This is a genomic window from Colwellia sp. KU-HH00111, from assembly GCF_040362745.1.
GTDB lineage: Bacteria > Pseudomonadota > Gammaproteobacteria > Enterobacterales > Alteromonadaceae > Colwellia.
In genome coordinates this window covers 634,386-692,056 of the sequence record NZ_BAABWO010000001.1, presented here as the reverse complement: position 1 = coordinate 692,056, position 57,671 = coordinate 634,386, and the positions used below count along the sequence as shown (strand labels likewise).

At 38.7% G+C, this 57,671-nt stretch carries 50 protein-coding genes and 1 other RNA gene (2 of these 51 cut by a window edge); 9 read left to right on the top strand and 42 right to left on the bottom strand.

Annotation, left to right across the window (positions count from 1 at the left end; translation table 11 throughout):
* The 13 genes from ABXG98_RS03025 to ABXG98_RS02965 form a co-directional block, all read right to left on the bottom strand.
* Positions 1–1,230 carry the 5' portion of a bifunctional serine/threonine-protein kinase/formylglycine-generating enzyme family protein gene (locus ABXG98_RS03025; RefSeq protein WP_353537199.1) on the bottom strand. Its footprint begins 585 nt before the window's first position, so the window shows 1,230 of its 1,815 coding nt (coding positions 1–1,230); its start codon is at positions 1,228–1,230; its stop codon lies beyond the left edge, outside the window.
* Between the two features lie 9 nt (positions 1,231–1,239).
* The gene (locus tag ABXG98_RS03020; RefSeq protein WP_353537198.1) at positions 1,240–2,100 is read right to left on the bottom strand and encodes a hypothetical protein; all 861 of its coding nucleotides are present in this window, start codon (positions 2,098–2,100) and stop codon (positions 1,240–1,242) included.
* Between the two features lie 48 nt (positions 2,101–2,148).
* The gene (locus ABXG98_RS03015; RefSeq protein ID WP_353537197.1) at positions 2,149–3,369 is read right to left on the bottom strand and encodes a COG3014 family protein; all 1,221 of its coding nucleotides are present in this window, start codon (positions 3,367–3,369) and stop codon (positions 2,149–2,151) included.
* Positions 3,326–3,967 carry an LpoB-related protein gene (locus tag ABXG98_RS03010; RefSeq protein WP_353537196.1) on the bottom strand — a complete coding sequence of 214 codons (642 nt, stop codon included), beginning with the start codon at positions 3,965–3,967 and terminating at the stop codon, positions 3,326–3,328. Before ABXG98_RS03010 ends, ABXG98_RS03015 begins: the two co-directional genes overlap by 44 nt.
* Positions 3,968–4,231: 264 nt before the next feature.
* Positions 4,232–4,693 carry a hypothetical protein gene (locus ABXG98_RS03005; RefSeq protein WP_353537195.1) on the bottom strand — a complete coding sequence of 154 codons (462 nt, stop codon included), beginning with the start codon at positions 4,691–4,693 and terminating at the stop codon, positions 4,232–4,234.
* 131 nt (positions 4,694–4,824) lie between these two features.
* On the bottom strand, positions 4,825–5,613 hold the full coding sequence (locus tag ABXG98_RS03000; protein WP_353537194.1) for a tetratricopeptide repeat protein: 789 nt from the start codon (positions 5,611–5,613) through the stop codon (positions 4,825–4,827).
* A gap of 94 nt (positions 5,614–5,707) precedes the next feature.
* Entirely contained in the window at positions 5,708–9,205 is a 3,498-nt protein-coding gene (locus ABXG98_RS02995; protein ID WP_353537193.1) for a carboxypeptidase-like regulatory domain-containing protein, read from the bottom strand.
* Between the two features lie 492 nt (positions 9,206–9,697).
* Positions 9,698–10,732 carry a UDP-N-acetylglucosamine--undecaprenyl-phosphate N-acetylglucosaminephosphotransferase gene (wecA, locus tag ABXG98_RS02990; protein ID WP_353537192.1) on the bottom strand — a complete coding sequence of 345 codons (1,035 nt, stop codon included), beginning with the start codon at positions 10,730–10,732 and terminating at the stop codon, positions 9,698–9,700.
* A gap of 333 nt (positions 10,733–11,065) precedes the next feature.
* A complete protein-coding gene (locus ABXG98_RS02985; protein ID WP_353537191.1) occupies positions 11,066–12,601 on the bottom strand; it encodes an MBL fold metallo-hydrolase RNA specificity domain-containing protein in 1,536 nt (511 codons plus the stop codon).
* 33 nt (positions 12,602–12,634) lie between these two features.
* A complete protein-coding gene (locus ABXG98_RS02980; RefSeq protein ID WP_353537190.1) occupies positions 12,635–13,672 on the bottom strand; it encodes a Wzz/FepE/Etk N-terminal domain-containing protein in 1,038 nt (345 codons plus the stop codon).
* 694 nt (positions 13,673–14,366) lie between these two features.
* Positions 14,367–15,404, bottom strand: a complete 1,038-nt coding sequence (locus ABXG98_RS02975; protein ID WP_353537189.1) for an SDR family oxidoreductase — start codon at positions 15,402–15,404, stop codon at positions 14,367–14,369.
* 41 nt (positions 15,405–15,445) lie between these two features.
* Positions 15,446–16,726 (bottom strand): Vi polysaccharide biosynthesis UDP-N-acetylglucosamine C-6 dehydrogenase TviB, encoded by a 1,281-nt coding sequence (gene tviB / locus ABXG98_RS02970; protein WP_353537188.1) that lies wholly within the window; start codon positions 16,724–16,726, stop codon positions 15,446–15,448.
* Between the two features lie 68 nt (positions 16,727–16,794).
* Positions 16,795–19,530, bottom strand: coding sequence for an SLBB domain-containing protein (locus ABXG98_RS02965; protein ID WP_353537187.1), 2,736 nt, complete (start codon positions 19,528–19,530; stop codon positions 16,795–16,797).
* A gap of 343 nt (positions 19,531–19,873) precedes the next feature.
* Here ABXG98_RS02965 and ABXG98_RS02960 point away from each other — a divergent pair, with 343 nt between their 5' ends.
* From ABXG98_RS02960 to serA, 4 genes are all read left to right on the top strand, one after another.
* Positions 19,874–21,313 carry a peptide MFS transporter gene (locus ABXG98_RS02960; RefSeq protein ID WP_353537186.1) on the top strand — a complete coding sequence of 480 codons (1,440 nt, stop codon included), beginning with the start codon at positions 19,874–19,876 and terminating at the stop codon, positions 21,311–21,313.
* Between the two features lie 691 nt (positions 21,314–22,004).
* Complete coding sequence (locus tag ABXG98_RS02955; RefSeq protein WP_353537185.1) at positions 22,005–22,727, top strand: 5-formyltetrahydrofolate cyclo-ligase; 723 nt, start codon at positions 22,005–22,007, stop codon at positions 22,725–22,727.
* Positions 22,728–22,873: 146 nt separating this feature from the next.
* The gene (gene rpiA, locus ABXG98_RS02950; RefSeq protein ID WP_353537184.1) at positions 22,874–23,530 is read left to right on the top strand and encodes a ribose-5-phosphate isomerase RpiA; all 657 of its coding nucleotides are present in this window, start codon (positions 22,874–22,876) and stop codon (positions 23,528–23,530) included.
* A gap of 184 nt (positions 23,531–23,714) precedes the next feature.
* Positions 23,715–24,950 carry a phosphoglycerate dehydrogenase gene (gene serA / locus ABXG98_RS02945; protein WP_353537183.1) on the top strand — a complete coding sequence of 412 codons (1,236 nt, stop codon included), beginning with the start codon at positions 23,715–23,717 and terminating at the stop codon, positions 24,948–24,950.
* 111 nt (positions 24,951–25,061) lie between these two features.
* Here the strand turns inward: serA and maiA are convergent, their stop codons facing one another.
* The 10 genes from maiA to ABXG98_RS02895 all read right to left on the bottom strand — a co-directional run bounded on the left by maiA (position 25,062) and on the right by ABXG98_RS02895 (position 38,392).
* Entirely contained in the window at positions 25,062–25,703 is a 642-nt protein-coding gene (gene maiA, locus ABXG98_RS02940) for a maleylacetoacetate isomerase (RefSeq protein ID WP_353537182.1), read from the bottom strand.
* A gap of 18 nt (positions 25,704–25,721) precedes the next feature.
* The gene (locus ABXG98_RS02935; protein WP_353537181.1) at positions 25,722–26,708 is read right to left on the bottom strand and encodes a fumarylacetoacetate hydrolase family protein; all 987 of its coding nucleotides are present in this window, start codon (positions 26,706–26,708) and stop codon (positions 25,722–25,724) included.
* A 1,086-nt stretch (positions 26,709–27,794) separates the two neighbouring features.
* Complete coding sequence (tyrR, locus tag ABXG98_RS02930) at positions 27,795–29,357, bottom strand: transcriptional regulator TyrR (RefSeq protein WP_353537180.1); 1,563 nt, start codon at positions 29,355–29,357, stop codon at positions 27,795–27,797.
* A gap of 555 nt (positions 29,358–29,912) precedes the next feature.
* On the bottom strand, positions 29,913–30,251 hold the full coding sequence (locus ABXG98_RS02925; protein WP_353537179.1) for a 4a-hydroxytetrahydrobiopterin dehydratase: 339 nt from the start codon (positions 30,249–30,251) through the stop codon (positions 29,913–29,915).
* A gap of 115 nt (positions 30,252–30,366) precedes the next feature.
* Entirely contained in the window at positions 30,367–31,179 is an 813-nt protein-coding gene (gene phhA, locus ABXG98_RS02920) for a phenylalanine 4-monooxygenase (RefSeq protein WP_353537178.1), read from the bottom strand.
* Positions 31,180–31,370: 191 nt separating this feature from the next.
* The gene (locus tag ABXG98_RS02915) at positions 31,371–32,486 is read right to left on the bottom strand and encodes a YcjF family protein (protein WP_353537177.1); all 1,116 of its coding nucleotides are present in this window, start codon (positions 32,484–32,486) and stop codon (positions 31,371–31,373) included.
* Positions 32,483–33,967: a YcjX family GTP-binding protein gene (locus ABXG98_RS02910; RefSeq protein ID WP_353537176.1), complete on the bottom strand. Its 1,485-nt coding sequence runs from the start codon at positions 33,965–33,967 to the stop codon at positions 32,483–32,485. Before ABXG98_RS02910 ends, ABXG98_RS02915 begins: the two co-directional genes overlap by 4 nt.
* 197 nt (positions 33,968–34,164) lie before the next feature.
* Positions 34,165–34,647, bottom strand: coding sequence for a hypothetical protein (locus ABXG98_RS02905; RefSeq protein ID WP_353537175.1), 483 nt, complete (start codon positions 34,645–34,647; stop codon positions 34,165–34,167).
* Between the two features lie 103 nt (positions 34,648–34,750).
* Complete coding sequence (locus ABXG98_RS02900; protein ID WP_353537174.1) at positions 34,751–35,671, bottom strand: class I SAM-dependent methyltransferase; 921 nt, start codon at positions 35,669–35,671, stop codon at positions 34,751–34,753.
* A 96-nt stretch (positions 35,672–35,767) separates the two neighbouring features.
* A complete protein-coding gene (locus ABXG98_RS02895) occupies positions 35,768–38,392 on the bottom strand; it encodes a TonB-dependent receptor (protein WP_353537173.1) in 2,625 nt (874 codons plus the stop codon).
* A gap of 658 nt (positions 38,393–39,050) precedes the next feature.
* Here ABXG98_RS02895 and ABXG98_RS02890 point away from each other — a divergent pair.
* From ABXG98_RS02890 to ABXG98_RS02880, 3 genes are all read left to right on the top strand, one after another.
* The gene (locus ABXG98_RS02890; RefSeq protein ID WP_353537172.1) at positions 39,051–39,683 is read left to right on the top strand and encodes a primosomal replication protein; all 633 of its coding nucleotides are present in this window, start codon (positions 39,051–39,053) and stop codon (positions 39,681–39,683) included.
* A gap of 85 nt (positions 39,684–39,768) precedes the next feature.
* Positions 39,769–40,038 (top strand): late competence development ComFB family protein, encoded by a 270-nt coding sequence (locus ABXG98_RS02885; protein WP_353537171.1) that lies wholly within the window; start codon positions 39,769–39,771, stop codon positions 40,036–40,038.
* A gap of 160 nt (positions 40,039–40,198) precedes the next feature.
* On the top strand, positions 40,199–40,684 hold the full coding sequence (locus ABXG98_RS02880; RefSeq protein WP_353537170.1) for a universal stress protein: 486 nt from the start codon (positions 40,199–40,201) through the stop codon (positions 40,682–40,684).
* Positions 40,685–40,816: 132 nt separating this feature from the next.
* On the opposite strand, the gene ffs is transcribed toward ABXG98_RS02880, so the two are convergent.
* The 3 genes from ffs to ABXG98_RS02865 all read right to left on the bottom strand — a co-directional run bounded on the left by ffs (position 40,817) and on the right by ABXG98_RS02865 (position 42,980).
* An RNA gene (gene ffs, locus ABXG98_RS02875) (signal recognition particle sRNA small type) lies at positions 40,817–40,913 on the bottom strand.
* 171 nt (positions 40,914–41,084) lie between these two features.
* Positions 41,085–42,050, bottom strand: coding sequence for a DUF3014 domain-containing protein (locus tag ABXG98_RS02870; protein WP_353537169.1), 966 nt, complete (start codon positions 42,048–42,050; stop codon positions 41,085–41,087).
* Between the two features lie 39 nt (positions 42,051–42,089).
* Positions 42,090–42,980: a LysR family transcriptional regulator gene (locus ABXG98_RS02865; protein ID WP_353537168.1), complete on the bottom strand. Its 891-nt coding sequence runs from the start codon at positions 42,978–42,980 to the stop codon at positions 42,090–42,092.
* A gap of 129 nt (positions 42,981–43,109) precedes the next feature.
* Here ABXG98_RS02865 and ABXG98_RS02860 point away from each other — a divergent pair, with 129 nt between their 5' ends.
* On the top strand, positions 43,110–44,612 hold the full coding sequence (locus ABXG98_RS02860) for a CoA-acylating methylmalonate-semialdehyde dehydrogenase (protein ID WP_353537167.1): 1,503 nt from the start codon (positions 43,110–43,112) through the stop codon (positions 44,610–44,612).
* A gap of 94 nt (positions 44,613–44,706) precedes the next feature.
* Here ABXG98_RS02860 and ABXG98_RS02855 read toward each other — a convergent pair whose 3' ends face one another.
* The 3 genes from ABXG98_RS02855 to dbpA form a co-directional block, all read right to left on the bottom strand.
* Positions 44,707–45,570 (bottom strand): tRNA-uridine aminocarboxypropyltransferase, encoded by an 864-nt coding sequence (locus tag ABXG98_RS02855; RefSeq protein WP_353537166.1) that lies wholly within the window; start codon positions 45,568–45,570, stop codon positions 44,707–44,709.
* 71 nt (positions 45,571–45,641) lie between these two features.
* Positions 45,642–46,499, bottom strand: a complete 858-nt coding sequence (locus ABXG98_RS02850) for a DUF2884 family protein (RefSeq protein WP_353537165.1) — start codon at positions 46,497–46,499, stop codon at positions 45,642–45,644.
* Positions 46,500–46,746: 247 nt separating this feature from the next.
* Positions 46,747–48,180: an ATP-dependent RNA helicase DbpA gene (gene dbpA, locus ABXG98_RS02845; protein ID WP_353537164.1), complete on the bottom strand. Its 1,434-nt coding sequence runs from the start codon at positions 48,178–48,180 to the stop codon at positions 46,747–46,749.
* 260 nt (positions 48,181–48,440) lie between these two features.
* Between dbpA and ABXG98_RS02840 the strand changes: the two genes are divergently transcribed.
* Positions 48,441–48,593 carry a DUF2986 domain-containing protein gene (locus tag ABXG98_RS02840; RefSeq protein WP_353537163.1) on the top strand — a complete coding sequence of 51 codons (153 nt, stop codon included), beginning with the start codon at positions 48,441–48,443 and terminating at the stop codon, positions 48,591–48,593.
* Between the two features lie 100 nt (positions 48,594–48,693).
* Here the strand turns inward: ABXG98_RS02840 and hpf are convergent, their stop codons facing one another.
* The 13 genes from hpf to ABXG98_RS02775 form a co-directional block, all read right to left on the bottom strand.
* The gene (hpf, locus tag ABXG98_RS02835) at positions 48,694–49,050 is read right to left on the bottom strand and encodes a ribosome hibernation-promoting factor, HPF/YfiA family (protein WP_353537162.1); all 357 of its coding nucleotides are present in this window, start codon (positions 49,048–49,050) and stop codon (positions 48,694–48,696) included.
* Between the two features lie 227 nt (positions 49,051–49,277).
* The gene (locus tag ABXG98_RS02830; protein ID WP_353537161.1) at positions 49,278–49,763 is read right to left on the bottom strand and encodes a phosphatidylglycerophosphatase A family protein; all 486 of its coding nucleotides are present in this window, start codon (positions 49,761–49,763) and stop codon (positions 49,278–49,280) included.
* Between the two features lie 13 nt (positions 49,764–49,776).
* Positions 49,777–50,751 carry a thiamine-phosphate kinase gene (gene thiL, locus ABXG98_RS02825; protein WP_353537160.1) on the bottom strand — a complete coding sequence of 325 codons (975 nt, stop codon included), beginning with the start codon at positions 50,749–50,751 and terminating at the stop codon, positions 49,777–49,779.
* A 38-nt stretch (positions 50,752–50,789) separates the two neighbouring features.
* Positions 50,790–51,206: a transcription antitermination factor NusB gene (nusB, locus tag ABXG98_RS02820; protein ID WP_353537159.1), complete on the bottom strand. Its 417-nt coding sequence runs from the start codon at positions 51,204–51,206 to the stop codon at positions 50,790–50,792.
* A 10-nt stretch (positions 51,207–51,216) separates the two neighbouring features.
* Positions 51,217–51,681 (bottom strand): 6,7-dimethyl-8-ribityllumazine synthase, encoded by a 465-nt coding sequence (gene ribH / locus ABXG98_RS02815; protein WP_353537158.1) that lies wholly within the window; start codon positions 51,679–51,681, stop codon positions 51,217–51,219.
* Positions 51,682–51,784: 103 nt separating this feature from the next.
* Positions 51,785–52,555 (bottom strand): MlaA family lipoprotein, encoded by a 771-nt coding sequence (locus tag ABXG98_RS02810; protein WP_353537157.1) that lies wholly within the window; start codon positions 52,553–52,555, stop codon positions 51,785–51,787.
* A 142-nt stretch (positions 52,556–52,697) separates the two neighbouring features.
* Positions 52,698–53,162: a DUF2802 domain-containing protein gene (locus ABXG98_RS02805; protein ID WP_353537156.1), complete on the bottom strand. Its 465-nt coding sequence runs from the start codon at positions 53,160–53,162 to the stop codon at positions 52,698–52,700.
* Between the two features lie 71 nt (positions 53,163–53,233).
* Positions 53,234–53,737, bottom strand: a complete 504-nt coding sequence (locus ABXG98_RS02800) for a chemotaxis protein CheW (RefSeq protein ID WP_353537155.1) — start codon at positions 53,735–53,737, stop codon at positions 53,234–53,236.
* A gap of 215 nt (positions 53,738–53,952) precedes the next feature.
* On the bottom strand, positions 53,953–54,738 hold the full coding sequence (locus ABXG98_RS02795; protein ID WP_353537154.1) for a chemotaxis protein CheW: 786 nt from the start codon (positions 54,736–54,738) through the stop codon (positions 53,953–53,955).
* A gap of 51 nt (positions 54,739–54,789) precedes the next feature.
* The gene (locus tag ABXG98_RS02790) at positions 54,790–55,578 is read right to left on the bottom strand and encodes a ParA family protein (RefSeq protein WP_353537153.1); all 789 of its coding nucleotides are present in this window, start codon (positions 55,576–55,578) and stop codon (positions 54,790–54,792) included.
* Between the two features lie 61 nt (positions 55,579–55,639).
* On the bottom strand, positions 55,640–56,650 hold the full coding sequence (locus ABXG98_RS02785; RefSeq protein WP_353537152.1) for a flagellar motor protein MotB: 1,011 nt from the start codon (positions 56,648–56,650) through the stop codon (positions 55,640–55,642).
* Positions 56,647–57,393, bottom strand: a complete 747-nt coding sequence (locus tag ABXG98_RS02780) for a flagellar motor protein (RefSeq protein ID WP_353537151.1) — start codon at positions 57,391–57,393, stop codon at positions 56,647–56,649. Before ABXG98_RS02780 ends, ABXG98_RS02785 begins: the two co-directional genes overlap by 4 nt.
* Positions 57,386–57,671, bottom strand: the final stretch of a protein-coding gene (locus ABXG98_RS02775; RefSeq protein ID WP_353537150.1) for a protein-glutamate methylesterase/protein-glutamine glutaminase. Its footprint extends 830 nt past the window's final position; only the last 286 of its 1,116 coding nucleotides appear in the window; its start codon lies beyond the right edge, outside the window — the gene reads right to left on this strand; it ends in the stop codon at positions 57,386–57,388. Before ABXG98_RS02775 ends, ABXG98_RS02780 begins: the two co-directional genes overlap by 8 nt.

The following is a 57,671-nucleotide window of genomic DNA, read 5'->3' as shown; positions in this document are numbered from 1 at the left end:
AATAGGCCGTGCATCAGTTAGTCCCGCCTGACTTGCCCCCATAGAGTATTCTCCAGCGGGGACAAAAACCATATCAGCATTGAGTTTTCTTACTAATTTCTTTAACGCTTCTATATTGCTCACGGAATATGATGCATTAAATTGTGGTGCTAAATGCGACGACTTTATAGATGGTGCTGAAACTTGCTCTTGCTGTGTTGATGCCAAAACAGGTTTTGCCTTAAGTGTTGGAACCTCCTTTGAATCCGTTGATGCTGCCGGCTTAGTGGTATCGGACATAAACACGTAATAAGCTAAAGTTACAACCATAACAACAAGCACACTAAATACGCTAGCATAGGTTTTACGACTTATTTTTTTTGATGATAAGCCACCCACCTCAGTGGTAATTGACGATTGAGGTGAAACTATCAAAGTTGGTGCATCTATTTCAGTATTATCGTTAAGTAAATTAAGCGCACTAATTAACTCTGTTCCCGACTGAAATCTGTCTGAGGGAGATTTCGCCATTAGCTTGTCGATAATATGCTGATATTTTTGGTACTGTGGGATTAACGGTGGAATAGGCGCATTAATGTGTTTAATACCCACAGATAATGCTGAGTCACCTTCATAAGGTACTTTGTTACATAACAATTGGTAAAATACCACGCCTAAACTGTATAAATCTGAACGATGGTCTAGGGCTTGTCCCTTGCTTTGCTCTGGACTCATATAACTGGGGGTGCCAATAATGGAGCCTACTTCAGTTAGGTTTGAAGAAGTATCATCATTTTTAGCAATACCAAAATCTGCTAGTACAAAATCATTGTCGCCTCGGATTAAAATATTGGCAGGCTTAACATCCCTATGTACCACATGTTTGCTAGCTGCAAAATCTAACGCTGACGCCATTTGTTTAATACATTCAACAATAGTGCCTTCGGCCAGTCGTTTGTTTTGCTCTAACAGGTCACTTAAATCGCCACCAGGCACGTACTCCATAGACAAGTAGTTACTACCATTAAACACCCCAACATCATAAATTTGTACAATATGCTTATGGGCTAATTTAGCCGATATTTTTGCTTCTCGTTGGAATCGTTGGGTAAATGAAACATCGAAATTGAATTTCTTATCCATAACCTTTAAAGCAACGACTCTGTCTAGATCTTTATGGCGTGACTTATAGACGAACGCCATACCACCTTTACCCAAATCAGCAATTTTTTCGTAGCCATCAATGTCCATAGAGAATAATTACCAAACTTGCAGCAATTTCTGCATTAATTCATAAGCAAGTTGCTCTCCTGCACGTTCAGGCCTAAAATTACCGTCTTTTAAACTGACATTGATTTCGTCATATCCACCAGAGCCATTTGCTTTAAATTTATTCACATTTGTGGGGATAGCGCTTGATCTAAACATAGTAATTAATCGACCCGTAGAAATCTCTTTTACGGTGACTAAAAATTCTCTATTCATAGGTGAGGATGCCGAAAATTCTTTTGAAAAAACAATTTCAGCAAGTAAATCCGCATAGCCTAACAGTGCGTCTGTCTCAATTTTCTTAGCATCTGAGATCATTTCAGCACCTGAAGATTTTGCAGAGTCTCGCTGCATAAGCCTCATAATAGCGTCACGATCAATTAGATAAACACCTGACTCTAACATAGATTGTACAAAGCCACCGCCAAAACTGAAATCATTTAGCTCACCAAAACCTTCCCTGTTTTTTGCCACTATCTTTTCTTCGATATATTTAGCTTCTACAATTCTACTTCCGCCTGATGTATTTCGTACATAACCATCATTTGAACTATTGGGTTCAAATTTTTCTTTTATATCAGTATTGGTTTCACCCGTTTTTGAAATACGGTTGGTTGCATTCCATTGGCTGAGCTGATCATCAAATTTTTTGTTCCAAAAAATAGCTATTTTAGGTTCGCCCTCTTGCTTATAAGCGTTTAAAAATTCCGATGATATTTTTTTCCTTGCTTGCGCAATTTTTTTTGGCGATTTATCCGTAACCAACATTTTAGACGCACTGTGATCTTGGGCCAACGTTGTATTACACATCATGGTTAATGCGATACTGCCACATAAAGTTAAAATTTTCATTTGAGCCTCCTTTTAAATATGCTCTTACTTCTCTATACATATAAATTGCTAGTTTGCTTTACTCCAAACAATAGCGTTTTTGTCGTTTATCTTTACTATGGTTACGGAATCTATTGAAGGTAGTTCATTATCATATTTATCTAAATAATGAACCGAGATATCTTTTAAATTATCTAAATTTTCTACATATGCAGTGGACATCAATATTTTATTGGGTAAGGATTTCCAATACCGATTATCTGCTTTTGCATTCACATTTTTTGAAAATATTTTTGCACCAACACCAACAAGTGTAAGTGCGGCGCCTATACCAGCTCCGGAATTATTATTGTCGATAGAAGATAATTGAACAACCGTGTTACCTACGGTCGCTAAAGTTTCACCTACGGCCTCTGCCCCCTCTTTAAATAACACCTTACCTTTAATTATTCTATCTACTGCCCTACCGCCACGAGTAGTTGCTTGAACGTATAAGTCATCAGTTAACATCAGAGGTATTTCTTTTTCGGTCAGGGTCATTTTGGCTGATTTATCCTTGAATTTTTTTCCTCTTCTAAAGACTAAATCGTAATGGCCAACACCATCTCTTAGTTTGCGTGGTGATTTTCCTGTTTCAGCAATAAATATAACATTATGATGTTTTTCAGGTAAGGTTACGTTAGCGTTAATCGCTTTTAATTCTCGGTATGCATCAGTCATTAAATGCTCAGAATTCATCATCGCAGCACTCCATCCGACCAATAATATCAGTGTAGAGAAGTCCGCCCTAAACTGCTGCTCTTCAGCAAAAGCATCCTGCAAAATGCCACTTTGAAACGTTGCTCGGGCATTTTCATAGTCACCTTGCATCAAATACACAAGACCTCGATAATAATAAGCCATTACCCGTTCATAGGGTTCACCCTTAAAGTCTTTTTCTTGCTCACCATACCAAAGTGATCTAGCTTTTAATGCCGCTTCATTGTCTGCAAAAACCATCTCAATGCGTTTAAGTGCATTGTCAAATGCATAAGCTGCCTCGTTCAAGTTTTCATCTTTCAACGCTTGAGTACCAATTTCCATTAAATTTAAAACGGCATTATGCTCACCTTGTCTTAAATATTTTTTATATAACTTTTGGTACTCTACAGGCCTATTTTCTAAGAATTGACTATTTCTTTGAGCTTGTTCTTTGGCCAAAACTGGGCAAAATGGTATAACAAAAAAAACGACTAAAAGTGATAATTTACCTATAAAGGACATTATCTTGAGCTGTTTTCTTGAATTCATACATACCATTCCAAGCCACAGTGCCTAACTCTAGGTCGTATAATTCAAACACAATTTGGTGGTACCTAGAAGTAAGCTGAGTATTAGCATTAACTGAATCAAGCGATGATATTCTACCCGTTAGCCTAAAGTCAGCACCTGCCGTTGCATTAGTGGTGCGGATAGTACCAGCATCTGTTGTACCAGAGCGTTTCAAGGCTCTTTCTTTTTCAATCATTGAAATATATTCTCTGCCAACAAACACTAATTTGTCGCCAGCTTTTTCATTGAGTTGAATGCGTAGGCGATCTGTCAATATATTCTTATTGATCCTTGACGAAGATTCGTTAATAAAATACTTACTATCAAGCACCACTCGCGCCGCGTTCTTTCTGTTAATAATTCGATTTTCCGAAACTATCGATGACATGATATAGTCAGTCATTGCGAGAATATCTTGAGATTCAATGCCTATGCCTTGAACTACCTTACTATCAGCCGCAGCAGGGTCATTATAGATACTACTTTTATAGGTAGTGGAGGTTTCATTAGAGGTCGAGCCACAACCCGCTAATTGCCATACTAATACCGCCAGTGAACACTTTATTATATTTTTCATACAAATTCCTTCTATTATCTTTACATCAATACTCGCTTATTTCTAACATTGAAGCAAGTGACATTATTTTTTTATTCAATCAGGTTGTGATCATATCTTATATATACAGAAAGTATAGCTCAATTACCGATGTATTACCGAGTAACCATATTATCCGTAGGGGGGCTTTAATCGCGTTTCTTAAGCACTTTGCAAACACATTGTCGGACTAAAGTCCACCCTACATTAAGCGGGGAATATAGGGGGCAATTTATTATACTCGAATTACAATTTAGTAAACTTAACTTGCCCACTTGATATACTATTATCTTTAGCAATGGTTAAAATCAACATTTCCATAGGAAAGACTTCTTTATCTCTCATTTCAGGAAATGTGAAATTTAGCAAGTTTCCTTTAATTATATATTCACCCGTTACTTCACCTTCTGTTATCACTCCCGATCTGTTTATTGATCTTGAATGGCTAATTTTATTACCTTCCATCAAGGATAATGTCAATGACGCTGTCAACTTATCGTTCTTTACTTCTGCTGAATAATCGCCTAACAAAGGATTTGTATCTACATTCGGTAACTCTATTTCGGGCTCGAAAGGGTACACCTTTATTTTTTCTTTAGGCTGGTCAGTTTTTGATATAGTGGTTTCACTTGAGTTTTTATTAGAAAAGGTATCATAACCAATATACACGGCTAAGATAATACACAAAGGGATTAGTATTTTTTTCATTGATATTCCAAAATTAAAATTAAATAAACTTGTAACATAATACCTTACCTAAAGTACATATTTTACACTAGTATGTTACAAAAAATTACTAAGAAAAACTATTAATTGATAGTTTATTGACTACTATTATTTCATTTTTTTAAAGACTGTAATAATACTCCCGCTTTCTTATTTCCCAAATTATTTGCAGTATTTAACAACTCAACAGCCTTACTAGTATCTTTCTTAACACCAAGCGCTTTATCAAACATCATGGCAAGAAGTATCATAGCATTGGTATTATCATTCTCCATTGATAACTCGAACAACTCTATTGACTTATCATAAGATTTTTCATGTAAATATATACGTGCTAATTCATATTGTGCAACATCATTATTTAAAGCAACAGCCTTTTTATACCAATAAATTGCTTTATCTTTGTTTTTCACTCCCATTTTTTTTGAACTATACAGCATTGCCAAATTTAATTGCGCATTAACAAAACCTTTAGTAGCTGCTTTCTCTGCCCAATATATTCCCTGTTCAATATCTTTTTCTGTGCCTTTACCATAAAAATACATGAGTGCTAAATTGGTTTGTCCAAACGGGTCACCATTTTGTGCTGAATATAAATAATGCCCAAATGACTTTATTAAATCTTGCTCTAATACGGTACCTAACTCATATAACAGTCCTATTTTGTATCGAACGCCTGCGTCCTTAGCTTTAGCGGCAATATCATACCAATATATTGCTTTCGGTATGCTTTTCTCTACACCAACCCCATTTGCATAGAAGTGAGCTAAATTATATTGTTGTCTTTCATCTCCTTTTGCTGCCGCTAACATTACCGTTTTAAACTCTTCACTGGTTTCAGCTTGTACCTGTAATGTTAACAATAATATTAACGCTAAACACATACACATACACTTAATCATAACGGTTTTCCTATCTTCAATATTTAAAAAACATATATATTCAGAAACAAAAAAGGAGACCGAAGTCTCCTTTATAATTTATCTTAACTAAATATTAGTTATTGATAGTTTCAGTAATTGTACGAGTTTGACCAGTGATTGCACTGTCAACTGTTGGGTTAGCACGAAGTACTGAAGTACCTAGAGTAACCGCACCAGCTAAGTTAGTACCATTTGGCATAACGATGTCAATACGTTGTTTGTCACCACTTAATGCAGCAGTTGTACCAGCAGCAAATTGGATATCATCACCAGCATTAGTATCATCCCCAGTACAGAAAACTGTATCTACACCAACACCTGTATCACCATTAATATCTAAACAGAATACGTTGTTGATATCTGTAGCACCATCTTCAAAGTAAGTACCATCGTTATCACCATCGGCAGCTACATCAAACAAGTTGCCATCTGTTGTATCAATTGGATGTGTGAAAGTTACTGAGATATTAAAGTTAGTGTCTGCAGCAACTAAGTTAAAGAATGAGTAACCTACTGTAAATGTACCAACATTGTCATACATCATGAAACGTGGAGCATTAACTTCGTGACGTGCTAGTGCAACATCAGTATCATTATCGAAAGTTAACCAATTGTTGCCATTAGCATCGTTAAGGTTATCCCACGCGATTGAAGCATGTTTCTCTTCTTCGTTAGTATCACCGTCTTCTTCGTATAGGAACTCATTTGAGTCACCATCTTCCATTAGTGCATTAATAGCTGTACCTGTAACAGAAACCGTTAACGTTTTACCGTCAGCAGATAATGTGTAAGCACCAGCTGTTGGAGCAGCAAATGTTGAATTAAGTGTAATTGAAGCTGCAGCTGCATTAGGAGTGATATCTAAATCATCAACAGTAATAATTGTACCAGTTACCGGAGCAACAGGTTCATTGAATACCATTTTAATTGTAGTACCTTCCCAAGTAACGTTAGTTGCCATAGGAGGGAATGCATCGCGTAGTACAACAGTTGCTCGTGAATTATCATCTGCAACATTACCAGCTAAATCTTCAACATCGCCAGAGAAACTTACTGTTTCGTTATGGTTTTCGTTAGCTAATGCTAAGTAATCACTTACTTCAGCACGTACTAAGTCATTTTTACCAACTAAGTTAGCAGCATTGTCGATATTATTAGTTACGTTAGCAACCGCTGTGTAGGTATCAATCAGGCTACTATCACCAGAGAAAATCACGTTAGCAGAAGCTGTCATTGCAACATCTTCAGAGAAAGCAAAACCTAAAGAGTTAGCACGAGGTGTCCATGCAGCAAAAGCAGTAGCATCGTAAATTGGGTTTGGTGTAGCACCGTCAGTAACAGTTTGTAAGTTACCAGTTTCACCAGTACCTCTACGAGAAGGCATATCTGCAACAAGGTCATCCCACTCTTCACCTCGGATTGCAACATTTGTAGTTGTGTTCACAGGAGTAATGTGACGTGGTTGTACATATATAATTGGGTTACCTGTAGTAGCTTCAACACCAACTTCAGTAACTTCACCACCAGCACCTAATGTAGGTACAGAAGCAGAAGTAACTATACGATTTCCATAACCAGTTTCGCCATATAACTCATAGTTTTCTTGTAAAATAGTTGTTGGTTTAACTTGGTCAACTAAAGTAACAGTTGCAGTACCTGCAGCTAGAGATAAATCGTTTAAGAAGGTAAATTTAACTGCATCACCATGTTCAACACCATCGAAGTAAACACGTTTAGTTGTTACTGTGCCACCACTACCGGCAAATGTATAACCAGAAGCTTCACCAAGTGCAACATTAACTGCAGCGTGATCACTATCTACAGTGATTGCACCACCAGAAACCAACGTACCTAATGCAGTTAGGAATGCATCGGTATCTGTTGCATCACCATTTAACTGACGAACATCTGTATCACTAGTTGTAGTTTGATCATCTAAGAATGCATTACTGTAATTAGCTAAGTCAGTAGAACCTGCATCTGAACCAACTGTGTGATCGAAATGTTGTTCTGCACTAAATCCAGTAGGATTAATTACAGCAGGTAAGAACACACATAAGTTAACACGTAAGAAAGATGCTTTACCTGAAGTTGCATTTTGGCGACTATCAAAATCGATATCCATTGAATCGTTAGCTGTAGTGCTAAAGAAGTTACCCGCAACGTCAGTTGCATCTTGCCAAGGCATAAAGATAGAAATTTTAGTGCCCGGATCTTGAGCTTCTGCTAAGTTAATCGTTACGCTACGTCCATCAGCAGCAAGTACAACACCATCAACAGCTTCTGTAGCAAGAATATTTGAAGAACTATCAGTTACTAACAAATCAGCTACATTGAATGTAGTAGAATTAACTGGTTCACTAAACCAAACGGTGAACGTTTTATCTACGCCTTCATTTAGAATACCGTAACCACCAGCAGAAGACTTAATCCAACCGGTCACATTAGAAACGTAAGGGTTAATTGTGTCAGCTGAAGTAATCATGCGTACTGTTTGAGTACCCATATTGATTTCTACGCCTTCACCAGTAGTCGCAGGAGTTGAACCGTATTGAGTTCCTGAAGGAGAAGTAGTAGTAGTAGTAGTAACTACGTAAGTATAACTTACAGATACAGTTTCACCACCCGTTAACAAATCAGCACCATTAGCACTTGTAATTACACCGTTAACAAGAATGAAATTAGTTGTAGCAACACCATTAATTTTAACTACTGGAGTTGAACCAGCTTTAACAACATTAGCAGTCGTAATGGTTTTAGAGGTAGTTGCTAGAGCTTGAACATAAGCCTCATCAGCTACTACATCAGCATTTGCATCAGATGAAGTTGCTGCACCAACAAAATTATGGTCTTGGATAGCTATTTGATAAACTGCATCATTGTATGCATTTTCAAAACGGTAGTAACCGTCAGCATTAGTTGTTGTAGTTTGTAAATCACCTGAAAGGGTTGTATTACCGTTTGTTGGTGCAATCACTGTAGTAGATAAACCAGTATAGTCAATACTAAGGAAAGCACCTTCTGTTGCTTCACCTGTATCTACGTTACGAATCCAACCTTCGATTACTGAATCTTTCTTAGGCATAATAGCAGTATCTGCTTGTGCCAAGAAACCATCAATAAAGGTTGTTAGTGGTGTACCCACAGTATTTTGGTTAGCTGCATCAACTTGAGCATTAGGACGCACTTCAACTGTAGCTGTTGAAGCATATCCGCTAGGTGCTTGTACAACAATAACAAAAGGAGCGTGTGCAGTACTAGCATCAGCACCAGCAACATCAGTCACTTTTACATCGTCGAACAAGTAAGAACCAGAAGCATCAGTAGTTGCTGTCATACCTGATGTAGTAACAGTTGCGCCCACAATCGGGTGACCGTTAGTATCTAATACAGTACCTTGAATTGAACCAGTAGCTTGTTGATTCACTTCTGTTGGCTGTGACGCATCAGCTGTATTTTGAGAAGTAGCAGTACTCACATCACCGTCTGAGTCACCACATGCAGCTAAGCCTAAGCTTAGTACTACAGCGAGTGCTACTTTTGTTTTATAAAATTGAGTTTTATTAACCATTATAGTGTTCCTATCACTTAAATATTATTTAAATACTTCATATTTTAGTATATGAGTACATTTATCGAGTTTTTCGGTTTACAACATTATCATGCTTTACGGATAAACAATATTTATCATCACGTTTATTATTGATAAATAACATCTACCGTAGAAACACTCTATTTCATAGTTAAAACCTGAAAACAATACCCTGTCGGTAACTTCTGCTTCAAACTAAACTTTACGTAACTAACTAACAGTACGTAAACGCGAACAATCATCACCTACAACCTACTTGTTTCAAAAAGATATTAACTTGATACTTTTCATTAATCAACATAAAAGTTAATTATTTCTTACATATACCTCGACTAGAGCAATTTACTCCCGGTTTGTTGAAATATTAACCAATAAACACTTTGGAGTACTTTTACTTAATCATACCTTTTTTTAAGCTAATACATTACCTGCATTGCCCAATATATAAGGCATTAACCGTACATAATACTGTTATTTAGTTATCTTTTTTATTATAAAAACATAAATAACAAAGAAAACTAAAAAACCGAGTAACATCGTCGATTCTACAATATTAAAATACTCACCTGCAACACCTATTGTAGAAAGTGCTACTGCCACAACTGAAATAATCACTAGCGTTTGTTGAGCGCTAAAGCCCAATCGTTGCAGTATATGATGTAGGTGATCTCGGTCAGGTTTAAATGGCGACTTGCCATTTCTATAACGTCTGGTAACTATGGCTAGCATGTCCATTAAGGGGATGGCACAAATCCATAATGCGGTTACTGGTCTAAAAGAGGCTTGCTCGCCCTGTGTACCCATAGTTAATAACCAAATAACACTTAGGCCAACAAACATGCTGCCAGCATCACCCATAAATATTTTTTTAGTCTCTTTATTCAAAACTTTATCAAATACGTTTAAGTTGAATAATAAATACGGCATGATCGCTGTTGCTATAATAAGGGGGTAACTTACATAATCTGTTTGGCCGCTCAATATAAACAAAACGGCAATGGCGGTGAATGTATTTATACTAAGGCAACCAATTAAGCCATCTATACCGTCAATCATATTATAGGCATTGATGACTACAACAATTGCAATATAGGTAAAGAGTATGCCTAATGGCCCAAGGGAGACATCGCCCAGGTTAAATAAATTGCCTAAATTACTAACATAGCCACCAACACCATAAATCATCAAGCTGGCAACGATAAGTTGGCCAACAAGTCGAATGCGCACGCGTAAATCAAACTTGTCATCTAGCACACCAATAAACACCATCATGGCTGAGGCTATCAGGTACATGCGCAATTCTAGGGTGTTTGGTAACCATAATAGGCTGGCAGCAAGCACGGCAAGAAAAATAGAAATACCGCCAATTAAAGGAATATGACCCGAATGCTGTTTTCGTTCATTGGGCTTGTCAACTAAGCCGACTTCAATGGCAATAGGGTTAAAGAATTTTATCGCCAAAAATGCAAAGCAAAAAGTGGTTAATGCTATCGCTAATATATACATGTTGTGTTCCGTAACGTTCCTGTTAGCTATTTTAACTCATACAGGGTAATTTTTACCTGATACTGATGAGATGCTGATGCTTTATTTTACTAATAAAGAATAGCGATGTTCCAACATAAGCTTGTTGTTATTTGTAATCGAACTTGTATCAAATTGTAATCAAACATTTTTGATGTTTTTTCAAAAAAAGTTCTGTTAACGTTATAACAATTTATTGTGCAATTTGTTGAGTTAGTACTCTGATCATTTTGCAGCGCTTATTATACTAGAGTTTTTACTTTATTACAGCATAATTAACCATAGAAATATGCCATTGCGTTAAAAATTTACAGATTACAGTGACGGAATATCTATTTTGGCACTAGGTAATAGCTGTTTATATTTTTCAGCTAACGCGCGTTTGGCAGCAGCATCACCATGGACGATTTTGATATAAGCGGGCTGATGTCGCATACGTTTAACAAAGTTAACAAGGCCGCGCTGGTCTGCGTGGGCCGAATAACCACTGATGGTATGAATTTTTGCTTTTATGTTGTAGCGTTGACCGTCAATGTAAACATAGCCTTGTCCTTTGGCTTTTGTGCCATATTTTTGAATATCTCTACCTAAAGTACCATGTGCTTGATAACCAACAAATAACACATCTGCAGTAAGGTCTGTGATAAACCGCTTTAAATAGTTAACAATTCTGCCACCACTACACATACCGCTAGCCGCTATCACTATGGCGGGCTTGCCTTTAGCAAAGTCTCTGCTTTTTACTAGATACTCTAGGGTATTGAGGTGTTCTTGGTGACTGTCTACGGTATATAACTGTTCAAAATTTAGTGGGTGGCGTCCGGTGTTAAGTACGCGCTTAGCTTCGTTGTCCCACATTGTTTTGAATTGTCGATATTGCTTGGTAAACTTTGCGGCCATGGGCGAGTCGACAATAATATCAATATTATCCCAAACTGCTGATTGCCCTGATTTACCTTTGCTTTGATAAATAATTTGTTCAAGCTCATACAATAGCTCTTGTGTTCTACCAATGCTAAATGCCGGGATAAGTACTACTCCGTTATCACTTACGGCTGTTTCAATGATCTGTTGCAAGTGTTTAGTACGGTCTTTACGTTGTTGGTGATTTTTGTCGCCGTATGTTGATTCTATTACTAGGGTGTCAGCTCGGTAAGGACTTTTTGGAGCGCTAAGCAGTGGTGTGTAGGGAGCTCCGAGATCTCCAGAAAACACGACTCTATGTTTACCGGTTATTTTGTTACTTTTATTACGTTTATTACTTTGCTGGCCAGCACTTAATTTAACTGATGTATCTAAACTACCTAATTCACCTATATCACCAATATCACCTAAGTCCACTTCAACATAGGCTGAACCAAGTATATGCCCTGCTTGTTGAAACTTTATTTTAGCTACTTTGCTTGAGTTAACCAGTGTCAGTGGTTGCCATTGCTTATACGCTAACGGTACTAGTTGTCTTTTTAATAACTTTAAGCAGGCTGCAATAATGGATTTATTTCGGGTCACCCCAACCTTTAATGCATCTTCAATTACCAGGGGTAATAACGCTGCGGTCGCTTCAGTAGCATAGATTGGCCCACGAAACCCTGCGGCTAATAAATAAGGGATACGCCCAACATGGTCAATATGACAGTGGGTAACTATTAATGCTTGTACTGTACTAATATCAAATGCAATGGCGAGTTGTTCATCAAGCGAACCTTCAACCGACGCTGCGCCTTGCTCGGCGCCTTGGAAGAGTCCACAATCAATTAATAGTGAATTATTACCGTCAATATGAAGTTGATGACATGAGCCGGTAACACCATTAATAGCGCCATGGTGTTGTATGTTTTGTTGATTTTTCATAAACATTCCTTGTTTAACATTTAAGCTCTATGGCTATTTTCTAGCAAAATAGCGTATTAACACAATAACTATGGCGACAATAACCCCTAAAATAGCCCCTAATAGCACAATTAAAGTGCGTTTAGGTTTAGACTTTTCTTCTGGTACTTGGGCTGGGTCTATGGTTTTTAGTACATATTCAGCTTTCACTTTAGTAAGCATCATGTTTTTTGTTTGTTCTTCAATGAGTTGATAAAACACTGTTTCCATTGATGAAACCTGTATATTCTCTAATTGTTGAGTTAAATAATCAATTGAGTCTTGCGCTTCTTGTTGCTCTTGGTTACGGACAAAATCATTTACATCGGCAATTAACCACGTTAACCATTGTTGTGCCATTGCTGGAGAGTAATACTCAAGCTCTACCGTTATCATAGCAGTGTTTTTATCTTGCGTGAGCATAAGCAAATCAGAAAATGCAACATAGGCTTCCCATAACGAAGGTTGAGGTTTTTGTGGCGCTTCAACTTTTCTTATCCATTGATTCGTTGTTTGATCATAAAGTTCGGGATCATACGCTAAAGTATCGGTCGCCATGTCCCAGCGCTCGACAGCCATAATAGGCACTAACAAATCATGCTTGGTAATAAAACGCTCTATAAACGAACGAGACTTTAATATGGCTAGGGCAAGATCAGTTTTGTCACTTTGACCTCCTCCTAAATTGATGCCAGCCATGCTGGCTAAACCGCCAAACTGCCCCGCTAAAGCAGATAAGCCACTTGACCCACCTTCAGCTGATACTGGCGCTAATAATGCAGAGGCTTTATAAACATTAGGTTGAGAAAGCGCATACACAACAGACAATATTGCAAATAGCGCACTAATGAGTATTACTTTGAGTTTTTCAGACCAAATAGCTTGCCATAATTCACCTAAGTTAATTTCATCATCGGCTTGCTGTTGATGCATTTGTGCCAATAACAGTTGCTGCTGTAATATTGCCCCATCAACTGAACTACTTGTGGTGTTTATGTTATCTGGCGATACTTGGCTTTGCTCATTGTTTGTTTGCGTTTGCTTGTTTTTCACATGTTTCCCTAAGTAATTAATATAGTTTGGGGGTTAATCCGTCATATGTAGGTTGGATTTCAATCTGGCAATATCAACGGCGCAATGAATTACGCCCTACAAAGTAGGTTAGAATTAATTCTGACATGGCGCAATACATTACGCCCTACATTTAACCGCGAAATACATTACGCCCTATAGTTAACACCCAATACAGGTTGGATTTCAATCCGACAATAAAAACAGCGCAATGAATTGCGCCCTACAAAGTAGGTTAGAATTCATTCTGACATGGCGCAATAAATTACGCCCTACATTTAACTGTGCAATAAATTACGTCCTATAGTTAACACCCAATGTAGGTTGGATTTCAATCTGGCAATATCAACGGCGCAATGAATTACGCCCTACAAGGTAGGTTAAAATTCATTCTGACATGGCGCAATAAATTACGCCCTACATTTAACTATGAGATACATTACGTCCTATAGTTAACACCCAATGTAGGTTGGATTTCAATCCGACAATATCAACGGCGCAATGAATACGCCCTACAAGGTAGGTTAGAATTCATTCTGACATGGCGCAATAAATTACGCCCTACATTTAACCGCGAAATACATTACGTCCTACAGTTAAAACCCAATGTAGGTTGGATTTCAATCCGACAATATAAATAGCGCAATGAATTACGAACTACAGAATAAATCACCCTCTACTTGGACAAAAACTTTATATACCAAGGCATCGCTTTATCAATACCTTGTTGAATTTTATACTCAGGTTCAAAGCCAATCATAGTACGTGCTTTTGATATATCGGCTTGAGAATGACGTACATCCCCTGCTCTGAAATCTCGGTATTGAGGCGATTTATCATAACTCACGCCATTTTCTTTTAACGCATTTTTTAAGCTATTAAATAGTGTATTTAACGAGGTTCGATCGCCTAATGCCACATTATAAACTTGATTTTTTCCGTTTTCATCTGAGGTTGCTGCTAAAATATTTGCTTGTACGGCGTTTTCGATAAAGCAAAAATCGCGACTAGTTTCGCCATCGCCATTGACCGAAACGTCTTGGTTTTCAATCATTGCCGCTGCCCATTTGGGAATGACGGCTGCATAAGCACCATCGGGATCTTGTCGTTTACCAAAAACATTAAAGTAACGCAAACCCGTAGTGTTTAAACCGTACGTTCTATTAAATACATCAGCGTATAATTCATTTACATATTTAGTGACCGCATATGGTGAAAGTGGCTTACCAATAGTATCCTCTACTTTTGGTAACGCTGGATGATCGCCATAGGTTGAGCTAGAGGCAGCATATACAAAGCTTGAAACTTTAGCATCTCTAGCAGCAACCAACATATTCAAAAAACCAGTAATATTAGCTGAATTAGTCAACACGGGATCAGCAATAGAGCGCGGTACTGATCCTAATGCCGCTTGGTGAAGGATGTAGTCAACAGGGCTATCTGAATCACCAACGGCTTGGCTACAATCATCACTGTTTCGTATATCACCTTCAATAAAGGTAAAGTTCTGCCACTGCTTTTTAGACACTTGGCCTTGAACTTCATCCAAGTTATGTTGATGGCCTGTTGCAAAATTATCTAAACCTACCACCTGTTGATCTAACAATAATAAGGTTTCTACTAAATTAGAGCCGATAAACCCTGCACACCCAGTAACTAACCATTTTTTCGGTGATGCAACTAGTTGTGCTTTTACTTCTTGAAAACGTGTCACTGTGATTACCTTTTGTAATTGCGGTTGTTTGGGGTTATCTGTTACAAACGAATATCTGCTAATTGTGGGTCTAGCATGTATTTCAAGTCATAAATAATATGTTCTGACTTCATTAATGCCTTAATTTCACTACTTGACAGTGCTTTAAATTCATTATGTGCTACTGCAAAAATCACTGCGTCATAATGGCCATGTTTTGGCTGATTAATTAACTCAATACCATATTCATGTTTTGCTTCTTCAGGATTAACCCAAGGGTCGTAAACATCAACGTCAGTATCATATTCTGCGAGTTCGGCGATGATATCGACAATCTTAGTGTTGCGAACATCAGGACAGTTTTCTTTGAAGGTTAACCCCATCACTAATACGTTGGCACCATTAACAGCAATATTGCTTTTGATCATTTTTTTCACTAATTGCGAGACAACGTAAGCGCCCATACCATCGTTGATTCTGCGCCCAGCAAGAATAACTTCAGGGTTATAACCAATCGCTTGTGCCTTGTGAGTTAAATAATAAGGATCTACTCCAATACAGTGACCACCAACTAAGCCTGGGCGGAAAGGCAAAAAGTTCCACTTGGTGCCTGCAGCTTTTAATACCTCTTCGGTATCTATGTTGAGTTTATTAAAAATAACTGCTAATTCGTTGATCAAAGCAATGTTTAAATCACGTTGTGTGTTTTCAATCACTTTGGCTGCTTCGGCTACCTGAATACTTGAGGCTTTATAGGTGCCTGCAATAATAATTGACCGGTATAAGCTATCAATAAACTCAGCAATTTTAGGGGTTGACCCTGACGTTACTTTTAAAATATTAGTGACCCGATGTTCTTTATCGCCTGGGTTGATACGCTCAGGAGAATAACCAGCATAAAAGTCTTTATTGAAAACCAAACCTGAATTTTTTTCAATTTCAGGAATACACACTTCTTGCGTTGCACCGGGATAAACGGTGGATTCATAAATAACAATATCGCCTTTGCTAATCACCTTGGCTAGCATTTGGCTTGCTTTAACTAGTGGCGTTAAATCTGGCTGTTTATGTTCATCAATAGGTGTCGGCACGGTAACAATATAAATATTACTGCTTTTTAAATCATCAATATCACAAGAGTATGAAATATAAGCAGAATCAGCTAACTCTTCTGCTGACACTTCTAAAGTAAAGTCATGCCCTTGTTGTAATTCAGCTACGCGTTTGGTGTTTACATCAAAACCTAAGGTTGGGTATTTCTTACCAAACTCTACCGCTAACGGTAAACCAACATAACCTAAGCCGATGATTGCAACTTTTACTTTACTTAATGAATGTGACATCTAATCTTTCCATTTTAAATAGTTAATTTCTGCCTCGCTAATGGGGCAAAAAGACTATAAATTTACTGTTAAATTCCGCTAATTGCCGCAATAGCGACAGCGGTGTTATACATAATTGTGGTGGCACTGGTCCACAAGCTGATATTATCCATATATTCGGTATCAAGAGGCACTACCACAGTATCGCCTGGCTTTACTTGTTCACTAGCATCACTTGAAAACCAATTATCGCCTTGGATTAAATTGATTCGACCATTAGCAGATATGATGTAAATTCTATCTTCATCTGCACGCTTTTTACTACCACCACTTTGTAATAAATAATCTTGAGCCGTTAGGCTATCGTCATAAATGTGTGAAGAAGCCACTTGCACTTGACCAATAACATTGACTGAATTTTTCATAGTGGGTACATATAACACATCACCACTTTCTAACAGCACATCATAATTATTATCGGCAACAATTTTTGGCAAATCTAACACTAACCGCCCCACAGGCTGGAGCTTAGTTAAATCTTGTAGCATTTTTTGCACATCTTGATATGACTGAGAATAACTTTTATCTGAAAGTGACTTAGAGGCCATTTCAATACGCAAATCGCTTGCAAGCTTATGTAAATTTTGTCGTTCCAACTCTTTGAGTTTTAACCGAGTAAACACTGAGCCTTGTTGATGAGCAAACGGAGTGAACCCACCGGCTTTTTCAATTAAGTCAGATAGTCGTTCGCCACGACGAATAGTATATTTACCCGGAAACACAAACTCACCACGCAGTTCAACCACATGGTTTTCACTCCAGGCAGGGATTTGGTGAATATTTAACCTGTCTTTGCTTTGCAACAATACATTATGACTTTGATCGCCTGTTAACGCGGCAGCTAAATCAATAGACAAAGATTCTTTACTTGCTTGCTGCTGGCTATGCTGGCTTCTGGCGATGTCTGCTCGTGCTAAATACGCTGATTCGTCTAGGCCGCCAGCTGCAGTAATTAAGTCAACAATTCGGCCATTAACCGCTAAAGGGTACACCCCTGGGAATTTAACCGAGCCATCTATTTCAACTAATTGAATGGGTTGCCCAGCAGCACCTTGATGTTTAAGTTTTTGGATAATAGGCAAGAGTAATCTTTGACGAGAAAAAAGCGCTAACGCGCTTATATCAACTGATTGTTCAACCTCACCACCTGATATTTGTACGATAGACTGATTAATTAACTCTTCGTCAATGGTTTGCGCTTTGTCGAGCTGCGCTAACTTTTCGGCATCTCCATACTCTAACCAAAACAGCTTTTCGTTGAATTTTTTCTTAGCGAGCTTTTGCTCATTTATCGTCAGCTGTTCTTGTGTATAAGCAAGGTTATCAAGCAATAAGCTATTATCGCTGGATTTTTCAACTTGTGAAAAAATTAACACCTTATCATTAGCTTGTAAGGTAATATTATCTTTAGATTGTGGTGACGAAATAGCGTTGGCTAATGAAAATTGATGAACTTCAATATTGCGTGCAATATCAATTTCACGAATAAGTACACTGTAATTTAAATCAGCATTAGCCAGTAAATGTGAATTGACACCGGGTAGTAAATCGCTAATTTTTTGATGTTTCTGCCACTGGTACTTTCCCGGGCGAGCAATAGCGCCAATTAATGTAACCGATTCTGCAAACTTATCGGCAGCTTTTAGCACACGAATAAAGTCGCCGCCTTGTACCTTTGCAGACAGTTGTTTGGCATTAGTGAAGTCAACATTAAGGACTGTGCGTAAATTTTCTCGATTGTAGCGTTCGACAATGGTTGACTGAGCATAAGCACTTGGCAATAAGCCACCCGCCATAGTGTGTACTTGAGCAAAGTCATCGCCATGCTTTAATTCATAAATTGCTGGGCGGCGCACTTCTCCATCAATAGCAACCGTTTGCCCAACGGCTGGTACAAATACCACATCACCAGATTGCAGTAACACATCATCGCTAGAATCGCCATGAATCAGTAAATCATATAGGTCTAGCGTTGTGATTAACTTACCCGCGCGTTTTAATTGAATGTTACGCAAACTGCCAATATCGCTAATCCCCCCTGCAGCAAAAAGAGCGTGAGTAATACTAGACAATGAATTTAACCGATAAGGGCCCGGCTTATGGGCATCACCTAAAACAAAAACACGCATTGAACGTAATGACGCCATACTAATCACTACATCAACGCCAATAATTCTTTCTTTTATTTTGGCACTAAGTAATGCTTTCATCTCTGTAAAAGTTAAGCCAGCGACATTAAAAGGCCCGTGTTGAGGGAAAACCACTTGGCCTTCTCTGTTTACTTCTAGTGAGAACTCACTACTTTCCTTGCCAAACACTTGAATTGAGATGTTATCACCGGGTCCAACAATGTAGTGCGACGGGATAGCAATATCCATTGTGGGTGCAAAGGTATAGGGTGAGTTGGCAAAAACATCATAACCAAAGGGGACTAACTCTTTAACTTCGTCAAACTTATCTTCTTTTACTTGTTCTTCTTGCTCGACAATATTCCCTTGCTGATCAAATTGCGTACCTCGAGGAAAACTGACTGGTTCTAATTGAGTAGGTACTGAAGGATTACTTGTTGATAACTGATTTGTAAACGCACTGATATCAACGCCCATACTTTTAGCTAACGCTTGTTGCTGCGCAAAAGGAAGCTTTTTGAATTGCTCGATTTGAGCTTGATTAACTTGTACCGCATACGTTGGGGTGAGAAAACTGACTAAAAACGTAACGAATAAAGTTAAAAAGAGAGTGGTTTTTTTTATAAAAGTCATCATTGGCGCAAAGAAGTTCCTGTCATGCGTGTATATGCCAAATAGCAACGCAAAAGTTTAACAGTATATTTATAGCCAAACAACTTGAAAGTTATTGGTTTGTTGCTGCTTATCCCATCCATTTACCCTGAAGTGTGGTTTAACAAAGGAAACTTTTCGCTACATAAATTAACACAGTTAACATTTTGATAATAATTCAAGCTTGCCTTTAAGCCCAAGCACAGGTATAAAACCCATTGCATACAATTTTACTGTTTTTTAACATTCGATAGTATGATCAAACAGTATGTGTGGAATAACGCAATGATTTCTACTCAATTATAATAATGAAAATTAGGACAATTTTATGACTCAACCTAATGCGGGTACCCTATTCGGGCATCCTAAAGGACTCTTCCTTCTATTTGGTACTGAAATGTGGGAACGTTTCGGTTATTACGGCATGCGAGCACTATTGGTGCTGTATTTAGTAGCTAGCGTACAAGATGGCGGATTTGGCTGGACTGCCGGTGAGGCATTAAGCCTCTATGGTACATTTACTATGGCGGTTTATTTGACACCTGTACTCGGTGGCTGGTTGGCCGATAACTATATTGGACAACGAAAAGCTATCATTTACGGTGGCATCATCTTCGCTTTAGGCTACTTTACTCTTGGTATTCCTAAATCAATGATTGTTGGGATGGAAGAAACGGTATTTTTTATCGGTTTAGCCTTAATCATTACTGGTAATGGTTTGTTCAAAGCAAACGTTTCTAGCTTGGTTGGTGATTTATATGAAGAAGGTGATCACCGACGTGATGGCGCTTTCACCATATTCTATATGGGCATTAACTTAGGTGCCTTCTTAGCGCCTATTACTGTGGGTGTGTTAGGTGAACAAGTGAATTGGCACTATGGTTTCATTTTAGCCGGTTGTGGTATGTTGTTCGGATTAATGCTGCAGTTGACACTAGCAAATAAATATCTTGGTGATATCGGTGTTGTACCTTCTGCCAAACGTAATGCTACAGCTGAAAAACCACAAGCTCCTATTACCTCGCAAGACATAGATCGTATGAAAGTTATTTTGATTATGAGCATGTTCTCGGTAATTTTCTGGGCTGGCTTCGAGCAAGCAGGTGGCTTATTCACAATCTATGCCGCTGATTTTACCGACCGTACCTTGTTTGGTTTTGAAATAGCAGCCTCTTCTTTTCAATCGTTGAATGCAATGTTCATTATTATGCTAGCACCCGTTGTTGCTTCTGTTTGGGTTAAAATGGGCTCAAATGAACCTACATCTCCGAAAAAGTTTGCTTTAGCCATGGTGTTTTTAGCGTTAGGTTTCTTTGTAATGTTATGGGCAACTATGGTGCAAGGCGGCGATGTTACAGTTAAAGTAAGTATGCTTTTCTTGGTGTTTGCTTATTTATTCCATACTTTAGGTGAATTATGTTTATCACCTATTGGGTTATCAATGGTTACTAAATTAGCGCCGCTGAAATTTACGTCTGTGCTGATGGGTATCTGGTTCCTGTTTACCGCATTGTCTAATAAGCTAGCTGGCTTTATTGGTTCATTTGTTGGTGAAGGTCAAGAAATGGTAGATAATGCAGCCAATATCTTTATGGGCGTTGGCTCAGCAGCATTAATCACCGGGATAATTATCTTCCTATCTGCCGGTAAATTGGTAGAGTGGATGCATGGCGCAGAAGGTGATCATATTGCTGATATGGAAGAAAAGCTTGAAGAAGAAATCGCCGTTACTGGTACCCATGAAGGGGTTTCTGAAACGCATAGTTAATTAATTATTGCGTTTTCATAAGGTTAATAAACAAAAAAGCTGGTAGGTAACACTTCCAGCTTTTTTGTTTTAGCTTAGGCAGATAATGTTTCCTGTTGACAAAGGCTAGTATTAGGGGCAATGAATTAACCCCGATAAAGCGCACAACATGTAGGGCGGACTTTAGTCCGACAAAAAAGCGGGCAATGAATTAACCCCGATAAAGCGCACAACATGTAGGGCGGAATTTAGTCCGACAGTAAAGCGGGCAATGAATTACCCCCTACTAAGCGCACGCCATGTAGGGCGGACTTTAGTCCGACAAAAAAGCGGGCAATGAATTAACCCCGACAAAGCGCACATCATGTAGGGCGGAATTTGTTCCGACAGTAAAGCGGGCAATGAATTAACCCCGATAAAGCTCACACCATGTAGGGCGGAATTCAGGAGAATATGCGTCCTGCATTCTCTAATAAGCTACATCCGTGTAGCGTATTCCGACAAAAAAAGCGGGCAATGAATTACCCCCTACAAAGGGCACACCATGTAGGGCGGAATTTATTCCGACTAAAAGCGGGCAATGAATTACCCTCTACAAAGAACAAACCCATGTAGGGCGGAATTTATTCCGACAGTAAAGCGGGCAATGAATTACCCCCTACAAAGAACAAACCCATGTAGGGCGGAATTTATTCCGACAGTAAAGCGGGCAATGAATTACCCCCTACAAAGGGCACACCATGTAGGGCGGAATTTATTCCGACTAAAAGCGGGCAATGAATTACCCTCTACAATTGAAAAAGTGTTATTTTTGCGCTTGGCAAAATACATTGGCAGATTAAATGATAGGTTAAATAATATGATTTCCAGAGCTGAGTTAAGAAAGATCACTAGAATTAAGCGTCAAGCATTAACTCACCAAGCACAACACAGTGCCAGTTTAGGGCTACTTGAAAAATTATCCACGCATGAAAAAGTCATTGCCGCTAAAAAAGTTGCCATTTATTTGGCAAACGATGGTGAACTTGATGCCATGCCGTTCATTAAGTGGTGCTGGCAACAACAAAAGCAAGTTTATGTGCCGGTTCTACACCCTTTTTGTGCTGGCCACCTATTATTTCTTTTATTTGAACGTCACACCGTCATGGTTAAAAATCACTACGGGATTAATGAGCCAGTATTATCGGTAAATAAGGTTTGCCCGTTAAACCAACTGGATGTGCTTTGCACACCTTTAGTGGCATTCGATCAATCAGGTGCAAGACTCGGCATGGGAGGCGGCTTTTATGATCGCACCTTAAGTCATTGGCAGCAGTTAAACCTATACCCAATAGGACTTGCTCATGATTGCCAACAAGTAGACAACATACCCACAGAGTGTTGGGATATCCCGTTACCTGAAATTATCACACCAACCAGGCGCTACCAATTTTAAGGTAGAAAACAGCGCTACCTTTTAACAACATAAACAACTTGGCATCATGGCTTTTTTTAATGCGACTGCTATAATCTGCACCATTAAAATATATCAAGTTTCAACTGTTTCAAACAAACCAAAATACTTCCTTATAAGGCACCTCTATGACTCAAGACGAGATGAAAAAAGCAGCGGCAATTAAAGCACTAGATTTTATTGAAAATGACACTATAGTCGGGGTTGGCACAGGCTCTACTGTCAATTATTTTATTGACGCATTAGCCACAATTAAACATAACATCACAGGCGCTGTTTCAAGTTCAGAAGAATCAACTAAACGTCTAAAATCTCACGGCATAGAAGTGTTCGACTTAAACAGTATCGATGTGTTAGATGTTTACGTTGACGGAGCAGATGAAATAACCAAACACATGAGTATGATTAAAGGTGGCGGCGCGGCACTCACTCGTGAAAAAATTGTTGCCGCAGTAGCAAAAAAGTTTATTTGCATTGCTGATGACTCTAAGCAGGTTGACGTTTTAGGGCGTTTTCCATTACCCGTCGAGGTCATTCCGATGGCTAGAAGTTATGTTGCCAGAGAACTGGTTAAATTAGGGGGCGATCCTGAATACCGTTTAGGGGTTGTTACTGATAATGGCAACGTGATACTTGATGTTCATAACTTATCGATTATTGATCCTAAAAAGCTTGAGAACGATATCAACGCAATTGTTGGCGTGGTTACCAACGGGTTATTTGCGAACAGAGGCGCAGATATACTAGTATTAGCAAGCAAATCAGGGGTTGAAGTTATCAGCTAGTGTTACTTATAAATCTCTTTATGCTTTTTTCAGCAGCTTAAGCTAAATAAATTCTTTAGAGTTTATGCACTATATGCTATCTTAATTAAATTATAGATATCTAGCCATCTAAACGTTTTTTATTTAGCTGACTTTTATTTAGCTGACAATGTAAACATCAACTTTAATAAGCGAAGCCATACCTATGACTGACACCAAAAATTCATTAGCAAAAAGCAAGATCAAAATTCTATTACTTGAGGGTGTACACCAAAGTGCACTTGAAGAGCTAAGAAATAAAGGCTATTCCAACATTGAATACCTTAAAACATCACTGTCGAATGAAGAGTTAATCGCCAAAATTGCTGATGTACACTTTATTGGTATTCGCTCTCGAACTCAATTAACTGATGAAGTACTTAGTCAGGCTAAGAAGTTAGTTGCTATTGGTTGTTTTTGTATTGGCACCAACCAAGTAGATATTAAAGCGGCACAGAAATACGGTATTCCAGTATTTAATGCACCTTTCTCAAATACTCGTTCGGTTGCCGAGTTAGTGTTAGGTGAAACCTTATTACTACTACGTGGTATTCCAGAAAAAAGCGCTAAAGCTCATCGTGGTGAGTGGCTTAAATCGGCGGTAGGTTCATTTGAAGCACGAGGAAAAACCTTAGGTATTATTGGTTACGGACATATTGGTACCCAACTCGGTATTTTAGCTGAAACACTGGGTATGCGTGTTCGTTTTTATGATATTGAAACAAAGTTGCCTTTAGGTAACGCTAGCCAAGCACCGTCATTAAGTGCCTTATTAGGAGAAGCTGACGTCGTTAGCTTGCACGTACCTGAAACACCACAAACACAAGACATGTTTGGCGCTGCTGAATTCGCTGCAATGAAAACAGGCGCAATTCTGATTAATGCTTCACGCGGTACTGTGGTTGACATTGACGCGCTTGCCGAAGCTCTTTCTGAGAAAAAAGTGGCGGGTGCTGCTATTGACGTGTTCCCGGTAGAGCCTAAAGGCAACAATGAAGAATTTGTATCGCCATTACGTGGTTTTGATAATGTTATTTTAACGCCTCATATTGGTGGTAGTACCAAAGAAGCACAAGAGAACATAGGGTTAGAAGTTGCGAGTAAGTTAGCAAAATATTCTGATAATGGTTCAAGCTTGTCTGCGGTTAACTTCCCAGAGGTATCATTACCTGAGCATGTCAACACGAGTCGTTTATTGCATATTCACCATAACCAACCTGGTGTGTTAACCAAAATTAACCAAGCCTTTGCCGAGCACAGTATCAATATTGCAGCGCAATACTTACAAACTGACAGTGAAATTGGTTATGTGGTGATTGACATTGAATCAACCAATAGTGCCAAAGCGCTATCTGCGCTTAAAGGCATTGAGGGTACAATTAGAGCAAGAGTATTGCACTAGTCATATCACTATTTTAAAGCCTATCTCAGTGCTTTTTCAGGCTGGAATAGAAACTTTTATATAAAAAAGAGATCATTTCGATCTCTTTTTTGTATAAACCATATACCAAAACTATAACTGTGCATCTTTTTGATTTTCAGGAAGTGCAAGTTGGAATGCTTCGAGCTTATTACAGTTGTCTACCACGCGATTAATGTATGGATAAGCGCTCATATCAACATTAAATCGATGGGCATTATAGACTTGAGCCACTAAACAAATATCAGCAACCGTTATTTGATCTTCAAAACAATAACAACCGGCAGTTTTCACAAGCTGCTTTTCTACTGCGTTAAAGCCAATGGTCATCCAATGATCAACCCATACAGACTTTGCTTTATTTTCAAGTCCAAGCGCATTAGCTAAATATTGCTGCACCCGTAAATTATTTAGCGGGTGAATCTCGCAGGCAATATCTAATGCAAGGGCTTGAACCTTTGCTTTAGTTTGAATGCTATCAGGATATAAAGATAAACCTGTGCCTATTGCTTCAATATAATCAATAATTGCCAAAGACTGATGAATTGAAAAATCACCATCAACCAAAGTAGGAACAAGCCTATTGGGGTTAATGGCAACATAACTATCCTTGTGCTGCTCACCACCATTTTTGACTAAATGAACTGAAATAGATTCAAAATCAATCCCTTTTAAATGCAAGGCAATGCGTACCCGATAAGCCGCAGTTGAGCGCCAGTAGCCGTATAGTTTCATGTTTTTTGCCTTAATTTATTAAGATTTATATTCAACTACCCTCTGGTCGATCGCACCAAAGATGCTATCTCCGTTGCTATCGAACATTTCAATACGCACCTGGTCACCAAATTTCATAAACTCAGTACTCGGCTTGCCATCGGCAATTGTTTCAAGCATGCGCTTTTCTGCTAAACAGCTTGAGCCTGCAGAACGATCATAATTTGATATGGTGCCAGAGCCAACAATACAGCCAGCCGATAACGGACGAGTTTTTGCAGCATGGGCAACAATAGTTGGAAAATCGAAAGTCATATCAACGCCACAGCTTGGCTGACCAAATAGTTCATCATTTAAGTGTGTTGTTAAAGGTAAATGTAATTTGGCGCCATCCCAAGCAACACCCAATTCATCAGGAGTAATAGCTACAGGAGAAAATGCACTCGATGGTTTAGAACTAAAAAAGCCAAAACCTTTGGCTAATTCCCCTGGTATTAAGTTACGTAGGGAAACATCATTAACAAGCATTAACAGTTTAATATGTTGTGCCGTTTGTGAGGTTGATGCGCCCATAGGTACATCATCGGTGATCACCGCAACCTCAGATTCAAAATCAATACCATAGCTTTCACTAGCAACCGATATATCATCACGCGGCCCGATAAATGCGTCTGAGCCACCTTGATACATTAATGGATCTGTCCAAAAGGTTTCAGGCATTTCAGCATTACGAGCCTTGCGCACTAATTCTACATGGTTAACGTAAGCACTACCGTCAGCCCATTGATAAGCTCTTGGTAATGGTGACTCACATTGTGCTTGGTCAAAATCAATAGAATTAGCAATATCCCCTTGATTTAACGCCTGATAGATTTGTTCTAATTTTGGGGATATTTCGTGCCAGTTATCTAATGCTTGCTGCAAAGTATTGGCAATATCAGCCACCACTACCGCTTTATCAAGACTACGGCTGACAACAACTAGTTGCCCGTCACGGGTGTTATTTTTAAGTGTAGCTAATTTCATGAATAACCTTTTTGTCATAGTATGTCAGTTATCTAAATACTGACACGGGATTAAAGGTTTAATATTACGAGCTTTTAAACAAAAGCTACAAGTACTGAGTAAAGAGAGGTAAATGAAGCGTGGAAAAAATTCTTTACATAGTTTTTTCCACTTAGATTACACGATGCTTATTTTTCCTATGTTCGGTGACTTGGGCTGAAACTGACCTTGTCGTGAAGTGGTTATTGCTATTGTCTAAATACCCTACTTCGATGGGGTTCAATTGTAGGGGGTAGTTCATTGCCCGCTTTTTTGTCAGACTAAAGTCCGCCCTACATTGTATTGAGTAGTTTTCAATTGTAGGGGGTAATTCATTGCCCGCTTTTTTGTCGGACTAAAGTCCGCCCTACATTGTACCGAGTATTTCCAATTGTAGGGGATAATTCATTGCCCGCTTTTTTGTCGGACTAAAGTCCGCCCTACATTGTATTGAGTAGTTTTCAATTGTAGGGGGTCATTCATTGCCCGCTTTGCTGTCGGACTAAAGTCCGCCCTACATTGTATTGAGTACTTTTCAATTGTAGGGGGTAATTCATTGCCCCGTGTTTGCTGTCGGACTAAAGTCCGCCCTACATTGTATTGAGTACTTTTCAATTGTAGGGGGTCATTCATTGCCCGCTTTTTTGTCGGACTAAAGTCCGCCGTACATTGTACTGAGTACTTTTCAATTGTAGGGGGTAATTCATTGCCCCGTGTTTGCTGTCGGGCTAAAGTCCGCCCTACATTGTACTGAGTAGTTTTCAATTGTAGGGGGTAATTCATTGCCCCGTGTTTGCTGTCGGACTAAAGTCCGCCCTACATTGTATTGAGTACTTTTCAATTGTAGGGGGTAATTCATGGCCCGCTTTTCTGTCGGACTAAAGTCCACCCTACATTGTAATGAGTATATCCAATTGTAGGGGGTAATTCATTGCCCGCTTTTCTGTCGGACTAAAGTCCGCCCTACATGATGTGCGCTTTGTCGGGGTTAATTCATTGCCCGCTTTTTTGTCGGACTAAAATCCGCCCTACATTGATTCCAGTCGCACTAGCTGAGCGCTAAACAAGTTAAATCTTAACGGTTTTTTTGTTGATATCATATTCACGTAACTTGTTGGCAATAGCGGTATGGCTTAAGCCCAACTTTTTTGCGAGTTGTCGGGTACTGGGGTAGGCAGGGTAAAGTTTACGCAACAAATCAGCTTCAAAGTTTTTAACGGCAGCATCGAGTGTTCCTTCAAATTCTTGCTCTAAATAGCCATGTTCCCGTGTATATGCGGGTAATTGTAAATGAGTAACTTCAAGTTCATCACCTTCAAGCAAGGATGTTGCTCGGGTTAATACATTTTCTAACTGACGAACATTACCCGGCCATGGATAATGTTCGATAAAATCTCGACATTCGTCGGTTAGCTTTAAATTAACTCTGCCTATACGCTGTCCTGCAAGAGCAATAAATGACTCCGTCAGAGGCAAGATATCACTACGGCGTTCACGAAGAGGTGGAATCATTAAACCGAAAACATTTAACCGATAATACAAATCTTCTCGGAATTCCCCTATAGAAACTAAGTGAAGTAAATCTTTATTAGTTGAGCTGATAATGCGCACATTAACGTTAACTTCCTGTTCAGAGTTAACCCGTCTGAAGCTGCCATTTTGAATAACACGTAATAATTTACTTTGTAGCTTAGTCGACATTTCGCCTACTTCATCGAGAAAGACACTACCGCCATCAGCAAGCTCAAAAATACCGCGCTTGCTATGTTCATGATCTTTTTCACCAACACCAAAGAGTTCCGACTCTGCTACATCATCGGGTAATGCCGCACAATTAAGGGTCATAAATGGTTGTTCGCTGCGTTCGCTCGCTGCATGACAAGCACGTGCCAATAATTCCTTGCCGGTCCCCGTTTCACCAATAATCAAAATGGATGAATCAAGTTGAGACATACGTTTGGCTTCGCGAATGACTTTACGCATCCCACTGCTGCTAGCCTGAATGCCAGCAAACGAGTTTTCATTAGGTTGCTTGAAGGCATTAATTTGCTGGCCAAGGCGTGCTTCAGATTTTAAAATAAGTACAGCACCAGCTAAAATTTGTTTATTATTATCGATTGACTCTTCACTAGCTACAATAATGGGTAGAATATCGGCAACAAAATCTTCACCTTGGAACTTCAAACGCCGCGTTTGTGCTAATACATCATCACTATCTAACCAACGAGTAAAGTTAAAGCCTTTTAACCATTGACTGACATGCTGGCCTTTTACATCATCTTCTGCACATCCCATAATAGTTGATGCTATATTGTTGACTATGCGAATATTGCCTTTAACATCGAGTGAAATAAAGGGATCTGGGAATGTTTTAATCAGAGTAACCAGCTCGTTTCGTTCACGCTCAGATGGCATATAGGGAGCGGTTCTTACATCACCAACACCTTCTAGTAAACGAAGCTGAGGCATAAAGGCTTGTAAATCAGCAAATTCTAAATCGGGAATATTGATAAATATTCGACCGGGTTGCTTTAACTCAATGCCACGAACATTTATTTCATGTTCGACAAAAATACCTAAGACTTTTTGCCCCATTCCTACACGGTCATGGCAAGTGATTTCCAAACGCATGCAACCCCCCTTCCCCAAATTTCAAAAACATTATTGTAAACTAATTTTTACAATAAAAAAGCCTTAATAATAAAAATTATTAAGGCTTACTAAAAGCTTTTCTGACGGAATACGCTACACGGATGTAGCTTATTAGAGAATGCAGGACGCATATTCTCCTGAATTCCGCCCTACATTGTACCGAGTACTTTTCAATTGCACGGGGTAATTCATTGCCCCGTTTTTTGTCGGAGTAAACTCTGCCCTACATGGGTTTGTTCTTTGTAGGGGTAGTTGATTGCCTCTTTTTTGTCGGACTAAAGTCCGCCCTACATTGTACTGAGTACTTTTCAATTGTAGGGGGTAATTCATTGCCCGCTTTTCTGTCGGACTAAAGTCCGCCCTACATTGTACTGAGTACTTTTCAATTGTAGGGGGTAATTCATTGCCCGCTTTTCTGTCGGACTAAAGTCCGCCCTACATTGTACCAAGTATTTTCAATTGTAGGGGGTAGTTTATTGCCCGTTTTTCTGTCGGACTAAAGGCTGATGCATAGGTATGGAGCATAACGGTTAATTACATCAATTGATCTGTTTTTGCTGCACAAATAAAATCATTTTTATGTAAACCACCAATAGCATGTGTCCACCAAGTAACGGTTACTTTTCCCCATTCAAGTAAGATAGATGGATGATGAAACTCCGCTTCTGCTAGCTCACTCACTTTATTAGCAAAAGCCCAAGCAAGTTTATAATTTTTAAATTTGTATTCGCGTTCAAGCATCATTACATTGTCTCTTACTTGAGGCACCCAATCAGGGATTTGTCCTAATAACTGTGTTAATTCATTGTCACTTACTTTAGGGGCATCTACTTGGCAAGCTTCACATTGTTGTGCGGATAATTCATTGTTCATTCTATATTCCTTAATTTATACTCAACATTTGATTGAGTGCATTATATTGTCTTTAATTTATTTCTTTAATTTTAAGCTTTCTATCTTAATTAAATACTTAGGTGTTACTCACGTGTCAGGCAACATCTTTAGGCGGAAATTTAGCTGTGAATAAACCTAAGGCCTTTGCTTCTTCTACCAGCGCTAAAACATCTTCAACTTCTAGTTCTCGAATACGGTCCAAATCACTTACTTTATTTAACATGTAATAAACCGGCTGCATAATATCGATACGGTACGGCGTTCTTAATGCGTCGAGGACTTTCTCTTTATTTAAGACCTTACGTTCGACATTTTTATCCGTCAGTGCATAATCAGTTTCGCTGGGAGAAGATAAAATCCCGCCACCATATATGCGAAGCCCTTGCGGGGTATCGAGCAAACCAAACTCAACCGTAAACCAATATAAGCGAGCTAAAAACACTCTCTGCTCTTTGGTTGCATTTAAGCCCATTTTTCCGTAAGCCTGCGTATAATTGGCAAAGGAAGCGTTAGTAAGCAATGGGCAATGTCCGAATATTTCATGAAAAATATCTGGCTCTTGTAGGTAGTCTAATTCTTCTTTGCTGCGAATAAAGGTGGCAACCGGAAATTTCTTTTCTGATAACAGCTTAAAGAATTCACCAAAGCCTATGAGCGCAGGAACAGGATGACATTGCCAGCCAGTGGTAGCTTTTAATACTTTAGAAACATCGTTAAGTTGCGGCACGCGATCCATGGGCAATTGTAGCTTTTCTAACCCCTCAATATACTCATCACAGGCTTTATCTTTAATATGAGAAAGCTGACGAGTGATCAGTGTTTGCCATGTTTTATTTTCTTGATCCGACCAATGGATAACGCCCTGTTCGTCAGGATGTTTTGAAACATACTTTGTACCCTTTGCCATTACTCTAGCCTTTTGCTGTTATCTTCGTTGCATTTATCTTAAGACAATAAGTGAAGATAAGGGAAGCAATAGAAAACGGACAAAAAACGAGCACAAATAATTATTGTAAAGTAATTATTACAACAAAAAATACAGTAACGTTTGAACGAAACTGCCAAAGCATGATGGATCATGCTTGCGGCAGAAACGGTTTAAACTTTACGGCTGATTAAACCTTTAATAGTTGTTAGCATTTGCTTGCGAACATGGGTTAACTTAGGTTTCTCTTCAAACTCAATGGGGCGACATAGTTGCATTGTTTTCAAACCCAACCTAGCAGTTAACATACCAGCGCCTAGTCCTTGTGCTAATCGACCCGAAAGTTTTCCAAGTAGATCGGCGCCGATCATGTCGGTACCAAAATCTGCAATCAGTTCACTTGCTCCAGCATAGACCATGTTAACAAACACTTGCCTGATCAATTTAATTCGACTCCAATAGCCAAGTTTTAAGCCATATAGTCCGGCAACTTTATTGATCATTCTTAAATTTCGCCACAATATGATTAACATATCAATAATAGCAACAGGGCTAAGTGCAACTAACACAACGGCTTCGGTTGAAAAACGCGCAATTTCAGCCATGGCTTTTTCATCAACTTTTGTTAATACTTGCCTTGAATAAAGCTGTAATAACTCGTTTGGACTATGGTGGCTATTTAAAGCGTCTTGCCAAGCTTTGTCGTGCTCTATTTCTGTTTCCGATAGCAAGTCACAAGGCAAGCTTTCGGTTATTTTTTGACAAAACCTTTCAACATCAAGTCGCTCTGTTGGTTTTACCTTATCGGTATCGTAAACAGCGAGTAACTCGCTAGCTTGCTGTTTTAGTTTTTCACGGCGCTTAAATTGGCGTAATGTTGACCATTCCCCCAGTAGCGTTGACGAGGCTAACACTATTAAACAGGTAAATATCAAGGCATACATACTAGTAAGTATGGGTGATTGTTCAAAGCCTTGAGTAAAAAAGTCAAACGCTTCAACGCCAACTATAATAGTAAATAAGACCAAAACAATTCGCCATAACCAGCGAGGACGGCTTTTCTTCCCTTGAGATGATAGAGTGTTGGCTAATGCTTGCTGAGAAGACTCTGCGGGTAAATCGGGTGTTTCATCTACCGCTAAATAATCTAAATTATCAAAAATGACCTGTTTACCCTCATGGCTCTCTTTAAAGTCACTATTTTCATTAGAGCCACTAAGATCATTGTCGGAAAATAAAATCTGTTGTTGATGCACTTTTTTATCTGAGTGATCATTCGATTGGGTCATAACATTTTATCCGCTAGCAAAAATTGTAATACCTGATCCATACGAATATGGGGTAACGCTTGGTGTTTGTCCATACCGCTCATCGGAGCAAAGTTTATAAAGTTAAAGGCACTTTGTTGCCAAAAAGCTGTTTCAGGCAGTTTTTCTGGCACAGAGCCAGGGAATAAGGTGATCTTTTCGCGGACACTTTCATCGCGGGTAATTTCATCTCGGCTAGTTTGTTCACCGATAACCTGCTTTTCTGCGGACGGGCTAGTTGCAGAGGCTTTTGACTTATGCTTTTCCCTAAAACCTTGAATAACTGATACTTGTTGTCCTTTATGCACACTCTTACCTGAATTTGTGCTTTTCACAGCAGCAATAGCGAGTGTTTTCATTTCAATCGCTTCAAAATTAAGTTTATGCTTACTGCTATAAATTAATTGATTGAGCAGCGATACCATTGGTGCATGCTGCTCTGATGTTACATGATCAGCCTTTGTTGCCGCAAATAACAACTTATCTATTTTCGGTGAGAATAAACGGGTAAACAAACCTGACTTGCCGTAACTATAGCTTTCTAGAATCATATCAATGGCTAGCTGCAAATCAGCAAAGCTTTCAGGGCCACTATTATCAGAGCAGGCATTTAGAGGTGTTAAACAATCAGCTAACACAATTTGTCGATCAAAACGTAAAAAGTGCTGACGATAGAATTTTTTCACCACCTGTTCTTTATACTCAATAAATCGCGCTCTTAACATCCCTATAAAGCTGTCGTCGCTGGCATTTTGGTAATCATTACCATCAATATCAATTAAGTTTGGAAAAGGAAAAAACTCTAAAATCGGCGCACCAGCTAACTCAGCTGGCAGAATAAATCGCCCTGGCTGGATAACACTTAAGCCTAATGTATAGCGAAAGGTATGCAAAAGCTCTGTGTATTCTTTTGCTAATTCAGCTAATAACTCTTCATCAGCAATGGCAAAGGGGTCAATAGTAGCCACTTTGGCTAAAAAACCTTTGGCGTATTTATCACGAGGGGCTGCGGTCAGTAAATTATGCATTTGCTTAGACCATTGCTCATAAGTTTGCTTAAGCATGGGTAAATCAAGCAACCACTCGCCAGGATAATCTGTTATATCTAGGGTTAAAGTAGCCATATCCGCAGCATATTTTAACAATGAACTTTTAGGCTGATAGCGAATAGCAAGGCGTAACTCACTTATACCATGCGTTGGCTCTGGCCAAGTTGGTGGCTCACTGGTAAGTGAGGTTATGGCTCTGTCATAATCAAAACGGGGAATGGATAAGTTTTTCTGGGCAACCCGTTTTGCGGCAATAAAACTACCTTGATGAACGGGGTCAAAAAAGCTTAACTTACTACCATTGCCTTCATTAATTAACTGATTGACCAATGAGGTTATAAAGGCTGTTTTGCCACTTCGACTTAAACCAGTAACCGCTAGATTGATATGTTGATCAAACGTGCGGTTTAGCAACTCACCGGCTTTGTTTTTTAGTTTATCTAATCGTTTAATAACTTAACTCCGTATATTTCCAGACAGGCTTAGTGAAAAGAGGGTAAAATGCCACCTACTACTAGCTTTTACACTAAAAACTCTGTCTAAAACTATACCCTAAAAACACGCTCTTAGCCTATACTCATGAGTACAGCTATTTAAAGAATATTGCGAGATTAGTTAAGTTTACATTCTACGTTTTCTTCTTTCCAAACTACCGGCTCCCAATATTCACCCGTACTTAATTTTGATCGGTTCTTTCTAATATATTTCGCACCTAACGCATATTTTTTATTTCCTTGAATATTTAATTCAATAAACTTATAGTTTTTTGCTTCACCTCTACGCCGAGTCAAAGAGTTTTCTCTTATATTTTCAATGACTTTTACTACATGCTTACCTTCAGATAAGGTAAAAGCTCGGCTTCTGCTTGAAACAGTAACGCCATCAATAGAGTTAATACTGGCAAAATGAATACTTTTAGTTTTTGGCGGTTTTTTACTTAAAATAACAACACCACAACGGTTAGCATTAGCTGTAGCATTTTTACTGACTGTGGCTGTGGTATTTGTACTCTTTTTTGTGGCGGTAGTCTCGGCAACTACTTGAGACATTGGTATTAGCGTTAATAACGCAATAGTTAAAGACTTAAATTTCATTTGTTTTCCTTCACATTCAAATTAAACAGGGTTGCAGTATCGCTAATAGTGAGTTATTTCTCAACTATATAAGGCTCTTAAATGTAACAGTACATTTTAAAATTTACATTTTAATCGCACTTATCTTATAAGCTATGCACCCATCATCACTTAGAATAGGAGCTTGCGTTATATCATTGAAGCCTAAACTTAGTAATATTCGTTTCACATCATCGCTCTTTTCAGGCGTAATAGCGGCATTGACCATAGCGTTAAGACGCATTTGATAGTCTTGCATTTCTTTGCTAAAGGCCCTAAAGGCATTAAGCTTCTCTTGGGTTGTAGGTTTTAATACAAACTTCAAAAAAGATATAAAATCACCTTGATAAAAAGTAGTAGTAAATTTTTCTGCTAACTCTGCTAAGCTTTGGTTTAGTTCTAGCCGCCAAGTTTCTGACTCATTAGCGTTATGACCATCACCCTGCTTTTCAAGCGCTATAATTAAGTTCTCAAGTTTATCGACTACCCCTTGGTTTTGGTGCATTTCCTTTAACATCAATAATTCTCTCTGGCTGCGCTGAATGATATCAGAGCCTACATGGTGACAAAGAAAATCAATTCTTCCGCCTGTTTTAAGCACTCTGGAAGCTTCAGGAAGCGATACTGATAACTCACTATATTCAATACCGAAATTGGAAATAATCGCATTAAATGTATTTTCATAAAAGGGTAATTGTTCTATATTTTGATTAAACACTAATGAAACATTCGCTAGGTTTGCTAACTTTTGGTCAGCTGAAACTTCTGCGTAATCTACCCCAGTAAAAGCCATTGTTGAAAAATTATCGAGTCCTTGCTCTGCTAGCCTGATTAAAGAAGCATTGCCTGTACATAAATCTAAAACAGCATCACCTTGCTCCATTTTATCAAACACTTTATACCATTCACTCTTTATAATACCTTCATAACAGTCTTCAAAAGTATTTCCAAATGATGTTTTATGCCCTTGTGACCAATATTGACTCCAAGGCTTACTGCTAGTCATAACTATCCTCAATTAGTTCTCTTCAATAATCATATATAAAAAAGCCGGCACAAGTGCCGGCTTAAATTCTTTATGCTAATTAATTAGCAATAGCTATTAGAAGCTGATTGTATAACTAATGCGGTAATCACGACCGAAGTTATTGTATAAGTCTGGATCGTCATACGCACCAGTAGAAGTTAATACTGGGTCTTCATCAGTTAAGTTATTAACTGTGAAACGAACTTTACCGTAATCGCCTGCAAAGTAAGTGTATGTTAAGTTGTGAATTAACCAAGAATCTAATGTTCCTGACGTTTCCCAAATACCATCAACTTGCTTTTCAGTTTCTGAAGTAGAGCTAGTGTAGTTAGAGTTCCATGCAACAGCATGATCTCCCATTGACCAACCTAACGTTGCTACTGCTTTATAATCAGGTTGACCTGACCAACCAGCTGAATCAACAATTGCTCCACCTTGCTCACTATCGTAAGTTAGAGTAAAGCTGTTAGTCATATCAAAAGAGAAATCACCAGCTTCAGTTTCTAAACTTGCATTAAAGCCTAAATCGATACCTTCGATATCAAAACCAATTCCGTTAAAGAAACCAGTACCTGCTTGAATTAATTTACTACCTGGACCTGCTGTACGCATTAAGTAGAAAGTTAAGTCGCTTGTATCAGTATCAGGGCTAACTGCTGTGATTTTACCCGCTGCTTCATCTGAGAATAATGCTTGTACAGATTTAGTTTGGATTACATTATCAATTGACAAGTTGAAGTAATCAACTGTTACGCCAACTGAATCAGTGATATCCCAAGATAAACCTAAGTTAGTGTATTCTGAAGTTTCAGGACCTAAGTTAGGGTTAGATTTATACCAAGTATCGTATTGTTTCTCAGTAGTATCACCCGCTGCAAAATCCTGCGCGTCTTCAGCACTGAATGAATCAACCGCATTCAACTCATCAAGACCTGGAGCACGGAAAGCTTCAGAGTAAGATGCACGAACAACTACGTTTTCAAGTGCTTGCCAACGAACAGCAATTTTAGGTGCTACGTTATCACCAAAATCTGAATAATCATCATAACGAACTGCAATATTAACTTCCACATCGTCAGTTACAGGTAAAACACCTTCGTAAAATAATGCTGTAATGTCACGAGCACCAGATGAAGAATTACCTGCTGAACCACCTACACGGCCTGCTTCCGATTGACCATCATAAGTATCTGCATAAGTAATCTCTTGATATTCAGCACCAAAGTAATGCGCTATGTCACCACCATCAAGTGTACCCATATCAAAACCGATACCTGCGAAGAATTGATCAAATGTAGACTCTGACTCTTGAAGAGTAGTAATCTTCATGTTGGCAATACCTTCTTCTGAACCTAGAGGAATGCCATTTGCTTCATTGTATGCAACACCGCCGTAGCTCAAGTAGTATTGACCAACAGATTTGTTATCTGCAGTGTTTCTGTGGTAGTAAACTTCCCACGATGCATTATTCCAATCAAGGTCACCACGTAAACCAGTTAAGTAATCTTGGTTATAATCGTCAACATTACCGTCACGGTTACCAATGCCTACCCAACGGAAGAAACCTTTAGTGCCATCAACACCAAATGGGTTATGTTCATTGTCTGCGCCAAAATCATCCCAACGTGCAGCTGGTGGAGCATAGCGACCAAAAGAGCTGTTTTGTACGAACATTGCACGGCCGAACCATTCAACGCCATCAGCTACTTCATAGTTTGCATCAACAAACACAGTATTACGATCGATTGAAGCTTTGTTATAAGACACGTTAGCATATGCAAACATACAGTATGTCGCACCTGGGTTACCCCAGTCATTATCAGCAGCAACTTTAGCGAAAGTATCGCTACCATACTCTGCAATTAAATTATCACACTCAGGTGAAGCTTGAGCATCTACCCAATCAGGTGTAGCTACAGTAGCACCGTAAATACTCCAACCGTCAGTTTCTTCGTAGGCTTGAATTTCACCATCGCCGTTAAAGTCAGTCATTTTAGCTTTAGTGAAGTCACGAGCACCGTCAGAAATACCTTCACGTTTTTGATGGTCAAAAGCAAAAGTAATATTACCTTTATCTGTTGAGTAACCACCAATTACAGAGAATTCTGAAGAAGTTGTACCTTCATCACGATCACGTTGACCAGCACCAACACTAAACTCTAAACCTTCATAGTTCTTTTTAAGAATAACGTTAACAACACCAGCAATAGCGTCTGAACCGTATGTAGATGAAGCACCATCAGTTAAAATTTCGATACGCTCAACGGCTGCCATAGGAATAGCATTTAAGTTAGCCGATTGGCCACCTAAAGTTGGAGAACCTGGTAAGCGCTTACCATCTAACAATACTAAAGTACGCTTAGAACCAGCACCACGTAAGTTAATTGTTGCTTGAGATTGAGCTGAACTACCTGATCTTTCAGAAAAAGAACCAAATGAGTTAAATGTGCTACCACGTAAGGCATCAGCTACAGTGAAGTTACCTTCAATTTTCATATCTTCAGTTGTGATTACTGTAACTGGCGAAGCACCTTCAAGGTCACTACGTTTGATACGAGAACCGGTTACTTCGATTTTTTCAATTTCTTCTTCAGCGCCTTCTTCTGCTGAAAATGCTGTTGTTGAAACAGATGCCGTTGCAGCTGCGCCAAACATCATGGCAAGGCGGATAGCCTTAGCTACTTTGCTATTGTTATACATGTTTACTCCCTGGATCACATTCGTGATTGGTTGTTATTTATTTGTTTATTTTAATCAGTTTCGAAACTATTTTGCCTCGTAAACTTTTTTGAACGGGCCTAATGACCTGATCTGTCCTCTACGATATTAAACGGGATCGTCGCACATCGTCAACACCATTTGTTGTCAATTGTTAATATTTTTAACAAGTTTACATAACAATCAATATTTAAAAAATTAAAATATAAAACACATTCAAACTTAAGCATCAGATAAATAAGTGTTTTATCAGATTTATGTATATGAATCTGATAGTGAAAGCTTTTATAAAAAAGATCATTGATTTTTAGCTATAGAATCAAATAGCACTTTCCTAAAACTCAAGCAATACCTTAAATAACAACAACTTAATATTAACCACCTGATTTTAATAATATATTATCGTTTTTATAAAACTATTTACAAAAAAAAAATAATTTATATAATTCAGTAAATTAAAGATTAAATTTTTTATTTGTAAACAAAAAATGACAAATACAATTGTTTTAGTATTACTTAATTACGACAATTATTATGGAAATTTAAAATTTACATTAATTTAACCAATTGATAAGTACATTTTAAAACAGAGTGTTATAGTGTTGTCCTTATTCAGTTATTCTTATTGTTTAGGTAACACATGAACTCGATTGAGCGTTTATCGCTTTTATTAAAAACTCTCGATGTTAAAGCAAAACAAACCGATGCGCGAAACTCTAAAGTTAAAGCTCATCGCTTGCTTGAGAATAACAATTTATTTTCTGCAACGCTTTTTTCCAGCCAAAGCGATCAGTTTCAACCTTATATTAGAGAAGTGCAAAGAAGAGTTGCGGAGTTCTCACGTTTAGTCAACGCCAACCAAATCGAACTTTCTAAAGTGCTATTACTTCAAATAGAACAGCAAATTGCTGCTATATCTACTGCTCTAAAGGCGAATGAAGTTATGCATCAAGCCGCTGAATTAAGTTTTGACGCTAATAATAAAGTGCGTATAAAAAAAGCTAAAATCAAACAAGCTCACAAGTACCAAGAGCTAACTAAAAAAGTGATGCTCTCTAGCCATCAGCTTTACCAAAAACTCGCAGAGCATCATGAATTCGAACGACGGTTAATGGATATGGTTGCAGAAAGAGAACTTAGTCGCGCAACGTGCAAAAGTGAACAAAGCGCAAAGTTATCTACTGAGGTATTAGCTTTACACCAACGATTAGGACGTTGTCGTAAAGCTATTTCAACCATTGAGCGAGACATTGAATTAGCAGAGAAACGTTAATGGCTTTTTAACAATAATATTCGCATTTTGCCAAATCTCAGGTTACTCTTAAAAAATACTCGTACAATTTATCAAGAAGGCGTTTATGAACATATCTGACGACATCCACAATTACTATGAAAAACTGGTGATAGAGTATTTTGCTTTGTCTAAATTTGATGAAAAATATGATGATGACTTTATTGCAGATTTATTTTGTGTGGTGTTAAACCAACTCCCTACACGTTATATTCGCCACGAAGTAGATATGGCATTTTATTTACCTGCCTCTGAACGTTTTGAAATGGAATCTAAAGTCAAAAAAGCCGTGAGTAAAGCGGTAGAGTTTATGAAGTCTCACCGAGCAACTAGCTAATCCCAAAAGGTCACAATAACTTATATTACCTCGTTTTAATTAATAGTATTTTTCCTTACGCTTTATAATTAGCAAGAATATAATTGATTTAAATCAAGTGCGCTTATTAATTATTTCGTATGCTATTTTTACTTACTAAAAATAGATAAAAGGTACCGTTATGACAGACATCAACACAATACTATATGCGACTGATCTTGGTAAACATACAAGACCAGCATTTCGCATGGCAGTTAGCCTAGCGAAACAAAACAATGCCAAGATCCATTTTCTATATGTAATAGAACCAATGAACCCCAATACTGCATCAATAGTAAATGCTTACATGCCAGAAGGAACTATAGAAGATTTATATCAACGTTCGGTGGATGAGTTGCATAAAAAAGTGAATGACCGAATTGAAAAGTTTTGCTTAGAAGAGTTAGACGGCCAAGCATTCCCTGGAGGGAAACCCGTTGCCGATATTATTGAAGGCTCGCCTGCCGCAACAATCATTGGTATTGCTGAAGAAAGGAATGTAGATCTGATCGTTATGGGTAGTCATGCACATAGTGCTTTAGACAATCTGTTTATTGGCTCGGTGGCAGATAAAGTGGTTAATAGAACTACTAAGCCCGTATTACTCGTACCCCTTAAAAATGATTAGCACCATCGATAAAATTCGATTGAGATATATTTTTGGTTGTATGCTTAATTCTATATTGGGTTTTAACTTTTGCTGAATTGATATTGCGGCTTGCTAAATTAATACTGCGGTAACTTTAGAATTGGGTGGCAACCCTAGTAGCCGCACCTCGGCACATGAGTCGTCTGCTGCGGTTGCTTCCTTCCGGACCTGGCCGAGTTCACAGAGTATCATTGCGAGGGGACCAAAAGGGTCACCATAATGAACTTAAGCAAACTAGACGTTTTTAGTTTGCATCTAAGCGGCGCGAATTATCGCTAATCAAACCCGAGGATGCAAGCCCTAGTTTACTATTTTATGACAGGTTTCATCTGCATGAGGATTTTTTAAACGAATATGAGCTACCTGAACAATAATTGGATTAACCTTCACTGATGCCATTGGCTTGTTGTGCTAATTTTTCATGCAGCTCTAACAATACTGATTTCATTACCAATAAATTATCTTTGCCTAAGCGCAGTAAAAGTTTCTCGGTAGCGGGCAGCGCTTCTAGCTGAGGATCAGCAAACTTATAAACCACACTGGGTTGTATTAATTTCATTGGTGACTTGGGAACCTCCATATCTAATACACGAGTGATAGCATCCTGCAGCACTTGGGTAAAGTCATCATCGTAGCCCAACTCACTATATGCTTCATCAATCAGTGGTTTAACTTCTGTATACCACTGTACTAGGCTGTCACTATCCATAGACCTTAACAGCTCTATATATAAACTAAAGCGTTCACTTGAGCGTTCACTCCATTGCCAAACATTTTGCTTAATTGTAGCGCCTTCAGTACTTTGACTTGTTTGTTCAAAACTGGTACTTGATTTATCTGGGAAAAATTTGCCTTTAGGTAGTACAAAGGGGCTATGCTCATAAGCAAGGTTTCCTTGGGCAAAGTTATCAGTGAACACGACAAAACGGCGGATCATATCTTCATCAATGATCAACTGAAGTAATTCTTTACGCCACGTTATCTCGGGCAATTTCAACTTCAACCAATTATCGCTTTCATCTAACAGCGGCAATGGGTTTTCTTGAACAACACTAAGCTCTTCAATCTGCGATGTCGCAGCCGGTGGTATAACTACTGTTATTTCTTCAGTTTCTACCGGCGCAGGGTCTAGTATTTTTTCAGGTGTAGGCTCAACACTCACTGCAGGCTGGATTATAGGTTCCTGTGTCTTGGCAATGTCGGTATTACTCCCTGTAAATTGCCAAGCAACCCCTATGGCAATAATCACCAACAGAATAAAAGCAATTAAACCCCATGAGGCCTTTGCTGTATTCGTTGTATTTCCTTGATCATTCTCACTTAGTGATTGGTTTGAGTTATTCATATTCACCTATATACATACTTATTTTAACACCTACACTACTTACTCAGGCATCAGTAATTGTTTATTGTCTTGTGCTAACATTTTCAAATACTGCCAAACAGTTTCGACTTGAGATAAGCGTTTACTTTCTGGATGTGTGACTAAATAAAAACTACGTACCAGTTTAATATCATGATCGCATAGTTTAACTAAGCTAGCATCTTGTTCAGCTAAAAAGCAAGGCAAAACACCAATACCTAAGCCACTTTTTATGGCGCTATATTGGCTAGTAATACTGGTACTTTGAAAACTGGGTACAATATTGGCGTTTAATTCTTTCAAATAGGACAACTGTTCAGTGAACAACAGGTTATCAACATAGCTAACCCATTGATATTTAGATAATTGAGTTATGGACACAGCTTCATCTAAGTCTTTAAGATAGCTTGCATGGCCATATAATTGCAACTGATAATCACACAGTTTTGTAATAATTGTTGAGGTACTCTTTGGCCTTTCTACCGCGATAGCTATATCCGCTTCATTACGACTGATTTTAACATCTCGAGCAAAGTGTACTAACTCTATTTTAATATTGGGAAACTGTTGCTTAAGTTTAGTTAAGTGCGGGGCAATAAAAAAACTGCCAAATGCTTCTGTGACCCCTATTCTCACTCGGCCACTGTTAATATTTTTATGTTCTTTGATAACTTTAAGTGCTTGACCTGCGTCGAGTTCCATCCGTCTTGCATATTGCAATAGTTTAGTACCATCTATCGTCAGTACGTGGCCATCTACCGTTCGCTCAAAAAGTTTCGTTGCTAGACTCTCTTCAAGTTTGTGCAGTCGTCGTGATAAAGTTGAGGCATCAATCGTCAGTCGCTTGGCTGCAATAGATAAGCGCTCACTTCTCGCAAGTTCTAAAAAAAATTTAATATCATCCCAATTCATTGCACTAGCATAGCAACACTCAATTGTTTTTGCAAAAATGCAATATGCGTTGCACTTTTGCTTATTGCTCAATTATTGTTAAAAGACTATTTTAGTACTCATTGCAATTAACTTATCTTAAGGCTTGTCATGACTATTAGAGAAATTCCATTGATCATCAATGGCGAAAAAGTTCGTTCAACTACCGATACTTGGTTAGACGTTTTAAACCCTGCAACGCAAGAGGTTGTCGCTCGCGTACCTATGGCAACAAAAGCGGAAATAGAAGCGGCAGTTGCTAACGCAGCTGAAGCGTTTAAAACATGGTCAAAGGTTTCATTAACCAATCGCATGCGCATTATGCTAACGTTCCAACAATTAGTTAGAGAGCATACGCAAGAATTAGCCGAATTAGTCACATTAGAGCATGGTAAAACACTTCCTGATGCAGAAGGAGAAGTTGGCCGGTCATTAGAAGCAATTGAGAATGCTTGCTCTGTAACCCGTTTACAACTGGGTGAAATGGCAAACAATGCTGCAACAGGTGTGGATACATATACCTTAAACAAACCAATTGGTGTAGGTCTTGGGATCACAGCATTTAACTTCCCATTAATGCTTCCGTCATTTATGTTTCCGCCAGCCATTGCTTGTGGTAATACATTTATTCTAAAACCTTCAGAGCAAGCACCATCATCAACCATATTATTGGTTGAATTAGCCCTTAAAGCTGGTATTCCTGCTGGGGTACTCAATGTTGTTCATGGTGGACCTGATGTAGTTAACCAACTCATTGAAGCCGATGCTGTTAAAGCGGTATCATTTATTGGTTCAACCCATGTTGGCACACATGTATACAATCATGCGACTAAACACGGCAAACGCGCGCAATCAATGATGGGTGCTAAAAACCACATGGTGATCATGCCCGATGCTAATAAAGACCGTGCAATAAATGATTTACTTGGCTCTGCTTTTGGCGCTGCTGGACAACGCTGTATGGCAAACCCTGTGACCATTTTAGTAGGCAAAACCCGTGAATGGTTACCTGAAATTGTCGAACGTGCCAAACTAATGAAAGTGGGCCCTGGTATACAGCGTGATGCCGATTTAGGTCCAGTGGTATCTCCACAAGCTAAAGCACGTATCATTAGCTTGTTAGACTCTGGTGTTGAGCAAGGAGCGACGTTATTAGTTGACGGCAGAGATTGCCAAGTAGAGGGATATCCAAACGGTAACTTTGTCGGTCCAACGTTATTTACTAATGTTACTACTGATATGGATATTTATAAGCAAGAAATTTTCGGTCCTGCCCTTTGCGTATTAGAAGCAGAAACGCTTGAAGAGGCAATTGAAATCATCAACGCCAACCCTAATGGTAACGGCACATCAATATTTACTTCTTCTGGTTGGAATGCGAGAAAGTTTGAAAATGAAATTGATGTTGGTCAGGTGGGTATTAATGTGCCAATCCCTGTACCTGTGGCTTATTTCAGCTTCACCGGCTCTCGTGGCTCTAAATTAGGTGACTTAGGCCCTAATGGTAAACAAGTAGTCAGTTTCTGGACATATACTAAATCAGTCACTGCGCGTTGGTTTGAACCTGATCATCAAGACGGTACTGATATTCATACCACTATCAGTATGAAGTAAAAGCGGCTAGTATCGTAAACAAAGTTACGAGTGGTTAATAACAGACAACTCGTAACTTTCATTTTTTTTGCAACTCATAGCGCGTAATTCAACACTAAACACCACTCTCTTTTACAAACTTTTGATAATTATCTAATGCATTAACATTACCTTTATTACGCTGACAAACACTTTTTTGATACTGGTAATTAAACACATCAAACCATAAATCAAGCAGTTGAGCATTTCGCTTTTCACCAAACATTTCAAGCACTCTAGCTGCAACTTCAGCCGTTGAGAACTGATGTGCTAAAGCCGTTTTTCTTACCGTATAACGGGAGTCATCTCCTAACGGGGAGAATTCATCTACTTGGATGTCCTTTGCATCAGACGCAGTGTTATCTAAGGCTAATTGGGCTTGTAAAAAAGCTTTAGGATCAAACGAAAGCATAGGGAACTGGTCTAAATAAGGACTTTTACGAAACATTTTTTTTGCTTCCCGCCAGCTGCCATCAAGCATAATAAACAGTGGCCTTTTTCCCTGATCACACACTACATTTTGCGTTTGTACTTGACGTTCATCACCCGCGTATTCTTTGGGAAAAACCACATAAGGTTGCCATTGCTCATCATTAATTATTGCCAGTAATGCGTCATCAGGGTTTGTTCTAGACCACAAGAAAGCATACGTATCAGGTATTAAATCTGCAATGAGTTTGCCGGTATTACTGGGTTTTAATACTTCGGTATCATACATCAATAATAAAAAAGCCGCTTTTGTGTTAACGTTACTTTGCTGTGGCGCAATTGCACAAATGCAATAGGTTTTGGCCAAACGACATAAGTCACAACGTATAACTCTTTGACCTCTTGCTTTATAGGTGGTGGTGCTTAAGCTTAACCTATATTGATGTAATCGGTGAACGGCATGCATAAGTGATAAAATTAAAGATAAAAAAAGACCCAACAATGATATCACTGCTAGGCCTGGCTTTTAAATTAATTACCCAAATAAACAAATAAATAAACAAATAAACTTAAGTCTCGCGACTACATCAATCGCTTGTTTTGCTCTTGATGCTCAAGTGATTGCTGTACGCTGATCACGTTAATATTAGACATTGGTGAAATACTTGCCTTTAAGGCTTCTTCTAGTTGATCAATTTCTACAGCACCTACACACAAACTATTGGCTTTACGTTCAATTTTCTCAGCACGAAGCTCCATTTGCTGTTCTATGTTTTCACCAAACGCTTCCATACGCGTTTCAAAGCTATCTGAGTCGCCTCCTGAAAACATCATTTCTTGGCCTAATGAAACAAGTAAGTGACCCATTGAGCCCATCATCGCTTTTTCAATTGCGGTTTCAATACGTTGCTCAAATTCATTCCCTAATAATTCATCGTTCTCTAAACCATTGTCGCCAACAGTAAAGCCATGTTTAATGGTGAAACGTGTCAATACTTCGTCTTTAATAGCGGATAACTCTTGCGTTAAATCAGAGCCAACGTTATTGCCTTCACCAAGAAGTTCGTTAAATACCAAATTGACCCCCTCTAAGGCTAAGTCGACGCCTTCAATAGCAATAGCTCTAACTTCAGGCACCATGGCACGAATGCGAGAAGAATATTCAGCGACCAATACTTGTTGTGGTGCAGTTAAAACGACATCGTTACCGCCAATGCTTAACTGGTTATTTTCATCAATAACATAAAGAGCGTGTTGTCTATTATCTGGATCAAAAAATTCAATTGATGATTGATTAATGGTTAAACCTGCCTCAAGCTCAACATCACATGTCTCATGTTCATCATGCGCATAGGTGGCTGTAGAGACAAATATTGAAAATAAGGCGGCCGCAATAATCGATTTTGATGTTTGCATTGAAAATAAAGAGTGATTAATCATGATGGTACCTGCTAATTTAATATCGATGTTATGTTTTAGTTATCAAAAGTATTACAAGACTAATGCCAAAACAGATACAAAAAATAGTTACATATATATCAACAAGTTAAAAACAACAGTTTATTAAGGTATAAAGAGGGAAAACCAATATTTAGTGAAACACACTAAATATTGGTTGTTTAGCATGTCTCATTTTGGCATTTAAACATCCGTGCAAATAAAAATTAAGCCTTGATACTAATACACCTTATACAACTAAATGCCGAACCTTAAAGCTTCGTCCCTTCATTTTACCTTCGGCAAGTTTTCTTAAAGCATGCTTGAGTACTTTTTTATTTACCGCAACATACGAGCGTATATCCTGTACATGTATTTTACCTACGTCTTTACCGGTAATTTCTACGCCGCCCTTAGCTGAGGTGCTTTTTGCTGTTAGCGCACCTAAAATATCACCGGGTCGCACTTTTTGCTTTTTACCACCATCAATTTGTATCGTCGACATTTTTGCTTGTACTCGCGCATTGTTAAGTACATCAATTGATGGCAACAACCCGGGTTCGATAACACAATCAAGGCCATCTTCTATAAGACCGACTTTGTAGCGTTCTTTATCATTAAATAAAGAGATAGCCTTACCTTTAGCTCCTGCTCGACCAGTACGACCAATGCGATGAACATGAACTTCCGCATCATGAGCAATGTGATAATTAACGACTAGATCCAACGAATCAATATCCAAGCCACGTGCAGCAACATCTGTTGCAACCAAAACAACCACACTTTTATTAGCAAAGCGCAAAAGTGTTTGATCTCTATCACGTTGCTCTAAATCGCCATGTAAGGCCAACACACTAAAACCATCGTCATGCAATTGGTTACAAACCGCCTGCGTTTCTTTTTTAGTGTTACAAAAAACTACGGCGGATTCTACAGGGTTATCTAAGAGTAATAATCTTAATGCATCATAACGTTCACTGTCATTATCTACAGAATAAAATGCTTGAGTGATGCTCGAAGGCTCTTCTGTTGATGCAACTTGAACCATCACAGGGTCAGTCATAATACTCTCACTGATAGCCTGTATCTGTTTAGGAAATGTTGCACTAAATAATAATGTTTGACGATCGAGCGGTGTCCGTTCAATGATATTATCCAAGGCTGCTTCGAACCCCATTTCTAACATACGATCAGCTTCATCGAGTATTAATAAATTTAAATCGTCTAGCACCAATGTACCTTTAATAACATGTTCTTCAATGCGACCTGGTGTACCAACAATAATATGTGCTCCATGCTCTAACGAGCCAATTTGTGGCCCAAACGGGGTGCCACCACATAAGGTTAATACTTTGATATTGTGAACTGCGCGAGCAAGGTTTCTAATTTCTTTGGCAACTTGATCAGCAAGCTCACGTGTAGGGCATAACACCATAGACTGAATACGAAAACGCTTTACCTGTAGTTTTTCTAACAACGCCAAACCAAAAGCCGCAGTTTTTCCTGAACCAGTTTTACCTTGGCCAATCAGATCACTGCCTGCCAACATGGGTGGTAAACTTTGTGCTTGTATTGGCGTCATTTTTTGATAACCAAGCGAGATTAGGTTTTTCAATAAATCTTTATGTAAGTTTAATGATGCAAAATCCGTTGTAGTTTTGGTGTTTGTCTTTGGTTCGCTCAAGCTAGCTGCCTCTATATTGGTAAAATTATCTCTTCAAGTTATAGAAAACTTTAAAGGATAAGTAAATGAGCGCATAATAGCAGCAATTTCACCCTAGCCCTAGTTTAATAATATTTGAAGCTCCGAGAGAATATGGCTATTTTGAAAGAATAATGGGATACACTCGCGAGTAAACATAATCATGATGAGCAGCTAGCTTTGCTTATTAAACAACTTCCCAGGATAAATACCTCCTTGACTTAACGATAAGAACCGACCAAATGAACCGTAAGAAAAAGATTAATGACACGCTGAAAAAGAAGCAAAAAAAAGCCAACGCAAAGTTACACAAAAGTAATAAACCACGATATATCTCAAAAGCTGAACGGGAAAAATTAGCAGTATTGGCGCAGCAAGAAGCACAACAAGATTAAAACTGTACTACCATTAATTTGGTTAAAATAAACACAAAAAAAGAGCTGTGAAATTAATTCAACAGCCCTTATATGGTTTGCTCATATTAATTGAAAACTATTAAGCAAGATTCATTTCTTGTACTTTTTCATGAGCAATCTCAGGAGCCGTACATTGTGGTTTTGCATGTAAGTTGGCTTTTAATTGCCCTTTTCGATGTTTCAATGCAGCATCAAGTTTTTTTGCTGCACTAGCAATAGCTGGATACATGACGCCATCGACACCCTTGGTCGAAATTCGACTACCTTCATAACTGGTAGTTAATTCTACTTGGTGCTGATTGTGTTCTTTGGAAATAATAACATCTAAGGCTATTAAGGTTGGAAAGTGGTTTGCTATTTTAGAAAATTTTTCCTCGATATGTTCTTTTATGGAGTCGTTAACATCAACGTGATGACCTGAAAGATTTATTTTCATAGGTATTCCTTTTTTAACATTTACTTTAAACAAGTACTGTGAACTATAGCTAAAAGCTAAAGCGTGAGGGTTAAACCTTCTTTGCCCTAATAAATAGCTGAGGGTAAAAAAATAAAAAACAAGTGATCGCTGCTTTTTTTTTACCTTCCACCTAAAAATAGCGTAAAAGTTGCAAGAATACTATTGATAACGGTCAATAAATTGAAGGAAAAGACTAAAAAAACAAATTAAAAAATTAACTGCATGATAACTAAAGCAAAGACACCGGCAAGAATATCATCAAACATGATACCGAAACCGCCTGACATGTTTTTATCAACAAAAGAAATGGGCCAAGGTTTAAAAATATCAAATAAACGAAACAATACAAACCCCACTAGCACACTTTGCCAACTCACTGGAACCATGAACATAGTGATAAAAAAACCAACAAACTCATCCCAGACTATGGCAGGGTGATCATGAACACCAACATCCGTTGCAGCCTTACCGCAAATATAAATGCCAGCAATACTCATCACTAATATCGCAATAAAGTAAGAAACAGGGCTTAATAAGGCTAAACCTAAAAAAACAGGGATCGCTGCTAACGTACCAAAGGTTCCAGGTGCTTTGGGCGCTAAACCACTACCAAAACCCAACGCTAAAAACTGAACGGGATGTTTGAGGTTAAAGGTAACCTTAGACTCTACTTTGGATTGTAAATGGCTCATATTAATTTACGTGTTAACCAGTTTCTTTCGATGAGAAGTGTTCAAACCCTGAGCCATTAATTGAGACAGGCTTATTGTTTAACGTTGTTGAAATGGTTCGGGTTGCATTCATTTGCCCGATACAAGTAACAGCAGCGCCGGCATGAGACAACGCGGTTTCCATTGCAACCTTGTTATCTTCAGATACAGTGAATAATAATTCATAATCATCACCACCATTAAGGGCAAGCAAAATGGCATCATCAAATAGCTGAGAATTATTCATTGCCTCAGACATAGGTATCGCATCTAACACTATATTAGCGCCAACATTAGATGCCTGACAAATATGCCCCAAATCAGCCAGTAAGCCATCTGAAATATCAATAGCTGAAGATGCATACTCTCGTAAGGATTGCCCCATCAACACACGCGGTTTAGGATAGTCTAGCTTTTGTTGTACCTGCTCAATAACATCGGCGTCGGTTAAAAACGGTTCATTATGATGTTGTAAAGCCAAGGCTGCATCACCTAGATCACCCGTAACATAAATCCAATCACCTGCTTTAGCGCCTGAACGAGACAGATACTTGCCTTCTGGCGTTAACCCTTGAGCGGTAATAGTGACACTTAATGGACCTTGGGTGGTATCGCCACCAACCAATTGCACATTATAGTATTCGCAGAGCTCAAAAACACCACTACAAAATTCACTGAGCCAAGTATCATTAACTTCTGGTATGGTAATCGCTAGAGAAATCCAACTAGGTTCAGCTCCCATAGCTGCAATATCAGACAAATTAACCGCTACGGCTTTATGCCCTATCGCCTTTGCTGAAGTACCTAACGGAAAATGAACCCCTGCAACCAAGGTGTCAGTAGTAATAACTACATCTTGCTTTTCAGTACTCGAAACCACTGCACAGTCATCACCAATGCCAAGCAACACATCTTTTCTACGTACTGCTTGCTGAGTAAAAAATTGTTTTATTATTTCAAATTCTTTCATATTTTTATGCGCTAACCACTTCCATGGGCAAAGTTATATTAGCCTTTTGGGCGAATCAACTTGACTGCTTTATCTAACACTCCATTGACAAATTTGTGGCTATCATCTGTTGCAAATAGTTTCGCTAATTCTATAGCTTCATTGATCACAACACGATAAGGCACGTCTTGACATGATGAAAGCTCAAATACCCCAACACGCAAAATTGCTTTTTCCACCTGATCTATATCATCAAGTGGTCGGTCAACGTGTGGGGTAATAGCAAGGTCTAATTGCTCAACATTAGTGGTTACACCGCGCAAAAGTAACTGAAAATACTCTATATCAAAACGGCGTTTACTGTTTTCAGTAATAAAATTAAGTTCAACATCGTTGACTGAGTTTTGGCTAATTTGCCATGAGTATACAGCTTGTACTGCAAGCTCACGTGCTTTTCTTCGAGGAGAAGGTTTCACAATAGCAATCCTAAATTTGAGAGAGAACGTTAACCATTTCTAATGCACCAAGCGCAGCTTCTGCACCTTTGTTGCCCGCTTTAGTACCGGCACGTTCAATGGCTTGTTCGATAGAGTCTGTAGTGATAACGCCAAAAGAAACGGGTATTTCAGATTCTAAACATACTTGCGCTAGGCCTTTATTACATTCCCCTGCAACAAAATCAAAATGAGGCGTTCCGCCACGAATAACCGCACCAATGGCGATAATGGCATCGAACTCACCTTTTGCTGCTAATTTTTTTGCCGCTAACGGCAACTCATAGGCGCCAGGTACACGAACGATAGTAATGTCATTATCAGCAACGCTGCCATGTCGTTTAAGCGCATCAATAGCACCATCTAATAAACTGTCGACGATAAAATGATTAAAACGAGAGACGACGATAGCGAATTTTTTGCCTTTTGCTTCAAATGAACCTTCAATGATATTCATCTATATATTTCCAATACTGTTTGGTTATAAAATTGGGGCAATTCTAACAAATTGCATTCAACTTCGGTACAAATTTATAGCTTTTAGCATTAAAATATTATAATCAACCACCAAATTCTTCTAATAAAGCCTCAATTTCAGCCTCTTCTTCTTCATCGATAACAATAGGAGGATTACCATCGTACAAGCGATAGTTCATATTTTGAAAGTAGGCATTTTTAATAAATTCATAGGGATCGGTTGATTCTTTTAGCAATTGTTCTTGATCACTAATTGACGCTCTTTTTTCTAAACCAATAACCCCTAACCTCACTATATTCGGCCAAAAGTCTATCACTGCTAGCGGCCAATACAAGCCATCAACATAGTCTCCCACTTCTTCACGTACCGAGCTAGGCCCTAATGCCGGAATAACTAAAAATGGGCCATCACTCACTCCATAACTGCCAAGTACTTCACCGAACTCTTCTTGAGATGACGACCATTGAAAGTCACTAGCGGGATCATAAAACCCTAAGAGTCCTATGGTTGAGTTTAGCAAAAACCGTCCGGTGTTTTTTGCTGCATCAGTAAATTTTAATTGCAGCAAATTATTAATAATACTTGATGGCTCATTTAAATTGAGTGCCATATTGTACAAACCGGTTCTTAAAAATGTTGGCGTGTATGTGGTATAAAATTCTGAGACAGGTTTTGCGACATACTTATCCGCATAATCCCAAGTAAATGTCCAGAAGGGTCTGTTAACCACTTCAAGTGGATCTCTTGAGTCCGCAATGTTTGTGTCAGACGCTGGCGTACTTGAGCAACCAGATAAAAGCACCATAACAGCCATAATGATTGTTCGAAAATAGGGTGAAACAAAAAATGTCACGGGACAAATTCCTTATGATAGATAAACAGTTAATTATAAAAAAATAGAACAAGGGTCGTGATTTGTTAGATTTAGAATTCTTGAAGGGCTTATTTACGTGTGTAATTAGTTCAAATTACCGTTTTTATGCAAAGAAAAACGGTCACTCGCTTTTTTTCTGATAAACCGATATCAGCATTTCCACCTCTGCAGGTGGTAGTTCACATTCTGTGACAATTTCTTCGATATCAGCGCCTCTTTTCGCCAATTTAATCGCACGGGTATAGAATTTATCTTCACCTTGGTCTGTTTGCAATTGAGCGATAAGCTCTTGTTGGCTGGTTATTTCTCCTTGCAGAGTTCTAATCCTATGCTCAAGCTGCTTTGAAACCAGTGCATTTTCAGTCATTGACTCATCATGCACTTTTGAAAGTTTATCAATCGCAGCTTTCATTTTTTCATGCTCTGATTGTAGATTATTGATCAGTATTTCTTGCGCCTGATACTGAGAAACAAACATCGCCAGCTTAGCCTTATAACGTGGTATGTATAGCAAAAAAATACTTAAGCATAATAGGCTAGCAATAAGCGCAACAACGGCAACAATAGGCACAGCTAACAAAGACATAAATTTGACAACCTAAAAAATGGAGCAATAATCTTCATAGTAATATATGGTAATAAGCCGTTTAAACGCTGTTAGAATTGTTTCAATTCATCCCATTCATCATCAGAAAGTAGTTTATCGAGATCGACTAAAATTAGCAATTCTCCATCGCGATTAGAAACCCCTTGTATAAAGCGGGCGCTTTCCTCATTACCAACATTAGGCGCATCGTCAATTTCTGACTCTTTTAAGTAAACAACTTCTGAAGCACTGTCAACCATGATACCTATAACTTGTTTCTCTGACTCAATAACCACCACACGTGTGTTGTCAGTCACTTCGCAAGACTCTAATCCAAAGCGGGCTCGGGTATCAATTACGGTAACAACATTGCCACGTAAATTAATAATACCAAGCACGTAGGCGGGAGCGCCAGGGACAGGAGCAATTTCACTGTAACGCAAAATTTCTTGTACCTGCATCACGTTGATACCATATACTTCATTAGCTAACTTAAATGTTACCCATTGAAGTACTTCATCTTTTGAATTTTTATTATCTTTTATCTCGCTAGAACTACTCATTTCATCAGACATACCACTTGCCTCTCAATTATTTAAAAGTTTTCAAACTTGTTGTTATTGTATACTTACTCATAAACCTACCTGCCGGTACTCAGCTTTTAGGACAAGTAAAACACCTATTGTAGTAGGAAATTTGCTGCCTTTTCTTTGACGTCAACCCTGTCTACACACGATATTGGTAATTTGCCTCACTACTTTTGAGTTTTCAACATAGTCAAGTTACATTATTAACCATCTTGGTTGATTCCGCTACCATCATTAAGTAATTGAATTAGCGAACTTACATCAAGTAAAGCACACATTTTATCTTTTACCAAGCCAGCTAACCAAGGTCGCTTGCTTGGTGCATCTAACCATTTCACTTCATCTTGCTGTAAAGTAATGGTATCAACCAAATTTTCAGCCGTTAAACCCCAAACACTATCACTGAGCATAATAATATATTGATACTCAAGGGAGCTTTTCATTTTCTCATCATATTTTTCTGGCATAACCCACAGCGCAGTATCTACAACATTAATTTTGTCATCGCGATGTAGCATCACCCCCTGAAACCAATTAGGTTTGCCCATCAACGATGTAATTTTATCAATCTTGTGAATCCCACCTAACTCGATTAAGGGCACAGCAACGGTCAATCCAGCAACATCAAAAAATAACGCTTGAAACTCACCTTGCCGATAAGGCTTGGTGCTTTTGGCGATTGCCTTACCGCTACTTTTGTGCGTTACCAAGCTTTCTTTTGGTTTTTCTTTAACCACCTGTTTAATGGCAATCTCTTGTTCTAAGCTTGGGGCTTGTATACTTTTTTGTGTGACCACCTCGTCCATGACTTCGAGATCTGCACTGACATTTTTCAATAATGCGGCTAAACGCTGTTTTTCTTCAACCTCACTATGCACCCTAGGCGCGGGTTTAGGCTGCACACTTTTTTGAGCAATAGGATCATCGTTCAGCAATTCTGACAAATAGTTTTTCATTACTTTTTTACTTGCTGCTAATGGTTTTGCCATCGACCTAATACTTCTTTAAAATTGTGTTAATACGGAAAATTTTCATACCAATTAATTTGTTGCGGCTAGCTTTAACGCCGTTTGTTTTAATAGGTAAGTGAGTAAACTTTTATAAGCCAAAACCCCTCGGGTATGTGCTGAAAAATCAGAGGGAACTTTTTGCGCTTCACTGGCATTTCTAAAATTGGTATCCACAGGAATAACCCCGGGCCAAACTTTTTCCTGATACACTTCTTGTAGCTTCTGATACGCTAATAGTGAGGCTTTGGTTCGCTTATCAAACATGGTTGGCACAATCGTATAGGTAAATGGTTCAGCCTGCTCAACTTGCATAAGATCTAAAGTCTTAATCATACGATCTAGACCTTTCAACGCCAAAAACTCGGTTTGCACCGGGATAATTATTCGACTAGAAGCGGCCAAAGCATTAACCATCAATACGCCAAGAATTGGAGGACAGTCCATTAACACATAGTCGTAATATTGAGATATTTTTTGCGTTGCCTTCTTTAAAATTAACCCCATTCCCCCTTTCGCACCGAAGGAACGATCTAGTGTTGCTAACCCCATAGTAGCAGGCAAAATATCTATATTAGTGTACGATGTTGGGCATAAACTTTGAAGGATTTGCTCTGTTGAAGACACTTCTACAAATAAGTTATAAACGCTCAGATCTAGATCTTCTGACTCTATACCAAAATAATAACTGAGCGAGGCATGCGGATCTGTATCGATCAACAAAACCTTTTTGCCACTCTCTGCCAATAAACCAGCAAGCGCTATGGTTGTTGTCGTTTTACCCACACCACCTTTTTGATTTGCAACTGTCCAAACTTCCAATGGTGATTCCTACTGCTATTAAAGCCTGCTTAATTACGTTTAACAACGATCACAGCGTGAATTAATTACTGCCATCATTTTGCTGTTGACTCTTTTGTTGCTGATTATTTTCTATAACAGCGTCATTTTCGCTACGTGTAGTGATTCGAATGCCTCCATTGGGTAAACGAATCACTTGAATTTGTTCGGCTTCTTCATTTGGGGCCACTACAGTTTTGTTTACATCAATCTCATCAATGTTTATGGTGGGAGTATTAATCAAATTAGATTGCTCTAAACCATATTTTGAAATTGCTACTACTACTTTTCTGTTTTTTGCCCGACCTTGTGCTGTTAAGTTATCCGCCGATGGATAATACTGTCCGTAGCCCTCAATGGCCATTCGAGCAGGATTCATTCCCAAACTTTCTAAGAGCCGTAAAATAGCCGTTGCCCGATACACTGATAATTCCCAGTTAGAGGAAAATATTTCGTTATTGATCGCCTGGTTATCAGTATAGCCTCTGACGCGGACAAAGTTAGTAACATCACCAATCACTTGATAAACAACCGTTAAAATATCTGTTGCTGAGTTAGTCACCGATGATGAGCCACTAGGGAACAACAAGCCACTATTGAGCTCTATCTCTAACCAGTCACCATCAATTTGCAATTGGGCAAAACCTGACTCAACTAATTCATACAGTGCACTATGGAGTGCCTCTTCTAGAGACGTTAAATTAGAGCCCACTTCTGCGTCTGAAATATTAGAAAGGGTTTGTTCTCCCTCCAGCAGCTCTGGCCCAGCCTCTTCGAGAATGGCGTTTCCAAATAATCGTTTATTGGTTTTACTGCTATTAACGTCAAGAATATCTTCGCCATGCCCGCGATTTTTGGGCTGTTCATCATTTGCCTGAAAAACGCGACCTACTGATTTAGTGATAGAATCAAACGGCTTTTCATTGACCATGGCCATCGCGTAAAGCACGACAAATAAAGCAAACAGCAAGGTCATGTAATCCGCATAAGAAACTAACCACCGATGCACATTATCGTGCTCTACACTGTGTCTTCTTTTACGCAAGCGATTCACTGTTCTAACCTGAATGCTGACAATTTGTTTTCAATGGCGTGAGGATTTTCACCATTAGCAATAGCAACCAGACCTTCTGAAATCATTTCTCGGTACATGGTTTGCTGATATATTATTTCTCTAATTTTATTAGCAACAGGCAAATAAAATAGGTTAGCAAAACCTACCCCGTATATTGTAGCAATAAAAGCAGTGGCAATACCTTGACCCAATAACTCTGGTTCGGTTAAGTTACTCATGGCATGAATTAACCCTAACACAGCGCCTAGAATGCCGATGGTTGGGCTGTAACCGCCCATAGATTCAAACACGTTAGCTGAGCGTAAATTATGCTCACGATATACATCAAGATCTAGTTCAAGGGAAACCCTGAGGTTATCAAGCTCTACCCCATCAGCTAATAAATTTAAACCTTTTTGGGTAAAACTATCTTCCTCATCTAATGCAATATCTTCTAACACCAAATAGCCTGACTCTCTTGCTCTAGACGCCCAAAAAACAACTTTATCAATTCCTTGCTCAATATCAAACTGCGGTGGCGTAAACACCCATTTTAGCAAAGAGAGCGCATGAAGAAACTGAGTATTTGAAGATTGTAACATCACGGCGCCTAAGGTACCGCCGACAACAATGATAAAGGCGGGTAACTCAAATAAGGCGCTAACAGCGCCACCATCAAGCATAAAGCCAATATAAATAGCTAAAATTGCAACAAGCAGGCCAGCAATGCTGAGCCTATCCATGCTTAATTTCTCTTAATATGGCGTTAGTCATCTCATCTAGGGGTAAGGATAACTGTGAAATTCCTGCTGTTGTTACGGCTTGAGGCATACCATAAACAACGCAACTTTGTTCATCTTGCGCCCAAATTGTTGCACCTTGTGCTTTTAACATACGAGACCCTTCTCTGCCATCAGCCCCCATTCCCGTTAATATTAAACCTAAGACATCTCCGCCAAACGTTTTTGCTGCCGAGCCAAAACTGACATCAACACTAGGTTTAAAGGTAATTTTTGCTGAA

Excerpts from the sequence above, each read along its gene's own strand:
- ABXG98_RS03020 (WP_353537198.1), bottom strand. The coding sequence starts at position 2,100 with ATGAAAATTTTAACTTTATGTGGCAGTATCGCATTAACCATGATGTGT.
- ABXG98_RS03015 (WP_353537197.1), bottom strand. The coding sequence starts at position 3,369 with ATGAATTCAAGAAAACAGCTCAAGATAATGTCCTTTATAGGTAAATTA.
- ABXG98_RS03010 (WP_353537196.1), bottom strand. The coding sequence starts at position 3,967 with ATGAAAAATATAATAAAGTGTTCACTGGCGGTATTAGTATGGCAATTA.
- ABXG98_RS03005 (WP_353537195.1), bottom strand. The coding sequence starts at position 4,693 with ATGAAAAAAATACTAATCCCTTTGTGTATTATCTTAGCCGTGTATATT.
- ABXG98_RS03000 (WP_353537194.1), bottom strand. The coding sequence starts at position 5,613 with ATGATTAAGTGTATGTGTATGTGTTTAGCGTTAATATTATTGTTAACA.
- ABXG98_RS02995 (WP_353537193.1), bottom strand. The coding sequence starts at position 9,205 with ATGGTTAATAAAACTCAATTTTATAAAACAAAAGTAGCACTCGCTGTA.
- wecA (WP_353537192.1), bottom strand. The coding sequence starts at position 10,732 with ATGTATATATTAGCGATAGCATTAACCACTTTTTGCTTTGCATTTTTG.
- ABXG98_RS02985 (WP_353537191.1), bottom strand. The coding sequence starts at position 12,601 with ATGAAAAATCAACAAAACATACAACACCATGGCGCTATTAATGGTGTT.
- tviB (WP_353537188.1), bottom strand. The coding sequence starts at position 16,726 with ATGTCACATTCATTAAGTAAAGTAAAAGTTGCAATCATCGGCTTAGGT.
- ABXG98_RS02965 (WP_353537187.1), bottom strand. The coding sequence starts at position 19,530 with ATGATGACTTTTATAAAAAAAACCACTCTCTTTTTAACTTTATTCGTT.
- ABXG98_RS02960 (WP_353537186.1), top strand. The coding sequence starts at position 19,874 with ATGACTCAACCTAATGCGGGTACCCTATTCGGGCATCCTAAAGGACTC.
- ABXG98_RS02955 (WP_353537185.1), top strand. The coding sequence starts at position 22,005 with ATGAATTACCCCCTACAAAGGGCACACCATGTAGGGCGGAATTTATTC.
- rpiA (WP_353537184.1), top strand. The coding sequence starts at position 22,874 with ATGACTCAAGACGAGATGAAAAAAGCAGCGGCAATTAAAGCACTAGAT.
- serA (WP_353537183.1), top strand. The coding sequence starts at position 23,715 with ATGACTGACACCAAAAATTCATTAGCAAAAAGCAAGATCAAAATTCTA.
- maiA (WP_353537182.1), bottom strand. The coding sequence starts at position 25,703 with ATGAAACTATACGGCTACTGGCGCTCAACTGCGGCTTATCGGGTACGC.
- ABXG98_RS02935 (WP_353537181.1), bottom strand. The coding sequence starts at position 26,708 with ATGAAATTAGCTACACTTAAAAATAACACCCGTGACGGGCAACTAGTT.
- tyrR (WP_353537180.1), bottom strand. The coding sequence starts at position 29,357 with ATGCGTTTGGAAATCACTTGCCATGACCGTGTAGGAATGGGGCAAAAA.
- ABXG98_RS02925 (WP_353537179.1), bottom strand. The coding sequence starts at position 30,251 with ATGAACAATGAATTATCCGCACAACAATGTGAAGCTTGCCAAGTAGAT.
- phhA (WP_353537178.1), bottom strand. The coding sequence starts at position 31,179 with ATGGCAAAGGGTACAAAGTATGTTTCAAAACATCCTGACGAACAGGGC.
- ABXG98_RS02915 (WP_353537177.1), bottom strand. The coding sequence starts at position 32,486 with ATGACCCAATCGAATGATCACTCAGATAAAAAAGTGCATCAACAACAG.
- ABXG98_RS02905 (WP_353537175.1), bottom strand. The coding sequence starts at position 34,647 with ATGAAATTTAAGTCTTTAACTATTGCGTTATTAACGCTAATACCAATG.
- ABXG98_RS02900 (WP_353537174.1), bottom strand. The coding sequence starts at position 35,671 with ATGACTAGCAGTAAGCCTTGGAGTCAATATTGGTCACAAGGGCATAAA.
- ABXG98_RS02895 (WP_353537173.1), bottom strand. The coding sequence starts at position 38,392 with ATGTATAACAATAGCAAAGTAGCTAAGGCTATCCGCCTTGCCATGATG.
- ABXG98_RS02890 (WP_353537172.1), top strand. The coding sequence starts at position 39,051 with ATGAACTCGATTGAGCGTTTATCGCTTTTATTAAAAACTCTCGATGTT.
- ABXG98_RS02885 (WP_353537171.1), top strand. The coding sequence starts at position 39,769 with ATGAACATATCTGACGACATCCACAATTACTATGAAAAACTGGTGATA.
- ABXG98_RS02880 (WP_353537170.1), top strand. The coding sequence starts at position 40,199 with ATGACAGACATCAACACAATACTATATGCGACTGATCTTGGTAAACAT.
- ABXG98_RS02870 (WP_353537169.1), bottom strand. The coding sequence starts at position 42,050 with ATGAATAACTCAAACCAATCACTAAGTGAGAATGATCAAGGAAATACA.
- ABXG98_RS02865 (WP_353537168.1), bottom strand. The coding sequence starts at position 42,980 with ATGAATTGGGATGATATTAAATTTTTTTTAGAACTTGCGAGAAGTGAG.
- ABXG98_RS02860 (WP_353537167.1), top strand. The coding sequence starts at position 43,110 with ATGACTATTAGAGAAATTCCATTGATCATCAATGGCGAAAAAGTTCGT.
- ABXG98_RS02850 (WP_353537165.1), bottom strand. The coding sequence starts at position 46,499 with ATGATTAATCACTCTTTATTTTCAATGCAAACATCAAAATCGATTATT.
- ABXG98_RS02840 (WP_353537163.1), top strand. The coding sequence starts at position 48,441 with ATGAACCGTAAGAAAAAGATTAATGACACGCTGAAAAAGAAGCAAAAA.
- hpf (WP_353537162.1), bottom strand. The coding sequence starts at position 49,050 with ATGAAAATAAATCTTTCAGGTCATCACGTTGATGTTAACGACTCCATA.
- ABXG98_RS02830 (WP_353537161.1), bottom strand. The coding sequence starts at position 49,763 with ATGAGCCATTTACAATCCAAAGTAGAGTCTAAGGTTACCTTTAACCTC.
- thiL (WP_353537160.1), bottom strand. The coding sequence starts at position 50,751 with ATGAAAGAATTTGAAATAATAAAACAATTTTTTACTCAGCAAGCAGTA.
- ribH (WP_353537158.1), bottom strand. The coding sequence starts at position 51,681 with ATGAATATCATTGAAGGTTCATTTGAAGCAAAAGGCAAAAAATTCGCT.
- ABXG98_RS02805 (WP_353537156.1), bottom strand. The coding sequence starts at position 53,162 with ATGTCTTTGTTAGCTGTGCCTATTGTTGCCGTTGTTGCGCTTATTGCT.
- ABXG98_RS02800 (WP_353537155.1), bottom strand. The coding sequence starts at position 53,737 with ATGTCTGATGAAATGAGTAGTTCTAGCGAGATAAAAGATAATAAAAAT.
- ABXG98_RS02795 (WP_353537154.1), bottom strand. The coding sequence starts at position 54,738 with ATGGCAAAACCATTAGCAGCAAGTAAAAAAGTAATGAAAAACTATTTG.
- ABXG98_RS02780 (WP_353537151.1), bottom strand. The coding sequence starts at position 57,393 with ATGGATAGGCTCAGCATTGCTGGCCTGCTTGTTGCAATTTTAGCTATT.